At 64.7% G+C, this 57,671-nt stretch carries 51 protein-coding genes and 9 pseudogenes (1 of these 60 running past the window's edge); 40 read left to right on the top strand and 20 right to left on the bottom strand.

Features of this window, described 5'->3' with window-relative positions; genetic code table 11:
• Nucleotides 1-685: 685 nt before the first annotated feature.
• Complete coding sequence (locus tag NJE57_RS17360; protein WP_319029781.1) at nt 686-1,327, bottom strand: TetR/AcrR family transcriptional regulator; 642 nt, start codon at nt 1,325-1,327, stop codon at nt 686-688.
• A 296-nt stretch (nt 1,328-1,623) separates the two neighbouring features.
• Here NJE57_RS17360 and NJE57_RS17365 point away from each other — a divergent pair, with 296 nt between their 5' ends.
• Nucleotides 1,624-2,148, top strand: coding sequence for a PaaI family thioesterase (locus tag NJE57_RS17365; RefSeq protein WP_017836045.1), 525 nt, complete (start codon nt 1,624-1,626; stop codon nt 2,146-2,148).
• Nucleotides 2,149-2,297: 149 nt separating this feature from the next.
• Here NJE57_RS17365 and NJE57_RS17370 read toward each other — a convergent pair whose 3' ends face one another.
• Nucleotides 2,298-3,299, bottom strand: a complete 1,002-nt coding sequence (locus NJE57_RS17370) for an AraC family transcriptional regulator (protein ID WP_319029782.1) — start codon at nt 3,297-3,299, stop codon at nt 2,298-2,300.
• A 118-nt stretch (nt 3,300-3,417) separates the two neighbouring features.
• Here NJE57_RS17370 and NJE57_RS17375 point away from each other — a divergent pair, with 118 nt between their 5' ends.
• The 3 genes from NJE57_RS17375 (at nt 3,418) to NJE57_RS17385 (ending at nt 6,372) form a co-directional block, all read left to right on the top strand.
• Nucleotides 3,418-3,738: a 2Fe-2S iron-sulfur cluster-binding protein gene (locus tag NJE57_RS17375; protein ID WP_319029783.1), complete on the top strand. Its 321-nt coding sequence runs from the start codon at nt 3,418-3,420 to the stop codon at nt 3,736-3,738.
• A gap of 88 nt (nt 3,739-3,826) precedes the next feature.
• Nucleotides 3,827-5,167 (top strand): cytochrome P450, encoded by a 1,341-nt coding sequence (locus NJE57_RS17380; RefSeq protein WP_187701833.1) that lies wholly within the window; start codon nt 3,827-3,829, stop codon nt 5,165-5,167.
• Nucleotides 5,164-6,372, top strand: a complete 1,209-nt coding sequence (locus NJE57_RS17385) for an NAD(P)/FAD-dependent oxidoreductase (protein ID WP_319029784.1) — start codon at nt 5,164-5,166, stop codon at nt 6,370-6,372. Before NJE57_RS17380 ends, NJE57_RS17385 begins: the two co-directional genes overlap by 4 nt.
• A 535-nt stretch (nt 6,373-6,907) precedes the next feature.
• Here NJE57_RS17385 and NJE57_RS17390 read toward each other — a convergent pair.
• From NJE57_RS17390 to NJE57_RS17400, 3 genes and pseudogenes are all read right to left on the bottom strand, one after another.
• Nucleotides 6,908-7,165: pseudogene (locus NJE57_RS17390) on the bottom strand (TetR/AcrR family transcriptional regulator); the annotation flags it as partial.
• Nucleotides 7,166-7,176: 11 nt separating this feature from the next.
• A complete protein-coding gene (locus NJE57_RS17395) occupies nt 7,177-8,310 on the bottom strand; it encodes an NDMA-dependent alcohol dehydrogenase (RefSeq protein WP_319029785.1) in 1,134 nt (377 codons plus the stop codon).
• A gap of 67 nt (nt 8,311-8,377) precedes the next feature.
• Nucleotides 8,378-8,905 (bottom strand): enoyl-CoA hydratase-related protein, encoded by a 528-nt coding sequence (locus NJE57_RS17400; protein ID WP_228549152.1) that lies wholly within the window; start codon nt 8,903-8,905, stop codon nt 8,378-8,380.
• Nucleotides 8,906-9,214: 309 nt separating this feature from the next.
• Between NJE57_RS17400 and NJE57_RS17405 the strand changes: the two genes are divergently transcribed.
• A complete protein-coding gene (locus tag NJE57_RS17405) occupies nt 9,215-10,762 on the top strand; it encodes an acyl-CoA synthetase (RefSeq protein WP_182643665.1) in 1,548 nt (515 codons plus the stop codon).
• 39 nt (nt 10,763-10,801) lie between these two features.
• On the opposite strand, the gene NJE57_RS17410 is transcribed toward NJE57_RS17405, so the two are convergent.
• The 5 genes from NJE57_RS17410 to NJE57_RS17430 all read right to left on the bottom strand — a co-directional run bounded on the left by NJE57_RS17410 (nt 10,802) and on the right by NJE57_RS17430 (nt 14,336).
• Nucleotides 10,802-11,371: a TetR/AcrR family transcriptional regulator gene (locus NJE57_RS17410; protein WP_182652302.1), complete on the bottom strand. Its 570-nt coding sequence runs from the start codon at nt 11,369-11,371 to the stop codon at nt 10,802-10,804.
• A 105-nt stretch (nt 11,372-11,476) separates the two neighbouring features.
• On the bottom strand, nt 11,477-12,154 hold the full coding sequence (locus NJE57_RS17415; protein ID WP_319029832.1) for a lysophospholipid acyltransferase family protein: 678 nt from the start codon (nt 12,152-12,154) through the stop codon (nt 11,477-11,479).
• 146 nt (nt 12,155-12,300) lie between these two features.
• On the bottom strand, nt 12,301-12,414 hold the full coding sequence (locus tag NJE57_RS17420) for a hypothetical protein (protein WP_396469339.1): 114 nt from the start codon (nt 12,412-12,414) through the stop codon (nt 12,301-12,303).
• Between the two features lie 195 nt (nt 12,415-12,609).
• Nucleotides 12,610-13,998: a cytochrome P450 gene (locus tag NJE57_RS17425; RefSeq protein ID WP_319029786.1), complete on the bottom strand. Its 1,389-nt coding sequence runs from the start codon at nt 13,996-13,998 to the stop codon at nt 12,610-12,612.
• Between the two features lie 17 nt (nt 13,999-14,015).
• Nucleotides 14,016-14,336: a 2Fe-2S iron-sulfur cluster-binding protein gene (locus NJE57_RS17430; protein ID WP_319029787.1), complete on the bottom strand. Its 321-nt coding sequence runs from the start codon at nt 14,334-14,336 to the stop codon at nt 14,016-14,018.
• A 138-nt stretch (nt 14,337-14,474) separates the two neighbouring features.
• Here NJE57_RS17430 and NJE57_RS17435 point away from each other — a divergent pair, with 138 nt between their 5' ends.
• A complete protein-coding gene (locus NJE57_RS17435) occupies nt 14,475-15,554 on the top strand; it encodes an AraC family transcriptional regulator (RefSeq protein WP_319029788.1) in 1,080 nt (359 codons plus the stop codon).
• On the opposite strand, the gene NJE57_RS17440 is transcribed toward NJE57_RS17435, so the two are convergent.
• Together NJE57_RS17440 and NJE57_RS17445 are read right to left on the bottom strand one after the other, a co-directional pair.
• On the bottom strand, nt 15,534-16,250 hold the full coding sequence (locus NJE57_RS17440; RefSeq protein ID WP_319029789.1) for a transglutaminase-like domain-containing protein: 717 nt from the start codon (nt 16,248-16,250) through the stop codon (nt 15,534-15,536). The two genes, NJE57_RS17435 and NJE57_RS17440, sit on opposite strands and share 21 nt — an antisense overlap.
• Before the next feature lie 223 nt (nt 16,251-16,473).
• A complete protein-coding gene (locus tag NJE57_RS17445; protein ID WP_319029790.1) occupies nt 16,474-17,145 on the bottom strand; it encodes a TetR/AcrR family transcriptional regulator in 672 nt (223 codons plus the stop codon).
• 96 nt (nt 17,146-17,241) lie between these two features.
• Between NJE57_RS17445 and NJE57_RS17450 the strand changes: the two genes are divergently transcribed.
• Nucleotides 17,242-18,408, top strand: a complete 1,167-nt coding sequence (locus NJE57_RS17450) for an acyl-CoA dehydrogenase family protein (RefSeq protein WP_319029791.1) — start codon at nt 17,242-17,244, stop codon at nt 18,406-18,408.
• Between the two features lie 54 nt (nt 18,409-18,462).
• Here NJE57_RS17450 and NJE57_RS17455 read toward each other — a convergent pair.
• Nucleotides 18,463-18,793: pseudogene (locus tag NJE57_RS17455) on the bottom strand (transposase); the annotation flags it as partial.
• A gap of 82 nt (nt 18,794-18,875) precedes the next feature.
• On the opposite strand from NJE57_RS17455, the gene NJE57_RS17460 reads away from it, so the two are divergent.
• The 4 genes from NJE57_RS17460 (at nt 18,876) to NJE57_RS17475 (ending at nt 21,584) form a co-directional block, all read left to right on the top strand.
• Nucleotides 18,876-19,214 carry a transposase gene (locus NJE57_RS17460; RefSeq protein WP_319029793.1) on the top strand — a complete coding sequence of 113 codons (339 nt, stop codon included), beginning with the start codon at nt 18,876-18,878 and terminating at the stop codon, nt 19,212-19,214.
• Nucleotides 19,207-20,358 carry an IS30 family transposase gene (locus NJE57_RS17465; protein WP_319029794.1) on the top strand — a complete coding sequence of 384 codons (1,152 nt, stop codon included), beginning with the start codon at nt 19,207-19,209 and terminating at the stop codon, nt 20,356-20,358. The genes NJE57_RS17460 and NJE57_RS17465 overlap by 8 nt, the downstream gene beginning before the upstream one ends.
• Before the next feature lie 107 nt (nt 20,359-20,465).
• Nucleotides 20,466-21,350 carry an IS3 family transposase gene (locus tag NJE57_RS17470; protein WP_319029834.1) on the top strand — a complete coding sequence of 295 codons (885 nt, stop codon included), beginning with the start codon at nt 20,466-20,468 and terminating at the stop codon, nt 21,348-21,350.
• Between the two features lie 69 nt (nt 21,351-21,419).
• Nucleotides 21,420-21,584, top strand: a complete 165-nt coding sequence (locus tag NJE57_RS17475; protein WP_241261438.1) for a hypothetical protein — start codon at nt 21,420-21,422, stop codon at nt 21,582-21,584.
• A gap of 527 nt (nt 21,585-22,111) precedes the next feature.
• On the opposite strand, the gene NJE57_RS17480 is transcribed toward NJE57_RS17475, so the two are convergent.
• A complete protein-coding gene (locus NJE57_RS17480) occupies nt 22,112-22,690 on the bottom strand; it encodes a hypothetical protein (RefSeq protein ID WP_119193514.1) in 579 nt (192 codons plus the stop codon).
• Nucleotides 22,691-22,939: 249 nt separating this feature from the next.
• Here NJE57_RS17480 and NJE57_RS17485 point away from each other — a divergent pair, with 249 nt between their 5' ends.
• The 4 genes from NJE57_RS17485 to NJE57_RS17500 all read left to right on the top strand — a co-directional run bounded on the left by NJE57_RS17485 (nt 22,940) and on the right by NJE57_RS17500 (nt 24,614).
• Nucleotides 22,940-23,443 (top strand): hypothetical protein, encoded by a 504-nt coding sequence (locus NJE57_RS17485; RefSeq protein WP_083249696.1) that lies wholly within the window; start codon nt 22,940-22,942, stop codon nt 23,441-23,443.
• 141 nt (nt 23,444-23,584) lie between these two features.
• The gene (locus tag NJE57_RS17490; RefSeq protein WP_241261466.1) at nt 23,585-23,860 is read left to right on the top strand and encodes a type II toxin-antitoxin system RelE/ParE family toxin; all 276 of its coding nucleotides are present in this window, start codon (nt 23,585-23,587) and stop codon (nt 23,858-23,860) included.
• Entirely contained in the window at nt 23,857-24,153 is a 297-nt protein-coding gene (locus NJE57_RS17495) for an addiction module antidote protein (protein ID WP_069389435.1), read from the top strand. The genes NJE57_RS17490 and NJE57_RS17495 overlap by 4 nt, the downstream gene beginning before the upstream one ends.
• A 155-nt stretch (nt 24,154-24,308) precedes the next feature.
• Nucleotides 24,309-24,614, top strand: coding sequence for an AMP-binding protein (locus NJE57_RS17500; protein WP_307872433.1), 306 nt, complete (start codon nt 24,309-24,311; stop codon nt 24,612-24,614).
• On the opposite strand, the gene NJE57_RS17505 is transcribed toward NJE57_RS17500, so the two are convergent.
• Complete coding sequence (locus NJE57_RS17505; protein ID WP_069389517.1) at nt 24,611-24,976, bottom strand: hypothetical protein; 366 nt, start codon at nt 24,974-24,976, stop codon at nt 24,611-24,613. The genes NJE57_RS17500 and NJE57_RS17505 overlap by 4 nt on opposite strands.
• Nucleotides 24,977-25,163: 187 nt before the next feature.
• Here NJE57_RS17505 and NJE57_RS20035 point away from each other — a divergent pair, with 187 nt between their 5' ends.
• The 5 genes and pseudogenes from NJE57_RS20035 (at nt 25,164) to NJE57_RS17525 (ending at nt 28,238) form a co-directional block, all read left to right on the top strand.
• Entirely contained in the window at nt 25,164-25,520 is a 357-nt protein-coding gene (locus NJE57_RS20035; RefSeq protein ID WP_119193562.1) for a helix-turn-helix domain-containing protein, read from the top strand.
• Between the two features lie 108 nt (nt 25,521-25,628).
• Nucleotides 25,629-25,964: pseudogene (locus NJE57_RS17510) on the top strand (transposase); the annotation flags it as partial.
• A 329-nt stretch (nt 25,965-26,293) separates the two neighbouring features.
• Entirely contained in the window at nt 26,294-27,400 is a 1,107-nt protein-coding gene (locus NJE57_RS17515) for a BtrH N-terminal domain-containing protein (RefSeq protein ID WP_067478094.1), read from the top strand.
• Between the two features lie 39 nt (nt 27,401-27,439).
• On the top strand, nt 27,440-27,910 hold the full coding sequence (locus NJE57_RS17520) for a transposase (protein ID WP_228549380.1): 471 nt from the start codon (nt 27,440-27,442) through the stop codon (nt 27,908-27,910).
• Complete coding sequence (locus NJE57_RS17525) at nt 27,792-28,238, top strand: transposase (protein ID WP_119193358.1); 447 nt, start codon at nt 27,792-27,794, stop codon at nt 28,236-28,238. The genes NJE57_RS17520 and NJE57_RS17525 overlap by 119 nt, the downstream gene beginning before the upstream one ends.
• Before the next feature lie 60 nt (nt 28,239-28,298).
• Here NJE57_RS17525 and NJE57_RS17530 read toward each other — a convergent pair whose 3' ends face one another.
• The 4 genes and pseudogenes from NJE57_RS17530 to NJE57_RS17545 all read right to left on the bottom strand — a co-directional run bounded on the left by NJE57_RS17530 (nt 28,299) and on the right by NJE57_RS17545 (nt 32,523).
• Nucleotides 28,299-29,066: an enoyl-CoA hydratase-related protein gene (locus tag NJE57_RS17530; RefSeq protein WP_319029795.1), complete on the bottom strand. Its 768-nt coding sequence runs from the start codon at nt 29,064-29,066 to the stop codon at nt 28,299-28,301.
• A 27-nt stretch (nt 29,067-29,093) separates the two neighbouring features.
• Nucleotides 29,094-30,085: pseudogene (locus NJE57_RS17535) on the bottom strand (carboxyl transferase domain-containing protein); the annotation flags it as partial.
• Nucleotides 30,086-30,167: 82 nt separating this feature from the next.
• Nucleotides 30,168-31,886: an acyclic terpene utilization AtuA family protein gene (locus NJE57_RS17540; RefSeq protein WP_319029836.1), complete on the bottom strand. Its 1,719-nt coding sequence runs from the start codon at nt 31,884-31,886 to the stop codon at nt 30,168-30,170.
• 19 nt (nt 31,887-31,905) lie between these two features.
• On the bottom strand, nt 31,906-32,523 hold the full coding sequence (locus tag NJE57_RS17545) for a TetR/AcrR family transcriptional regulator (protein ID WP_319029796.1): 618 nt from the start codon (nt 32,521-32,523) through the stop codon (nt 31,906-31,908).
• A 189-nt stretch (nt 32,524-32,712) separates the two neighbouring features.
• Here NJE57_RS17545 and NJE57_RS17550 point away from each other — a divergent pair, with 189 nt between their 5' ends.
• From NJE57_RS17550 to NJE57_RS17560, 3 genes are read left to right on the top strand one after another with little or no spacing between them, the layout of a single operon-like run.
• Nucleotides 32,713-33,507 carry a TIGR03084 family metal-binding protein gene (locus NJE57_RS17550; RefSeq protein WP_319029797.1) on the top strand — a complete coding sequence of 265 codons (795 nt, stop codon included), beginning with the start codon at nt 32,713-32,715 and terminating at the stop codon, nt 33,505-33,507.
• 58 nt (nt 33,508-33,565) lie between these two features.
• A complete protein-coding gene (locus tag NJE57_RS17555) occupies nt 33,566-34,720 on the top strand; it encodes an acyl-CoA dehydrogenase family protein (protein ID WP_319029798.1) in 1,155 nt (384 codons plus the stop codon).
• Nucleotides 34,721-34,730: 10 nt separating this feature from the next.
• Nucleotides 34,731-36,323, top strand: a complete 1,593-nt coding sequence (locus tag NJE57_RS17560) for an AMP-binding protein (RefSeq protein ID WP_319029799.1) — start codon at nt 34,731-34,733, stop codon at nt 36,321-36,323.
• Nucleotides 36,324-36,948: 625 nt separating this feature from the next.
• Here NJE57_RS17560 and NJE57_RS17565 read toward each other — a convergent pair.
• Nucleotides 36,949-37,191 (bottom strand): hypothetical protein, encoded by a 243-nt coding sequence (locus tag NJE57_RS17565; RefSeq protein WP_319029800.1) that lies wholly within the window; start codon nt 37,189-37,191, stop codon nt 36,949-36,951.
• Between the two features lie 143 nt (nt 37,192-37,334).
• On the opposite strand from NJE57_RS17565, the gene NJE57_RS17570 reads away from it, so the two are divergent.
• From NJE57_RS17570 to NJE57_RS20040, 17 genes and pseudogenes are all read left to right on the top strand, one after another.
• Complete coding sequence (locus NJE57_RS17570) at nt 37,335-37,649, top strand: endonuclease/exonuclease/phosphatase family protein (protein WP_319029801.1); 315 nt, start codon at nt 37,335-37,337, stop codon at nt 37,647-37,649.
• A gap of 119 nt (nt 37,650-37,768) precedes the next feature.
• Nucleotides 37,769-39,030: pseudogene (locus tag NJE57_RS17575) on the top strand (IS256 family transposase).
• Nucleotides 39,031-39,219: 189 nt separating this feature from the next.
• On the top strand, nt 39,220-39,747 hold the full coding sequence (locus NJE57_RS17580; RefSeq protein WP_413464433.1) for an endonuclease/exonuclease/phosphatase family protein: 528 nt from the start codon (nt 39,220-39,222) through the stop codon (nt 39,745-39,747).
• A 129-nt stretch (nt 39,748-39,876) separates the two neighbouring features.
• Nucleotides 39,877-40,807, top strand: a pseudogene (locus tag NJE57_RS17585) (integrase core domain-containing protein); the annotation flags it as partial.
• A 210-nt stretch (nt 40,808-41,017) separates the two neighbouring features.
• The gene (locus tag NJE57_RS17590) at nt 41,018-41,197 is read left to right on the top strand and encodes a hypothetical protein (RefSeq protein ID WP_319029803.1); all 180 of its coding nucleotides are present in this window, start codon (nt 41,018-41,020) and stop codon (nt 41,195-41,197) included.
• A gap of 163 nt (nt 41,198-41,360) precedes the next feature.
• A pseudogene (locus NJE57_RS17595) lies at nt 41,361-42,838 on the top strand (IS1634 family transposase).
• 24 nt (nt 42,839-42,862) lie between these two features.
• Nucleotides 42,863-44,166: pseudogene (locus tag NJE57_RS17600) on the top strand (transposase); the annotation flags it as partial.
• 927 nt (nt 44,167-45,093) lie between these two features.
• Nucleotides 45,094-46,674 carry an AMP-binding protein gene (locus NJE57_RS17610; protein WP_119192838.1) on the top strand — a complete coding sequence of 527 codons (1,581 nt, stop codon included), beginning with the start codon at nt 45,094-45,096 and terminating at the stop codon, nt 46,672-46,674.
• Between the two features lie 62 nt (nt 46,675-46,736).
• The gene (locus NJE57_RS17615; protein WP_119192839.1) at nt 46,737-48,335 is read left to right on the top strand and encodes an acyl-CoA carboxylase subunit beta; all 1,599 of its coding nucleotides are present in this window, start codon (nt 46,737-46,739) and stop codon (nt 48,333-48,335) included.
• A gap of 5 nt (nt 48,336-48,340) precedes the next feature.
• A complete protein-coding gene (locus NJE57_RS17620; RefSeq protein ID WP_319029805.1) occupies nt 48,341-50,335 on the top strand; it encodes a biotin carboxylase N-terminal domain-containing protein in 1,995 nt (664 codons plus the stop codon).
• Complete coding sequence (locus tag NJE57_RS17625) at nt 50,332-51,096, top strand: enoyl-CoA hydratase/isomerase family protein (protein WP_119192841.1); 765 nt, start codon at nt 50,332-50,334, stop codon at nt 51,094-51,096. Before NJE57_RS17620 ends, NJE57_RS17625 begins: the two co-directional genes overlap by 4 nt.
• Nucleotides 51,097-51,936 carry a TIGR03084 family metal-binding protein gene (locus tag NJE57_RS17630; RefSeq protein ID WP_319029806.1) on the top strand — a complete coding sequence of 280 codons (840 nt, stop codon included), beginning with the start codon at nt 51,097-51,099 and terminating at the stop codon, nt 51,934-51,936.
• Nucleotides 51,933-53,720 (top strand): acyclic terpene utilization AtuA family protein, encoded by a 1,788-nt coding sequence (locus NJE57_RS17635; protein WP_319029807.1) that lies wholly within the window; start codon nt 51,933-51,935, stop codon nt 53,718-53,720. Before NJE57_RS17630 ends, NJE57_RS17635 begins: the two co-directional genes overlap by 4 nt.
• Before the next feature lie 45 nt (nt 53,721-53,765).
• Nucleotides 53,766-54,920, top strand: coding sequence for an acyl-CoA dehydrogenase family protein (locus NJE57_RS17640; protein WP_119192844.1), 1,155 nt, complete (start codon nt 53,766-53,768; stop codon nt 54,918-54,920).
• Nucleotides 54,921-54,937: 17 nt separating this feature from the next.
• Nucleotides 54,938-56,599, top strand: a complete 1,662-nt coding sequence (locus NJE57_RS17645) for an AMP-binding protein (protein WP_119192845.1) — start codon at nt 54,938-54,940, stop codon at nt 56,597-56,599.
• Nucleotides 56,600-56,692: 93 nt separating this feature from the next.
• Nucleotides 56,693-57,322: a TetR/AcrR family transcriptional regulator gene (locus NJE57_RS17650; RefSeq protein ID WP_181694352.1), complete on the top strand. Its 630-nt coding sequence runs from the start codon at nt 56,693-56,695 to the stop codon at nt 57,320-57,322.
• Between the two features lie 226 nt (nt 57,323-57,548).
• Nucleotides 57,549-57,671 (top strand): annotated as a pseudogene (locus tag NJE57_RS20040) (LLM class flavin-dependent oxidoreductase); its annotated part runs 84 nt beyond the window's last position; the annotation flags it as partial.

Raw genomic sequence — 57,671 nt, forward strand, 5'->3', positions numbered from 1 at the left:
CAACCCAATTCGGATACAGAGCTCAGACAACCGAACGCCACGCATTCATCAGCGGCGTCTCCTGGAGCGCCTACCCCGAACTCCACCAGGAACCCGACACCACAGAACCCGACACCTGACCAGTAGAGGTCTGCGTATTGCATCAGGTGCATCATCCCCGGCCCCTGAGCCGCCCTCTACTGCGCAGCTCGATGTCAGCGCCGACCTGCGATGTTGCCCGCTCACGGATGGCGTCACCGACGACTCATGGCTCGAACGCCGCATCTTGAGGCGGATGGATGGCGATCTCCGAAACGTCGTCGACCTGCACGGGTGTCCGGACAGTCTCATCAGATGCATCAGCGATTCAGTAGATGAAACGGCCCTCTCAAGCCCTCCGCTGCTGCCGGATACCTCTGGGCGGGTCCACTACCCGCGATGACCGAGGATTATTTTCTGCCGATCCCCAGCCGGTGGCCGCGAATACGCCCGAGGCAGATACGCAGACCTTCCACCAGGCGTGGTGGGCGCGACTGGTGGAGCTGCTCGGTCTGAGGCTGTGCGCGATTCCGTTGCCCCTTGCGTGGGCGTGGTCGGAGACATCCCGGGAGCCGACCTTTTTGCCACGCACGGGCATATCGCCGTCTAGCGGGTTCGCCTGCGACAGATAGGCAACGGCGTGCCACAGGATCTCGTTCTCTTGCCCCTAAGAGTGGAGTCCACTGTGGGGGAGACCGGTTGCCAATGTCTCGGTGACGCGAACACTCAGTTCCGGCTTGTCGTGGCCTTCGGTGTGGGTGTATGTCCCGAGATGGGACCACATCGAGTCCACGAGCGGCTGGAGGAACAAACGGCCCAGCTGAGTGACGATGACGTCGACCACCTGAACAGCATCGGCGCGGACCCTAGACGCCGCGCCAGATTCCCGCATAGCCGCCACTTCCCGGTGTGTCAGCTCGGTGAGTCGCTCGAGTAACTCACCTCGCTGACCGCCGGGATCTAGCAACGCGCGGCGCAGGTAGTTCACCACCTCGGGACGCCTGACCAGCATGTCGGCAACCGCGTCGTTGCGGATCCGGGCGATGTCGGCGCCTGGGATGCCCACGGGCGCCGAGGCAAGCGCGGTAGCGAAATGCTCTACGACCAGTCGCTCGACCGCCTCGCGAAGGCCGTCCTTCGTGCCGTAGTGATGGACCACGAGACCCACCGTCACTCCGGCCGCGGTTGCCACGGTTCGCAACGAAGTGCCGTCCTCGCCGTTGGCGGCGTAGAGATCCAGTGCGGCGTTGCGGATGCGCGCCTTGGCAGTGAGATCCTGGCCCGCGGCGCCTGGTGCGGAACGATTCACGCGGTTCCCCTTCAGTTGCGGTCGAGCCTACGGACCCCAAACTAGACTATACGTCGGTACCGCTTACTGTATGTTCGTACAGTACAAGGTGTCCCGGCTCAGTCGGCCTTGTCGACCTGACTATCGTGCCGTCGACAGCCAGTTGCTCAGGCCACCCGCATCGGGCCTCAGGGCCCCTTGGACGTCCCGGTCAAAGGTTGGGTCACGGGTCGGGCGTGCGGGTGTCGGCGATATCTCCGTCGCCACAAGCCGAGGTATCGCACCCAGTACAACTTCATCGACAGGAAGGTCTGGACATGGACACATTTCGCGACAAGGCCGGCGAGCCGATAGGTACCGATATCGACAACTGGGTGGCCTCGTTCACGCGCATGGAATCCGGTTCCTCCGAGCTTCCTCCCCACCACCCCAACTGCCTTGGCTGTGGACCAGAGAACCCGAATGGTCACTTCCTCTCGGTACGGCGTGACGGAGACGGCGTCGTCGCACACCACCAGTTCGACCAGCGCCACGTCGGGGCACCGGGCATTGCACACGGCGGCGCGGTAGCGACCGTGATTGACGACCTCTTCGGCTTCTTGCTGTATTCGGTCGGCGAGCTCGCCGTGACGCGCCGTCTCGAGCTCGAGTATCTTGCGCCAGCACTACTCGACACCCCGTACATCCTGCGCGCTGCAGTTCGGTCTCGCGATGGCCGGAAATTGGACCTCAAGTCCACGATGGAGGATGCAGAGGGCCGCACTGTTATTACTGCCACTGCCCTGTTCATCGTGGTCGAGGTTGAACACTTTTTGCAGTCACAGAGAAACTCGAGGGCTTAGGCCAAACTCACCGCCGCGAGCAACAGGCCCGAATACGTCGAGGGTGTCGGCGGAGCCTGAAGCTATTGAACGCCACGCCCAAAGAAAGGGCGAAGCTGAAGGCACCGTGCATTGCCAGTTGCCCTGTACGAGTCAACCAAGTGGCAGCGCTACCTACGACGGAACCCCGTCGGCGGGTGGCCGGTCCAGTGCTTGAAAGCGTGTGAAAAGCTGGCGAGGTCGCTATATCCGAGGTCCGTGGCGATCTCGCTCGCGGACACAGATCCGTCCAGTAAACGAAGAATCGCGTACTCAAGAATGATCGACTGGCGCAGTCCGCGATAGGTCATCCCTTCCTCAGAGAGGCGCCGCTTAAGTGTGCTCGTAGAGATGGAGAGTTCGTCTGCAATCCACTGACTTCCACAATCTGCGGGACGCTTCTCTATCAGACATCTCACCTTGTCCGAATACGAGGCGATTTTACTCCGCTCGTCGAGCCTTCGCTGCAAGTCACTGATAGCGAGTCGATACGCCACGGGGTCAGAGAACCGGCAGACGTGATTGACCGCGTCAACGGGAAAATGCAGAATGGACAGTGAAGCGTCGAATACCAGGCGACCAGCTAACCAATCCTGATCCACGGGCAGACCTTCCGGAGTGGGCCAACCCAGTGAGAGTGTGATGTCTGGTGCATCGCCAACGAGTATATTCAGCAGCCTCAGCAGGACCGCACCACAGTAGGTGACCACTAGGGAGTCTAGGACTCGATCGCCCGTCTGCCCATTGAGCGCGACAGATACTCCGTGTCCACCTGCGTAGAACTGCGCACTCAGGGCTGGGGTTATTAGCGGCAGGTAGGCAAGCAATTCCAATATCTCGCCTGCGGAACCTGCGCTTACTAGTGGGACGCTTAATGGTCCGAAGGACGTCAGATGAGCATGCTGGGCGAACGCCAAACCGAGGGTCGTTGCTTGGTCAACGTCGAGATCGGGCAAGGCTTCCCTGATCCACCGCAGGGGAACTTGGGCGTTGATGGCGAGAAGTGACTCGACGTCGCTTCGCTCACGATCCATGATCTCGCGAAACCGTGCAACGGCGTCTTGCTCCAGAACTGGGCTCTCAAGTAACTGCGCGAACACGAGCGGTGGCACGCCCTCGCGATCAAGATTCATCGCCCCCGCCTTCTGATCCAAAATAACAAGCTTCTGCCCTCAATCAACCTAGCCGCAGTCGTCGTTGTTAGCAATGCTGTGAGCAGCTATTACCCGAACAACCATGCAGGAGCCAGCGATGACAGTCGTAACCTTCGTCTCACATGAGGGAGAGAAGTACGTGGTGCCCTTAGAGGAGGGGCAGTCACTCATGCGGATCGCCGTCAACAACGCGGTGCCCGGGATTGACGCTGACTGCGGAGGCGAAGCCGCGTGCGGCACGTGTCATGTCATCGTTGATCCGCAGTGGTCCGACGTGGTGGGCCTCTCGGGAGCAAGTGAAGAAGAGATGCTCGCAATGAACCCGGAAAGGCTGCCGACCTCTCGACTGTCGTGCCAGATGACCGCGTCCGCGGATTGGGACGGCCTGGTCGTCCAGGTGCCAGAGTTCCAGATGTAACGACGTTCCAGATGTAACGACGAAAGACAAGGTGAGACACGTGAAGGTTTCCGATACGATCGGCGACAAGGTTCAGTCGGCCATCCCGATGGATCTGCAGATCCGGGGCGCCCATCTGTACGACAGGACTCGGCGCTGGGTGACAAGGACGAATGGGAAGAAGCTCTTCGTAGAGAAGCCCATCCCCCCCGTCGAGGACGTCGAACTCGCCGACATCGACCTCAGTAATCCCTTTCTCTATCGGCAAGGACGCTGGCAGTCCTACTATGAGCGCCTGCGAAACGAGGCTCCGGTCCACTTTCAGCCCAACAGTGCGTTCGGGCCGTTCTGGTCAGTGACCCGACATGAAGACATCATCGCGGTCGATAAGAACCATGAGGTCTTCTCCGCCGAGCCGATGATAGTGATCGGGGCCCCGCCTCGTTTTCTCGATATTGAGATGTTCATCGCGATGGACCCACCGCGCCACGACGTGCAGCGAGCAGCTGTGCAGGGGGTGGTGGCGCCGAAGAACCTGCGCGAGATGGAGACGCTCATTCGGTCTCGGGTTCGCGAGGTACTAGACGACTTGCCGGTGAATCAGCCGTTCGATTGGGTCCAGGCTGTCTCGATCGAACTGACAGCTCGAATGCTCGCGACGCTCTTGGACTTCCCATACGAGGAACGTCACAAACTCGTGTACTGGTCAGATATTGCAACTTCGTTCGAGGAAGCGAACGGTGGTCCTGCGGACCTCGACGAGACGTTCGACGGAATGCGCGAGATGGCGAGCGGTCTGAGTTCTCTGTGGTACGACAAGAAGGCTCGGTTAGCAGAGGGGGAGGAACCCGGTTTCGACCTGGTCACCATGCTGCAGAGCAACGAGAACACCAAGGATCTGATCGACCGCCCGATGGAATTCATGGGCAACTTTGTGCTGTTGATCGTCGGAGGGAACGACACGACCCGGAACTCGATGAGTGGTGGCGTTCTGGCGCTGAACCGGTTCCCAGACCAGTTCGAAAAGCTCAAGTCCAACCCTGACCTGATCCCCAACATGGTCTCCGAGATAATCCGGTGGCAAACGCCGCTGGCCTACATGCGCCGAATCGCCAAGACTGACACTATCTTGAACGGTCAGTTCATCCGTAAGGGTGACAAGGTCGTGATGTGGTACGCCTCAGGCAACCGCGACGAGCGTGTGTTCGAGCGGCCCGATGACTTCATCATCGACCGGGCCAACGTCCGCAACCACATCTCCTTCGGGTTCGGCGTACACCGGTGCATGGGCAACCGACTGGCCGAAATGCAGCTGCGGATCCTCTGGGAAGAGCTGCTCCCCCGCTTCGAGAACATCGAGGTCGTCGGCGAACCCGAGTACGTGCAGTCCAACTTCGTGCGGGGTATCAGCAAGATGATGGTGCGCCTCACCCCGAAATCCGGCACATGACATCGCAGCGAGCCCTCATCATCGGTGCCAGCCATGCCGGAGCCCAACTCGCGGCGAGCCTACGGCAGGACGGGTGGAGCGGTGAGATCGTCCTCATCGGCGAGGAGCCCACGGTGCCCTACCAGCGCCCGCCACTGTCGAAGGCGTATCTCGCCGGGAAAACCACCCTCGACGAGATCACCATCCGCAGTTCGGACTTCTACTCCAAGCAGCGAATCCAGCTTCTCAACGCGCACGTGGAGGCGATCGACCGCTCGGCTGGGCACATCGTTATGAGCACCGGCGACACACTGACATACGACAAGCTCGCGCTGTGCACGGGAGCCCGCCCTCGTCAGCTCCGCGTTCCTGGGGCCGATCTCCCCGGGGTCCATTACCTTCGTACCGCCGCAGACGTCGAGTTGATCCGCACGTCCGCCGCCCCCGGGCGGCGGGTGGTGATCGTCGGGGGCGGCTACATCGGACTTGAGACGGCCGCCTCACTACGGGCACTGGGCCTGGAAGTCACCGTGCTCGAGGCGACCACTCGCGTCCTCGAGCGGGTCACTGCTCCCGACGTATCAACGTTCTTCGAGCGGATCCACCGAGAGGAGGGCATCGATATCCGAACGGGCGCCAAAGTCGCAGCATTAGTCGGAGACGATTGCGTCCGGGAGGTCACACTATCTACTGGCGAGTCGATTCCGACTGATCTGGTCATCGTGGGCATCGGTGTTGAACCGAGAACAGAACTCGCCGACGCTGCGGGTCTCGTGGTCGACAACGGCATCGTGATCGACGACCATGCCCGGACCGAGGACCCCGACATCGTGGCCGCCGGAGATTGCACAAGCCATGACATCGCCCGTTACGGCTGCCGTATACGCATGGAGTCCGTGTCGAGTGCGGGGGAGCAGGCCAAGGTCGCCGCCTCGACCGTCTGCGGAAAATCTAGGAAGATCGAGGCGCTTCCCTGGTTCTGGTCAGATCAATACGATCTCAAGCTGCAGATCGCCGGTCTCAACACCGGTTACGACGAAGTCGTCCTCAGCGGTGACCCCACCCGGGACCGCGACTTCAGCTGCTTCTACCTCCGTGGTGGCGAGCTCCTTGCTGCAGACTGCATCAACCGCCCCCGCGATTTCATGTTCAGCAAGCGAGCCATCACCCAGCAGCTTCCCGTCGATAGGGCCGAGCTGATGCTCGGCGGACTTGCCCGCAGTTGATCGATCGTGGGTGTTGGATACGACGAGCAGCGACCGTGTTTCGGAAAGGAACATCAATTGACGACCGTGATTCGCCACCCTCGTCGAGCGGGGTGGGACCCGGAGTGTGAAGCGATTCGGCACCACATGCTGCGCACCTACACCTGCCCAGCGTTGAGACCGTCGTAGAGACACTGAGGTGAGACACCCGGTCAGTGTGGATTGAGGCTGGGGCCTCGTCGCGCCGGCGGCGGATCCGCAGGGCCCGTGGTCCGACCGGGCGAAGCGCCGGTCCTTTACCGCGGACTTCACACGTCGGATCGTTGCTGAATATGATGCGGCCCCCGCCAGCGCGAAGGGCGCCGTCCTGCGCCGGGGGCGTCTCTATGATTCGCACGTCAAGGAATAGCGGGCCGCGATCGCCGCCGGCACCCTGGGCGGGGTGAAGAAGGCCGGCCGCAGCCCGCGCAGTCCCGAGCAGGCCCGCATCGCCGAGCTGGAACGCAAGCTCGGCAAGGCTGAGGCCGAGTCGGCGCGTAAGGACGAGGTCCTCGCCGAGATCCAGTCCCACCCTGCGCACGTCCTCGATCCACTGTTCGATCATGTGGCCGAACGCAGCGGTGATGAGGTCCTCCCGGGTCGGGAAGTGGTGCTGTGCGGCGCCCCGGGAGACGCCGGCGGCGGCGGCCACCGCACCCACGGTGGTCGCCGCCCAGCCCTGTGTCGCCAGGAGATCGATGGAGGCACCGAGCAGTCGTTCCCGCGTGAGGCGGCTACGGTCCTGCTTGGGGGTCCGTTGCTCGGGCTCCGTCATACATCCTCCTGTTACCAGTCCTGCTCGTCGTAGATGATCACACCGCGGATGTTCTTGCCGTCGCGCATGTCCTGGTACCCCTGGTTGATCTCCTCGAGCCGGTACGTCTTGGTGACGAGCTCGTCCAGTTTGAGGTTCCCGGCGCGGTACTGGTGCAGCAGGTGCGGGATCTGCTTGCGCGGGCCGGTGCCACCGAAGATGGCGCCCTGCAGTGTCTTCTGCTGCATCGCCAGGTCCATGATTGACACCTGGGCGTCGACGGCCATCATGTCCCCCAGGCCCACCACGACACACCGGCGGCCCTTGCCCGTGAGGAGCAGACCGGGGAGCAGGTCTTTGCCCTCGACCACGCCCATCGTGAGGATGACCAGGTCTGCCATGCGACCCCAGCTGATCTCGCCGACCAGGGCCATGGCCTCGTCCATCGATTCACACGTGTGCGTGGCGCCGAACTCCATCGCCTTCTCGCGCTTGAACTCGACCGGGTCGACGGCGACGATAGCGCGCGCACCCGCCGCCGCTGCACCCTGGACCGAGTTGATGCCGATCCCACCGACTCCCACGACCACCACGATGTCGCCCTCCTTGGCGCCGCCGATCTCCGTGGCCGAGCCCCAACCGGTGCACACCCCGCAGCCGAGAAGTGCGGCTTTGTCCAGCGGGATGTCCTTCTCGATCTTGATGACGGACGACTGGTGCACGGTGACGTGCGGGGCGAACGTCCCCAGGAGGCACATGGTGGCCACGTCCTCACCGTCGGCGGTGTGCACCCTGAAGCCGCCGTCGCTGATCGCACGCCCGGTGAGCAGTCCCGCGCCGTTGTCGCAGAGGTTCTGCAGGCCCTCTGAACACGGCGGGCAGGTACCGCAGGCGGGGATGAACGCCAGGACGACGTGGTCTCCCTCCTCTAGGCCGATCACACCCTCGCCGACCTTGGTGACGACCCCGGCGCCCTCGTGACCGCCCATGATCGGGTAGGACTCGAACTGCAGGTCGCCGGTGAGCAGGTGCTCGTCCGAATGGCAGAGGCCCGATGCGGCCAACTTGACCTGGACCTCTCCCGCCTTGGGATCGTCGATGTCGACGTCGACGATCTCCCAACCGTCCTGCTTGGGCTCACGGATGATGGCGGCCTTGGTACGCATGGCTTTACCTCTCGTTGCGGGTTTCTGTGATGTGTGTCGAGTCATATATCTGTGACAATCGCATACGCTACGCGTCGGGCGTCGCCCAGGAGGGCAATCGGCGTTCGAGAAATGCGCTCATCCCCTCGGCCACCTCGGGCGTCGTGAACAGCCGCGCGGTGACCCCGGCGAGGTCGTCTCCACGGGCGTCGAGCTCGGCAATCATCGGCGCGGCCAGCAGCGCCTTGTTCTCCGCCAGTCCCTGCGGCGAGCAGGGCCGGAAGGAGTCGACGAGCTCGTCGACGGCGGCGTCGAGGTCCTCCACCGCGTCCGAGAGCAGGCCGATCCGCCGGGCGTGCGCGGAGTCGAACTTCTCGCCGGTCAGCAGCACGCATGCGAGATCCCGTGAGTTCACGCGTGCCGCCAACGGTACGGAGATCATGACGGCCGCCAGGCCGAGGCGGACCTCGGTGAGCGCGAAGGTGGACGACGGTCCGGCGACGGCGAGGTCGCAGGCCGCCACCAGACCCATCCCACCGGCGCGGACGTGACCGTCGACGGCCGCGATCACCGGCTTGGGATGCGCGATGATCGCCCGGAGCAGGCCCAGGAACATCCGGGCCAGCGTCCACTACGGCACCGCCACCGACGTCCAGGCACGACGCCAAGCCGTCCTCGACGCCGCCTACCACGCCCACCCGCAACGGTTCAGCCGACGACCGCAACCGCCGAAACTTCCAGGGAAGGCCACCATCAACGACCCCGCCAGACGAGCCAAAACTGGTTACGTTCCAACACCCTGAAATGTCTCATTTGATTTGACTTACTCAGTAGCGTCCGACTAGCTTGTGGGCACCGTCAGGTTTGGACAAACTACGTGATCTGACTCACTCGCAGAGATGACAGCATCCCGGAAGGAATGTCCATGGACGAGGGAATCGGCAGCTGGGTCACGACGAGGGCATTCCTCTCCGGGGACCGGATCGCTCTCGTCGACGGTGAGCGGCGTCTGACCTACTCCGCCCTAGACAGCAGCACCAATCGACTGGCCCGGGCACTGAGCGCCCTCGGCGTCCGACGGGGCGATCGGGTGGCAGGGCTCCTGCTCAACAGCACCGCGTTCATAGAGACGATGCTGGCCACGGCCAAGCTGGGCGCGGTGTTCGTGCCCATGAACGTGCGTCTTGCGCCGGCCGAGATCACCTATCTCTTGGCGGACTCGGGCGCAGACGTGTTCGTGTATTCGGCGCCCCTGGCTCCGGGGGCACGCGCGGCTGTGGCCGGCGAGGGAGTACGCGTCCGATCCCGCCTGGTCGTCGGCGGCGAACCCGAGGACGGCGAGCTGCGCTATGAGCACGTGTTGGCCAACGGTGAGGCCCGTCCAGTCAGCGCCGACGTCGATCGGAGCAACGTGTCGTGCTTGATGTACACGTCCGGAACCACAGGGCGACCCAAGGGCGCGATGCTGACCCACGACAATCACCTGTGGAACGTCGTGAACAGCTTGTCCTTCGGGCGCGGCTTGCGTGAGACCGACGTCACGGTGACCGTGGCGCCGATGTTCCACATCGGGGGCCTCGGGATCCACACCCTGCCGCTGCTGTACGTCGGCGGGACCAACGTACTGCTTCCCTCGTTCGACCCGGCGCAGACCCTGAAGGCGATGTCCCGAGAGAGGGCCACCGTGCAGTTCATGGTCCCGGCCATGTGGGCAGCGCTCATGTCGGAGCCTGGCTTCGACGACTTCGACCTGTCCTCGCTGGAGCTCGCCGTCTCCGGTGGAGCGCCCTGCCCTCTGCCGGTCATTGATTTCTATCAGGGTAAGGGGCTGCCCTTCCAGGAGGGTTTCGGAATGACCGAGACCGCTCCGATCGTGTCCGTCTTGGACGCCGATCACGTCAAGGAGAAGGCCGGATCCATCGGCCGCGCGGTGTTCCACGTTGAGGCGCGCATCGTTGATGACGCCGACAAGGACGCGCGCACCGACGAGGTCGGAGAGCTCGTCCTCCGGGGACCCAATGTGTTCGCGGGCTACTGGGGTCTCCCGGAAGCCACGGCCGAGGCCTTCCGCGGCGGCTGGTTCCACACCGGTGACCTGGGCCGCATAGACGCCGAGGGGTTCATCACGCTCGTCGACCGCAAAAAGGACATGATCATCACTGGCGGCGAGAACGTCTACCCGATCGAGGTCGAGCAAGTGCTCTACCGGCACCCGGCCGTTCGTGAAGTGGCCGTCGTCGGCGTCCCCGACGTCCGCTGGGGCGAGACCCCGGTGGCCACCGTGGCGCTCCAGGACGGCGCCGAGCCGACCGGCGAGGAACTCATCGCATACACCCGGGAGCGGCTTGCCCACTTCAAGTGCCCCACCAGGATCGAGTTCGTAGCCGAGCTGCCCCGCACAGCGACCGGCAAGGTGCTCAAGACGGTGCTACGGCAGCAGCACGGCGGCAACGAACACGCCGTGCGCCGCTGAAGCCCAGTTCAGACTGCTCCCGACGCCCGGCGCAGGTCACTATTCGAGTGAAAGGAATCGGACGGCGACCTCGGAGATCTTCCGCGCTGTCGCGGTTCGGTCCCACTTGGGGAGCGCAAGATGACTGACCGTCAGTCGCACCAGGGTGTCGGCCGCGTCGATGACATCGTCCGGGGGGAGACCCGGGTAACTCTCCGCGACCCATCCGGCCAGGGTGTCGGAGGCGAGGTCGAGAAGCGGCGCGGATGTCGTGAGCAGCGGGAGCATCCCCGTGGACGCCTGACTTCCCGCATCAAGGTCGCGGTTGGAGATGAGCACCGCCTTGAGCAGGGGGCTGCGCCCGGCCTCGTTCAAGGTGTAGTCGACGGCTGCTGCGATGCCTCGCTTCGCATCGCCGATGTGCGCCTCCAGCGCGCCCCGGATGCCCTCGAGGAAGCGCGAGGCCTCCCGGAGTACGACTGCTTCTCCGAGGCCGGCCTTGTCACCGAACTCCTTGTAGAGAGCCGCCCGCGACACCCCGGCACGATCAGCCACCTGCCCCACGCGCACCCGGTCCCAGCCGCGGTCGACAGTCAGGTCGTGGGCAGCCTCGAGGACAGCCAGGCGCATGTGCTCCTTGAATCGTTCGCGCATGGACGGTGCCCGCATGACAGAAAGGTTAGCGATTCCTGTCTCGCGATCGACTCGCGTCACTGACTTGGACACGGCCACACGCTACCTAGCGTGCTCGTCGGCCAGTTGGTCGACCATCGCTGCGAGGGTGTCCTGAAGTCTTTGCACGCCCACAGCGGCTGCCGTCGCCGACGGCAGTCCTCGGAAGTCCTCGAGTGGGACCGGGTCCCCGACCAGCAGGGTGACCCGACGACGGCGGCCCAGGACCACCCTTCCTTCGTAGGCTGGTGCGATGGCCTGCACGCCCCACTGGGCAACGGGGATCAATGGGGCTGACGTCTCGAGCGCGATGCGAACAGCACCCGACCTGAGCGACATCAGACGCACATCCGGTTGATTCGTGATCGATCCTTCCGGGTAGACGACGACAAGGGCGCCGCGATCCACTGCTTCGATCGCGGCGCGGATCCCAGCTCGCCCGTCGGAACGGTCGACTTGGACGTGGCCGGCCGACCGAAACCACCAGCCCACTGCTCTGCTCTGAAACAGGCTTGCTTTTGCCACGAACCGGGGGATCCGGCCTTGGGCGAGGATCATCTCCGCGAGGAAGAGCGGGTCGGCTTGGGAGACATGGTTGGCCGCCAATATTGCACCCCCCGACCGGGGAAGGCGCTCCGTGCCGCGCCAGTCCGCTCTCCTGACGAGCAGCAGAAGGGGTTTGCAGACGACCAACGCGAGCCACCATGCAGGGCCGCGAGCGTCCGTGGGTGCGCGTCGCACGTCTGCGGACTGATGCGAGTCACGGGCGCCCGGAACCAAAGGCAGAAGTCTCATCGCGGGCCCTGCCGTCGACCTCCAAACCATCCTTGTTCACCTCGGGGGGCAGGCGTTTGATGATGACCACGAGCAGTGGTCAGTCTGCTTGGTCACACCGCCACCTCCGGCGGCAGGGGGGTCGTGTCGACGGCGGCCCCTTGGCCGAGCATGCGGTTGGTGGTCATGAAGTCCCTTGGGCGGTTGACGCAGCCAGCGGCGACCAGCTCGCCCTGCCTGAGGTAGTAGCGGGTGCGGTTTCGGTCACTAGTGGGCCAGGTCTTCGAGAAGGAGGTCGCTTGTAGGGCAGCATCGGCTCGTCACCGGCCAGCCACGATGTCACCGGACCAACCCTCCTGGCGGAGACGGGTGGCAGGCTGCGCGCCGGCATGGCTGGCGCCGTCCACCACCGCGCGCCGAGCTCATCCGGTTCCCTTGGGGGTGAGCTCGACCATCAGCTTGCTGATGCCGCGAACGAAGTTGGACTGCACGTACTCCGGCTCACCGACGACATCGATCCTCTCGAAGCGCGCGAGCAGCTCCTCCCAGAGGATCCGCAACTGCAGCTCGGCCAGTCGGTTGCCCATGCACCGGTGTACGCCGAACCCGAAAGCGATGTGGTTGCGGGCGTTGGTCCGGTCGATGATCAACTCGTCCGGCCGCTCGAACACGGACTCGTCCCGGTTACCTGACGCATACCACATGACCACCTTGTCACCCTTGCGGATGAACTGGCCGTTGAGCACGGTGTCGGTCTTGGCGATCCGGCGCATATAGGCAAGAGGGGTCTGCCAGCGGATGATCTCCGAGACCATGTTGGGGATCAGGTCCGGATTGGCCTTGAGCTTCTCGAACTGGTCGGGGAACTGGTTGAGCGCGAGAACCCCACCACTCATCGAGTTGCGGGTGGTGTCGTTTCCCCCGACGATGAGCAGGATCAGGTTGCCGGCGAACTCCATTGGCCGCTTGATCAGGTCCTTGGTGGCCTCGTTGCTCTGCAGCATAGTGATCAGGTCGAACCCGGGCTCTTCGCCAGCCGCCAGGCGGGCGGCCTTGTCATGCCACAGTGCGCTGAGTCCACGCGCCAGGTCGACCATGCCGCGGAACAGTTCGTCGTTGTCGGAGGGGCCTCCGTTGGCCTGCTCCATGGAGGTGGCCAGGTCCGACCACTCGACAAGCTTGTGGCGCTGCTCGTAGGGGAAATCCAGCAAGGTCGCCAGCATGCGCGCGGTGAGCTCGATCGACACCGTGCTCACCCAGTCGAAAGGCTCGTTGACGGGCAGGTTGTCTAGGACGTCCTTGACGCGCTCCCGGATGAGGCCCTCCATCTCGCGCAGGTTCTTCGGAGCTACCACGCCTTGGACGGCGCTGCGTTGAACGTCGTGCCTGGGCGGATCCATGGCGATGAACATGGCGATGTCCATGAACCGCGGCGGCGTCCCGATGACGATCAGGGGCTCGGCGGAGAAGGCCTCGTGGTTCTTGTCCACCGCGATGATGTCGGCGTGCCGCGTCACCGACCAGAACGGCCCGAACGGACTGTTGGGCTGGTAGTGCACCGGGGCCTCGTTGCGCAGGCGCTCGAAGTAGGGGGCCCACTGCCCCTGTCGGTACAGGAAAGGGTTGCTGAGGTCGATGTCTTCGAGCGCGAGTCCTTCGACCGGCGGGATCGGGCGTTCGACGAACATCTTCTGCCCGTTCGTGCCCGTCAGCCAACGTCGGCCCTTGTCGTAGAGGTGCGCGCCCTGGACCTGGCGATCCAGGGGTATGGCGGCATCGACCTTCGTCTTCACTGCGTCAGGGATCTTCATCTCGTCAACACCTCCTGTTACATCTGGAATTCGGGCAACTGCACGGTCAAGCCGTCCCATGAGTGGGAGACCTGGACTTGGCACGACAGCCGCGACGTCGCCTGCCGCTCGGGGTTCATCGACAGCATCTCCTCCTCCTCCGGGCCGGAGGGGCCGACCTTGGCGACCCACGCGGAATCGACGATCACGTGGCAGGTGCCGCACGCGGCCTCTCCGCCGCAGTCACCATCGATCCCCGGAATGGCGTTGTTCGTGGCGACCTGCATCAGCGAGCAGCCCTCCTCGATGGGCGCCTCGTGCTTCTTCCCGTCGTATGACACGAAGGTAACGACTGTCATCTACAACTCCCTCATTATTGACTACGACACCGACATTATCTCATAATTGTCGTTGATATCGGCGATGACCATGTTGAACCGTGTCATCCTGTTGTGAGATCGGGTCACGTGAGGAGCGCTGTGTGGAGGAACGAGGCTGTGTGGAGGAACGAGCTTGGCGTCCCAGCGCTTGCCTTCGCGCAGCTGCTGGTCAGTTCGGCGATCGCTCCGGACAGCGCCGAGCAGTTCCGTGCCATAATGGCGCGCGAGGGAACCGGGGAACTGTCTCTGATCCGGACCCAGGCGCAGGCGCCGCTGCGGTGGTTTCGCGAGGTCTACCCGGACCTCGATGCCGAGCAGGCAACGCAGCTGGGGATCGCCTGCGCGGAACAGGCCCAGCTCACGTCCTTCGGGCCGTTGAGCGTGCCGCTGGTCAGCGCAGGAACCGTCGCCGAGGTCGTTCAGCTGTTGACCTATCTTCCCGTGATCACCGAGGCCGTCACCACCCAGTCCGATCCCCAGCGCGACGACCTGACGATCCGGCTTACCGGGAACGCGGCAGACCCCGAGCTGGACTGTCTCGTCGTCACCTACTGCGGACTCGCCCTCATGCGGTTGGTCGACCGACTGGTCGACGACGCGTCGGAGGTGACCATGCATAGCCGCTGGCCGGAGCCGAGCAGCGGGGCTCGAGAAGCCTGGCCAGGGGCGCGGCTCAGCTTCAACGCCCCCCTGTCCTACGTGCACATCCCTGAACGGACGCTACACGCGGCCTGCCGCTTCCCCGACCCAGTCGCCTACGACGTCGCCGTCACCAGCCTCCATCAGGCGCTCGAACGTCAGGCCGGCAGCCCGGAGTTCACCCGCAGAGTGCGGGCGTTGCTCGAGGACGGGTCCGGGGTGAGGACCCTCCAGTCGGTCGCGAATGAGTTCTCGATCTCCTCGAGCACCCTGAAACGCCGCCTCGCAGCGGAGGGAACCAGCTTCCGCGAACTCCTCCAGGAGTCACTGCTCGACCGCGCCCGGATACGGCTGCTCGACCGCTCCACGTCTGTCAGTGAGGTCGCCGCCGAACTGGGCTACAGCGACCTCACGAACTTCTCGCACGCCTTCAAAGGATGGACCGGCAGCTCACCGAGCCACTTCCGACGCGCCCACCAGCCCCCTGGAGTACCACTTCCGCAACCCCTCAGAAGGACCGCGCCCGGTGGGAGTGGCTCATCCGGTGCTCCCGGATGAGTCCACGGATCCTTTCGGAGTGGCCTTACCGGTGGTAGATGGAGGAGTGAAGGCATCGTCAGGCCCCGCAGCGGCAGTGACCATAGGTCCGTAGGCCTGGTGGAGGGCAGACAGAATGCGGCCCAGGGGGAGGTCGTCGAAGTTGCCGTGGTCCCGCACGTACTCCATGTGCCGAGTCCCGTCGGAGGTGAAGGCGTGCATGAGCGCGTCGCTCTGTCCGTCGAAGTCGACCGGGGGCACGCCGAATCGCTCGCATAACTCGACGTTGAAGGCAGGTGTGGCCTTCAACCATCGTCGGTCGATGTAGGCGCTGCAATAGCCGTGATAGACGAACAGGTCCGTGCCACCCATGACGGCTCGTAAGGTGTCGGTCTGCAGATGGTTCCGCACGTCGGCGAAGCCGAGTCGGGTAGGGATGCCCGCGGCCCGCAGAACCGCGGCGAGTAGCACCGCCTTGGGCACGCAGTAGGCGCGGCCGGTCTGGAGGACGTGGCTCGCCCGGTAATGCTCAGGATCCTCGGAGACCGAGTAGGGGTCGTACCAGATTTGGTCACGTACTGCAGCAAAGAGTAGGGACGCTCTCTCTCGGGGGCTCGACGCGCCGGCGATCACGTGCTGGGTGAAGTCGCGTACCGAAGCGTGGTCGTGATCCAGGAAGAAGGTCGCCTCAAGGCGCGATCCCGGCGCCGGCGTCATCGCCGCACTGCGGTGTTGACCGGACCGTCAGTCTGGAGCGCTACGGCCGCGCGCGGCCAGCCGGCCGGCTGCTTGCCGGGCACTGCCGAGGTGCAGGCGCCGGGCACCCGCCGCACTAGGTCACCGACCTCTTTCAGCCACCGGTCGCACACGGGGCGTCGCCGTTCCAACGCGGGACCGCTTCGACGGGCTCGGGGTGCGCCCATTTCGGGCGAGAGGACCCTCATCGCGCGCTCAACAGACGGTCGTTGTCCAGAGCAACCCCCACGCTCTGGGCGAGATCGCGCATGATCAGCCAAACTTGATGGGCGATCCGGGTGGTCACCTCTTCCTTCGACTCATCGTGGTGGTCCAGCCACCAGATGATCCCGGCGTCGACCATGCCCATCAACCCCGCCATCACGCCGTCCGGGGGATCGACTTGTACTTCGGATGTGCGCATATATGCCGAGGCTGCGGCCACCACCTCGCCGAGGAACCGTGTGCGCCCCAACCTGGCCCGGTGTGTTTCCTTGTTCTGCTGGCGCGCCGCCATGAAGCGATACAGGTTGGGATGACCGGCAGCCCATCCGATGGCAGCGCCTATCACGCCTTCGATGATGGCGGGAGCTGTACCGCTCACACGCAAGGCGGGACGAACGGTGTCGATGAGCTGATCAGCCGCGAATCGGAGCACTTCTCGTTCGAGATCTTCCTTGCTGTGGAAGTGCCGGTAGACGTGAGGCCGCGCAACCCCCGCCCGTTCCGCGATCTGGGCAGTACCGACGCCGGGACCGTACTCCTCGATCGCACGAGCCGCAGCCACCACGATCTGCTCTCGCCGTGCCGACCGGTGCGATTCGTGCGCCGTCGATCGGCGCACCACGGCCGTGTCCACCCACCTCGCAAGATCCACGACCACATTCTAACCCGAAAGGGACTGGCGCGGTACAGGGTGTACCCGTAGCCTTCGGGCACACCCTGTACCCGGCGAATACTCCCTGGAGGACCCATGCCCAGCCGCCGTTCACCCTGGATGAACCAGGACCTCGACGACTTCCGTCAACTCGCCCGGACGTTCTGCGAGAGGGAGATCAAGCCCAACATCGAGCGGTTCATCGAACAGAAGCGCGTCGACCGCGAACTCTGGACCCGCGCCGGCGAGCTCGGCCTGTTGTGCGCCTCCATTCCCGAGGAGTACGGCGGGGGCGGCGGCAACTTCTTCCACGAGGCAATCCTTATCGAGGAGCAGGCCCGCATCGGTGACAGCAGCTGGGGGGCCGCACTCCACAGCGGCATCGTGGCGCACTACCTGCTGCACTACGGCACCGAGGAGCAGAAGCGCGAGTGGCTGCCCAAAATGGCCTCCGGCGAGGTCGTGACCGCCATTGCGATGACCGAGCCGGGGACCGGTTCCGACCTCCAGGGAATCAAGACGAAGGCAGTCAGAGAAGGCGACGACTACGTCATCAACGGAGCCAAGACCTTCATCACCAACGGCTACCACGCAGACATGGTGCTCGTCGCCTGCAAGACCAGCCCCGATCAGGCTGCTGCAGGCGTCTCACTGGTCATCGTGCCGACCAGCTCCGAAGGATTTCGACGCGGCCGTCTCCTCGGCAAGATCGGCCTCAAGGGGCAAGACACCTGCGAGCTCTTCTTCGATGACGTACGTGTGCCTTCCAGCAATCTGCTCGGCACCGAGGAGGGGCAGGGCTTCGTCCAGCTCATGATGCAGCTCCCGCAGGAGCGGCTCATCGTCGCCGTCAGTTGCGCCGCGTCGATGGACTTGATGCTGGACCTGACACACGAGTACACACTCACGCGCGAGGCGTTCGGCAAACCGATCTTCGGATTCCAGAACACCAAGTTCAAGCTCGCCGAGGTCGCCACCGAAGCCCGCGTCACCCGCGCCTTCATCGACGAGTGTCTCGACCTGCATGTCAAGAGCGAACTGGACATCCCCACCGCCGCGATGGCGAAGTACTGGAGCTCCGAACGCGCTCAGCAAGTCGCCGACACCTGCCTGCAACTCCACGGCGGCTACGGCTACATGGAGGAGTATCCGATCGCGCGCGCATGGACCGACCTGCGGATCAGCCAGATCTACGCCGGCACCACCGAGATCATGAAGGAGATCATCGCCCGGTCACTCCCGACACCTGTCATGGGACAGTAGTCCGTACCCGACGCGCACTCGCTCGCTCGGCGAGCACTCCGTCCGCCAGCACGCCTAAACACGTCTCTGGTGGTCCGCATTTGAAGTCTTCTTACGGTTGGCTTTCGCGAGGACTTCGTCGGCGGTTTTCGTCCAGACGAAGGGGTGGGAGCGGTTTCCAGCCGTCGATGAAGGTGCGGATCTTGGCGTTGAGGTCCTTGACGGAGGTGAAGAACCCGCGGCGGATGGCCTGGCGTTCGACGATGCCGAACCAGACCTCCACCAGGTTCATCCACGAGGCGTGAGTGGGTGTGAAGTGGACCGTGAACCGTGGATTGTCGGCCAGCCAGGCCTTGACGTTCGCGTGCTTGTGGGCGGCGTAGTTGTCCATCACCAAGTGCAGCTCGGCCGGCTGGCCGTCGGCATCGACGTGCATCGCCCCGGGTTTGATGGAGACATCGATTACCCGGGAAGGGATCATCAGAACCATGGGAGCACCTCGCAAGTACCCGGACGAGCTGCGCGAACGAGCGACGCGGATGGCGTTGGAAGCACTGGCCGACCCCGACCGCTCACACGGTGCGATCGTGCGTGTCGCTGAGCAGCTCGGCGTGCACCGCGAAGCACTACGGGCCTGGGTCCGTAAAGCCCAGGCCGAGGGCCAAGACGCCTCGTCGGTCTCGGCTGATCGCGACGCCCGCCTGGCCCAGCTGGAGAAGGAGAACCGCGAGCTGCGGCGGGCGAACACGATCTTGAAGCAGGCGTCCTTAGACTCAAACCGTCAACGCAACACCAAGCAATTTATGGTGGAGGTGGACGATGGCTAAGATTGGCCGGCCCGGACTGCCGCCGGAGGAACGGCAGCGGGTCTGGGATATGTGGAAGGCGGGGTCGTCGATCAGTGAGATCTCGCGATCGGTCGACTCGCCGCCGGGTTCGGTGTTTTCGATCCTGCGGCCCAAGGGCGGGATCTATCAGTCGCCGCAGAAGCGCCGGGCGGGGACATTGAGTCTGTCCGATCGGGAGGAGATCTCCCGCGGTCTGGCGGCGGGCGACTCGTACCGCCAGATCGGTCGCCAGCTGGGACGGCCTGCGTCAACGATCAGCCGAGAAGTCGGGCAGAACGAGGGTAGGGAGCGCTATCGCGCCATCGACGCAGACGACCGCGCCTGGCGCCGGGCCCGGCGTCCTCAGAAGCCCAAGCTGGCCACGAACCCTGTACTGCGAGGCTACGTCGCTGCACGCCTGAAAGAGGAATGGTCTCCGGAACAGATCGCTGGTCGGCTGAAGAAGCAGTACCCAGCCGGGTCGCGGATGCTGATCTCGCACGAGGCGATCTATCGGTCGCTGTACATCCAATCCTGGAATGTGCTGGACAAGTCGTTACAGAAGCAGTTGCGCACCGGCAGACCGATTCGTCGCGCGGTCAGCAACACCACCTCCGGCCAGTGGCGCTCGCAGATCAAAGACGCCGTGTCGATTGATGCCCGTCCAGACGACGTCGCGGACCGCGCTGTTCCAGGTCACTGGGAAGGCGATTTGATAATCGGATCGGAGCAGTCCCAGATCGCCACGGTCGTGGAACGCTCCAGCCGCTACACCTGCTTAGTCCAGGTCGACTCACGCCATGCGTCCTCTGTTACTGAAGGACTGTGCCGGGAGCTGTCGGCGCTCCCGGAGACGATGTCTCGCTCCCTGACGTGGGACCGCGGCATGGAGCTGGCCGGACACAAAGACGTCGCCGCCGGCACCGGGATCAGCGTGTACTTCGCCGACCCACACTCGCCCTGGCAGCGCGGCACCAACGAGAACACCAATCGCTGGCTTCGTCAGTATTTTCCGAAGAAGACAAGCATGAACGGCTACTCCCAGGCTGACTTGCACCGAATCGCGGAGAGATTGAACAACCGGCCCCGGAAAACCCTCGACTACGACACTCCCGCCGAACGCTACGCCGCCCTGTTGCATTGACGATTTGACTCCAAGTCGCTTTTTTCGCTTCGCGGAGCTGGACCGTCCACAGCGCTGAAGGTTGAGTTCATCGACCGCCACAAGGACGAACACGGTGTCCAGCCGATCTGCGACGCACTGTCCGAGACCAGCGCCGCGATCGCGCCTTCGTCCTACTACGCCGCCAAACCCGACCGCCCTCAGCGCGGTCGGTTCGCGACGCCGAACTGACGGCCGCGATCACCACGATGTACGAGGAGAACTACCACGTGTACGGCGCCCGCAAGATGTGGAAGGAGATGGGACGCGCCGGCCACCAGGTCGCCCGCTGCACCGTCGAACGCCTCATGAGAGCTGAAAGACTCAAGGGGGTCCAGAGGGCCAAGTCGCCGCGCACCACTCGGCCCAAGGCTGAGACCGAGCGGCCCGCTGACCTGGTGGAACGCAAGTTCGTCGCCGAGCGGCCAAATCAACTATGGGTAGCCGACATCACCTACATCCGCACCTACGCCGGGTGGGTGTACGCGGCGTTCATCATCGACGTCTACTCGCGGATGGTCGTCGGGTGGCAGCTGTCCAAGAACCTCTACACCGACCTGGCTCTGGACGCGTTGAACATGGCGATCTGGCAGCGCACCCACGCCGGCGACGACCTGGGCGGCCTGATTCACCACAGTGACCGCGGCGTTCAATACCGGGCGCTGCGCTACACCGAGCGGCTCGAAGAACAGGATCTGGTGGCCTCGGTGGGTTCACGCGGCGACTCCTACGACAACGCGATGGCCGAAGCGTTCAATTCTCTGTTCAAAGCCGAGTTGATCCGCAACCGCCACAAGGGGCCATGGCGGGACATCGACGACCTTGAGATCGCCGTGGCCGAGTACATCGACTGGTTCAACCACCGCCGCATCCACGGCGAGATCGGCTACGTCCCCCCGGCGGAGTACGAAGCCCAACACACGGCGGCCGAACCGGCACCAGAGCCCGTCGACGACCTCATCGACGCCAGATAACCACCCTCTACAAAACCCGGGGCTTGACACCTCATCGCCTCCACCCAGTCGGCGAACCTGCCTTACGCGGTGGCCTGTGGCCGCACCGGGATCATCCGCAGCCTGGCCAAGCGCCACGATCGCCAGGCCCGCTCGCTGGCCGTCCGCGACGCCGTGGCGGGCGGCTGGGACCCGGTCGCCTACGCACGGGCATCCGGCAACGCCGCACCGCTCGACACGCCCCCACTGTTCTAAAGCTGGAGTACAGTCACCCACACCAAATGGCCCCGCCCGCAGGCGGGGCCATTCTCGTTGGCGGCCCGGGCGGGATGTGTCAGCGGGCCGCTGCTTGTCGGCGTTGCCGGCGCAGTTGCCAGTACCGCGGGATCGTCCATCGCAACGGGGTCTTATCGATCACCCACAGCGCCATCCGCGCCCGGTAGTGCACGCCCGTGGCGCACCGCGAACGACCAATGACCGACGAACCACGCCAGCAGCCCGAGCGCCGCTACCGTCGGCGCCCACGTACGGCCCTTGCAAAACACCGAGCATGCCAATCACCGCGCAGAACCCGCCGGCCCCACGCGCGAGGCGGCGGCAAGGCCAAGGCGCCGCCAGCGACGAGAGCGGTAGCCAACAGCGCGGTCTCCAGATCCCACATTCCACACTCCTGTCGCTAACGCCTTCCCGCCGCGGCGCTCGCACAGACCTCACGGCCAGATCGGCTGTCAGTGTGGCTTTCCCCTCCGACAGTCAGCGCGCTTCGTGCTCTGGCGGGCTGGCTATGACTGGCCCGGCTGATCCGACTGGCCTGGCTTGCGCGCGGTCTCGCGCAGCGAGTCCAGGACTTCCCGCAGGGTGTCCGAGGTGGCCTCCGCCCGGACCCGTGCCCGGTCGGACTCCTCGGCCTTAGCGCGTGCGACGGCGGCGTCATTGAGCGCGGTCTCGAGCTGACCGCGCAGCTGCTCCAGCTCTACGCGTAGCCCCTCGGCCTCACCAGTGGCGCGATCGCGTGACGCGGCGGCCTCGTCCCTCTCGGCGGCGGCCTGCTCGGCGGCCGCCAGCGCGTCGGCCTCGCCGCCGCGGGCTGCATCCAGCGCCACAGCGGTCGCCTCGTCCGCCTGCTCGGCGGCCCGCTTCCACGCCGCGGCCCACACCGACTGCACCATCGCCGACATTGCCTCCGACAGATCCGGAGCCTCGGGCACGTCCCCGGCAGCGCCGGTGGCGTGCTCGCGCATCCACGCGGCCACCTCACCGATGCGCACCCCCGCTTCACGCTGCACGCTGCGCACGGTGACCTTGTCCCCTCGTGCAACGAGCACCCCATAGGCTCGAGCGATCTTCTCCGACGTCGACATGACAACCCCTCCAAGTCCGGTAACGGGTAACCGGGAACTTATCTAGTTACCAACGTTAACCGATCGGGCAGCGACCACCCCTTCGCACCGCTGGCACCGCGGGCCGGGCGCGAGCCCCGCCAGCGGAGAACGCCACCCGGGCGACGAGGGCCGCGCCGGCGCACAGCCCAGGGGCGCACGAGCGCCTCGCACGCGGGAGGGCCACTAGAATCACTGCCACCTTCTTCGTCCGGACCAGGAGGGTGGGCCGTGACTAATCTCGATGCTGAGTTCGCCGAACTCATCGACACCGTTGGCCACAGGCGTGCGGGCATCCTCGCCACCACGGCCCGCAAGATCGCGACCGAGATCCGCACCGCTGCTGATGCGCTCGGTACCGCGGCAGTGGGCCCCAGTCAGCGACACATCCTCGCCGCCCTGCCAGCGTGCACGTACGCCCAGAGCCGGTTCTGGCGCTACCAATTCGCCGACTGCGCCTCCCGGCTGGCCGACGACTCCAAGCGGTGGGGCGCACCCGTACCCCGCTGCACCGGCGAAGAAATGGCACTGCACCTCATCCTCCACCGCACCACCACCGACACCGGCCAGTCGTGGTCAGACCTGGCCGAAGACCTCTTCCAGGACAACGACGTCCTCACCCTCTATGACATCCCCGTCGACGCAGTCACCGGGCCCATCGGCGCAGTACAGCTCACACCCGCCCAGTGGTTCACCGAGTTCACCACACCATTTCCACTGCCACCCCGGCCCTAACCACCGGCCCGGGCAGCGCCCCTGGGCCACACGCCCCGCCCCAGGCCCAGGCGTGTGGCAGCGGTTGATCCACACACCTGGTGTGAACTATAGTTGACACACGTGATCGAGATCCTCTGGTCAGACACCTTCAACCGCTGACTGACAAAGCTCAAAGACAGACAGGCCGCCGCGCGGGTGCTCGTCCGGATTAGACGCCTGGCCTCGGGCAACCCCGGAGACGTCAGACCCGTCGGCCATGGCGTCTCGGAACTGCGCCTGAACTACGGACCCGGCTACCGCATCTACTACCTCCGCCACCAGGACCAACTGATCCTCATCCTCGCCGGAGGAGACAAGTCCAGCCAACAAACAGACATCACAAGAGCGCACGAGATCGCCGAACACTGGCGACGAACACAAGGAGAATCCCAATGAACACCGAAACCTTCACCCACTTTGACCCCTCGACGCACCTCAACACCGTCGAGGACGTCGCGGCCTACCTGGAAGCCCTCATCGAAGAAAGCAACGACGACCCCACCGTCATCGCCCACGCCCTCGGAGACATCGCCCGCTCCCGCAACTTCAGCGAAATCGCCCGCCAAGCCGGAATCAGCCGCGAAGGCCTCTACAAAGCACTCTCACCAAGCGGCAACCCCACGCTGGCCACCGTCATCAAAGTCTCCCGTGCCCTCGGCCTGCGACTGCACTTCGAAGCCGTCGCCTAACTGTGGTTCCCCCCGCATCGTGGAGGGTTTCCTAGGCGGCTTCCGGTTCGGTCGCCGCGGCGGTCTCGTAGCTGATCGGGCTCACCATTCCGATCGTGCTGTGTCGTCGGTCGTGGTTGTAGAACCTGGCCGGCCGTCCCGCCGGCTCCGGGAGGATCGGCTGCGGCGGCTCGGCGGTGCAGCAGGCGCTCTCCGAGGCCTATCGCGACCAGGTCGGACTGCCGATCCTCCAGGCCTGGGGCATGACCGAGATCAGCCCGTTGGCTTCCTCCTCGGTCCTGCCTCGCCGTTACGCCGACGCGGACGCCGGCACCCAGGCCGAACAGCGAGCCCGTGCCGGCATCCCCATCCTCGGGGTCGAGGCCCGCATCGTCGACGCCGCCAGCCTGGAGCCGCAGCCGTGGGACGACCACGCCACGGGTGAGCTGCAGGTCCGTGGGCCCTGGTGCGCCCAGGACTAGTGGGTGTCTCCGTTAGTTCGTCGGGGGTCTGGGAGCCAGGCGGTGGGGTCGCCGAGGTAGAGGCCGCAGGCGGTGTCGAGGGCTTCTTCGGGAGTGCCTGAGGGCCATCCGCCTGGCAGGGCGGCTTGCTGGTAGTCGTTGTGGCTGGCGCGGTAGATCGCGAATCCCCATTGGCTGGCTGATCCGGCGTAGCGCAGCCGGCAGAGTTTCAACTCTTCCCCGTGGGTCAAGGTGGCGTCGATGTAGGCGAACCCGGCGCGGTAGCGGGTATGCAGGGTCTGGATCTGGGGCCAGCGTTCGGTAGCGCGAGCCAGGAGCTTTTGTCTCAGTGAGGTCTGGGTCGAGTCGGGGATCTTCGCCATGGTCTCCATCATCACCGCCACTGGTTTCGCACTCGAATTTCGGCTTGTTCCGGCGTGGCGACTTGGCTGGCGATGCTGGGTGCGTCAGAAATGAATATGTCTCCCACCAGCGCTGATGTCGTCATCCTCACTGACAAAGAACGCGACGAGCTGACCCGCCGCGCGAACGCCGCGAGTTGTCCACACCGTGAGGTGCTGCGGGCCCGGATCGTGCTCGCCGCTGGCAGACGGTGACGCGAACGCTGCGATCGCCCGCGAGGTCGGGGTGTGTGAGGACACCGCACGCCGCTGGCGGCATCGCTTCTGCCTCGAGCGCCTGGAGGGGCTTGAGGATCGGCCCCGACCGGGGCGACCGCGGGTGTTCACCCCGGTCGAGGTCGCCGAGGTCAAGGCACTGGCGTGTTCACACCCAGCTGACCATGATCTGCCACTGACCAGATGGTCCACCACCGAGTTCGGGGTGGATCGACACGGGTCACCGACACCCTGCGGGCGGTCCACGCGATCCTCCAGCGCTACATCTCCGAACCTTAGAGTGGTGTAACTCGGTGGCCGAGATCGTCTCCGACATCCGTGTCGTTGACGGATGTAGAGCGGCCACCGTGTGATCCATCGAGTCAACCTTCCAAAGAATCCTCGAGGAGTCATCACGATGACCGCACCCCATATTGTCGACCCGGCAGGCCTGCTTGGCCAAGCCCTCACAGAGGCGTCTCCAGATCTGATGCGTGAGCTGCAGCAGACCATGATCAACGCCCTGCTGTCCGCGGACGCCGATGCCGTCTGCGGCGCCGAGTGGAACGCCCGCTCGGAGCAGCGCACCAACCACCGCAATGGCTACCGCCACCGGCCCCTGGATACGCGGGTCGGCACCGTTGATGTCGCCGTCCCGAAGCTGCGCTTGGGCAGCTACTTCCCCGAGTGGCTGCTCGAGCGCCGCAAGCGGGCCGAGTCCGCGCTGATCACGGTCGTGGCGGACTGCTACCTGCGTTCCGGGCACCGCGCCGGGAGCGGTCGAGTGGAGGAGGTTGTCGTGCCGGGGCAGGACGACCGGCACGCGGCCATCTCCCAGACTGAACCCCCCGGCCGCCGGCTCGTGGAGGAGAGCGGTGGTGATTGTCTGGCGGACGCCCGGGGCTGCCTCGCCCAGCGCATTTCTTGAGCTATCACTCGGCGGGCGGCGCAGGAACGAAGGATCCTTTCGATGGACCGCTGAGGTAGGTACATGCCTGCATGAACGAATGTATAGTCACGTAACCGCATGCCCGTCCAACCGGAAACCGCGCAGATTGCTGCGACGCCGATTCAGGAGATGTCATGTCAGTCGAGGTCCCTACCCGTCATCCAGAGCCGCGACGAGTCCTACTGGACTATCCCCACCGTCAGGCAGGGCATTGTGGTTCCGGAGCGCTGAGAGACCTCCTGGAGTGGGCCGGTCTGGGCTGGGACGAGGTGCCGAGCGAAGGTCTGGTCTTCGGAATGGGCGGTGGTCTCGGCTTCACCTACCTGCGGGCACCGGGTCTCGCCCCTCCCATCTACTTCGTCGGGCGTAGCAGCGACCTCGAGGTCGACCTTCTCGCCAGGCTGGGTGCAGAGGTCGACGTTCGGGGAACCGACGATCCCGAGACCGGCTGGGGCTGGGTCCGCCGCGAACTCCAGCAAGGCCGTCCCGTGCTGATGTGGGCCGACATTTCTGAGCTGCCCTACCTCAATGTCCGCCTTCAGATGAGTCGGCACGACATCGTCGTGATCGGTTACGAAGACGACACCGAGACAGCTTTCGTGGTGGACAACGACCGAGCCGAGATGCAGAAAGTCCCCTACGAGGCTCTTGCGCGGGCGCGCGCGTCCCGATCGTTCCCCGTGCCCACGAGGCACACCACGTACTTCGTGAACTGGCCCCAGATCCTGCCCGATCTCCGCCAGACTGCGGCTTCGGCCCTCGTGGCCTCGGTCGAAAACATGCAGGCGGCGACAACCGCGATTATTCCGGACGCGTCGGTGCTACCGCCGGATGCCGTTGCCGCTGCCGGGATCAGTGGAGTCACGGTCTTCGCCGAGGATGTCGACCGGTGGCCGGGGCTCATGCCCGAACCGGAACTGGACATCGCGCTGCGTTCTCTCCACGCCTTTGTAGAGAAGGCAGGCACGGGCGGCGGCCTGTTCCGCCGGTTGCAGGCACAGTTCTGTGGCGACGTGGCCCGGTTAACGGAGTCCGCGGAGATGGCGAAGGCCGGAACTGCGCTCTTGCGCTGCGCGGACACGTGGTCGGCTCTGGCTGCGGCCGGCCGTAGCGACGGATCGACGCTCGATCGCTGGCGACGGGTCAATGAACTCGCCGCGACGCTTCCCCGCGACGAAGGCCATGCCATCTCTCACATGCGCAAAGCGGCGGGGGAACTGGGGATGGGTGACCCATTGTAGGCAAGTCGGCGAACGCAGCAAGCGAGCACCACTGCCGGGTTGCAGCAGCAGATCTGCGGCCACCGCGGACGTAAAGGCGACCCGCTCTACGGGATCCGCACCATCATCCGCTGCGACCCGGCACGGCTGACCGAGCGGCAGTGGCGACGGTTCAATGACGCATTGGCCGCCGACCCCCGGCACGAGGAACTGTTCCTCGCCTGGCAGATCGCCCACGAACTCCGACAGGCCTACCACCATAAAGACCTGCCAGCCGGGCGCAGCGCTGCGGAGAAGATACTCGCGACCTTGCCGTCCTGCCCGATCCCAGAGATCGCCCGCCTCGGCCGCACTCTTCGCAAGTGGAAGGACTCCTTCCTCGCCTACTGGACCACTGACCGATCCAACAATGGTGGAACCGAAGCGATCAACGGCCTCATCGAACTCCACCGGCGCCTGGCCCGCGGCTACCGCAACCGCGACAACTACCGCCTGCGGATGCTCCTCATCGCCGGCGGGCTACGGACCTGACCCCACACTCAGATGCGAAGAGCCAGATAAGGCGTACTCGTCCGGCACGATTCGCCGACAGCTCCGCAGTCGCGGTATCGCCGCTGTCATCCCGGAGAAAAGCGACACCATCGCCGCCCGCGAACGCCGAGGCAGCCGCGGTGGCAGACCTCCGAAACTCGACGCTGACCTCTACAAAGACCGAAACGTCGTTGAGCGTTCCTTCGCTCTGGCCAAGCAATGGCGAGCCCTGGCCACCCGCTATGACAAACTCACGATCACCTACCGGGCCGCCGTCACCCTCTGCGCAATCCTCACCTGGCTACGCCGTTTGGGAGACACGCCCTAGCTAGTACTACAGCCGCGCTTATCTGCGACGGGCCCGGCGTGGTACTCGCTCTCCGGGTAATCACGACGACTTCTTGCGGTTCAGAAATGCGCTCATCGCCGTGCGTGCTTCGTCTGAGGCAAACAATCGGGCAGAGAGCCCAGCCATCTCCTCGGCCTGCTCGTCTATCCGGGCAAGGATGTCACGCGCGAGTAGCGTCTTGGTCTCTCTGAGTCCTTGCGGATGCGCTTCGAGCAGCTCCGAGCACACGCGGGTGATCTCGTCGTCGAGCTGGCCAGCCGCCACCGCTCGCGTGATCAGACCTATCGCGGTTGCCTCATCGGCGTCGAAGGTTCGCCCGGTGAGAAAAGTGTCATATGCCCCGCGGCTGGTCATCCGCGGCAACACGGTCAGCGAGATAACCGCGGGGGTCAAGCCCAGTCGCGATTCGGTGAAGGCGAATGTCACGTCGTCGGCACAGATCGCGATGTCGCTTGCCGCAACGATCCCCAATCCGCCGGCGCGAGCCGGCCCGGCGAGGCGGGTGACCACCGGTTTTGGATGGGTCACGATCAGCCGAAGCAGTTCCCCCAGGGTCTCGGCTCCCATATTGTTCAAACCTCCACCGGATGCCGCGGAAAGGTCACCCCCGGAGCAGAACACCCGGTCCGCGCTGCGCAGCACCACGACCCGGCTCTCGTCGTCTCTGGTTCGCTTGACCGCGTCCAACAACTCCGCCATCAACTGGCTGCTCAGCGCATTGCGATTGTGCGGCGAGTCAAGCGTGATAGTCCCAATTCCGTTAGATACCTCGTAATGCACCATTTTGTCCGGTCGCTGTCCAGCCATAGCTGAGTCTCCTGTCTGTGATCAACGGCCATTACGTATGCGCGCTCCGTAGAGGGGCTTGAACTCGTCGAATGCGACCTCGTTGGCCGGTCCGGCCCCGTCGGCGACCCGTGCGATCACATCACGCGGGCCGAAAGGCTCCTTCAGATCAGTGGGGATCAGGTCGAACAGCTTTCGGGATCCTCGTCGGGCTCGGCATACGCAGGGATTTGGGGCACACCCTTGGCTGAGTGGTGACGATTGAGGCGTGCCATGATCCGCCGTCCGATCCGGATCGCGTCGAGTTCGTCGACTGTCAGATAGTCGGCCAACCCAGACACGCGAGCATGCATCTCGGCACCGCCGAGCGATCCGTCGTCCGACTCCTCGCCGGTCGCCATCTTCACTAGTGGTGGGCCGCCGAGAAACACTTTGGCGCGTTCCTTGACCATCACCGTGTAGTCGCTCATCGCCGGAATATAGGCCCCAACTGCGATGGAGATACCGAAGACAAGCGAGATCGAGGTCTCCTTGCGGGCACTGGCCCGGGTGATATCCCGGAACATCTGGCCACCCGGTATGAAGATGTCCTTCTGAATAGACAGGTCTCCACCCCCCGACTCGACGAGAGCGATCGTCGGTAGGGAGTTCTCGGCGATTTTTGCCGCCCTGAGTACCTTCTTAAGCGTCCACGGGTTCGAGGCACCGCCCTTCACCGTCGGATCGTTGGCGGTGATCACGCACTCGACACCCTTGACGACACCGATGCCGGTGACCACACTGGCACCAACGGTGAAGTCCGAACCCCAACCGGCCAGGGGGGAGAGTTCCAGGAAGGCAGAGCCGGGATCGATCAGCAATTCGATGCGTTCGCGGGCTGTGAACTTGTTTCTCTCGCGGTGTCGCGCGACGTACTTTTCGCCACCGCCGGCCACCGACTTGGCGTGTTCGGCGTCAAGATCGGCGATCCGCTGCAGCATTGCGGCGCACCGATCGCCGGGCTCTGCGGTCGCGTCCATCTCAGTCTGCGCCGCAGTCATGACGCCGATCCCTGCGACGGATCGATAGATTGATGGAACATTCGAAATCTCCTTATGCGACGAACCGACAGGGTGGCAGCCTTCACAACAACTCCTCGGGAACGGCGACGACCCGCGATCGCAGCCATTCCCCGACGGCCTTGGCTTGGGGGTCGAACCGCGTACTGGCAGCGACGCCGTCGCCGAGCATGCCGCGGACAAGAACATTCACCCCGCCCAGATTGGGCAGCGGATACACCTCGACGGGAAGCTCCGCGGCTTCGGGGAGCAACTTCCGAATACGGTCCGGGGTGAGGAAGATCAGCAGCCACGAGACTCGCTTCTCACGGCGGGCATCATCTGGACCGCCAATCCAGACTCCGACGTTGGCGTCACCGCCTTTGTCGCCGCTGCGCGCGTGCACTAGCGTGCCCAGCGGCACCGCCCGTGTGGGTCCGGAGAAGTCTGCCGCAGCAATAAGATCCCCCGCCGATTGTGGCCGGGGCCGTACGCCGGTCCGGGGCGAGGGCTCGATCTCGATCGTCCGCCCGTCCCACAGGTGCACCTTCTCCTGGACCTCATTCCTGGCGACATACTCCGGCCGGTAGATTCCGTACTGTGATGGTTTACCCGGCGGTGTCGTCACGTTGAACCCGGGATAGGATGCTAGTGCCAGCTCGACCGCGGCCGCTGTGAATGCCTTGCTGACAGCAGCCATCCCGGGATCCCTCACCGTCACGCGCAGAAGGCAGGAGGCGGCTTCCTCGGTGGCGGCGTCGGGTTCGGGGCGTGATCCCAGAGTCCAGGTCACCGACTGCGGAGGGGCCGCGGCCAGTCGGGCATCCAGCAGGGTTCGAACCCACTCGGCCTTCTCGTCGATGTCTAGCCCGGTGAGTACGAACTCCATCTGGTTGCGGAACCCTCCGTGTTCATTCACACAGACCTTCAATGTCTCCGGCGGTTCTGATCCGCGCACGCCGCTGACGCGTACCCGGTCGGTTGCGTCCTGGGTGAGCCGGATCGACGTGAGGTCGGTGGTGACGTCCGGACTCAGGTAGTGGGTGGTCTGGATCTCGTAGACCAGTTGGGAGGTGACGGTATCGACCGACACGATGCCACCGGTTCCTTGGTGCTTGGTGATCACGAACGAGCCATCAGCATCAACCTCGGCGATCGGAAACCCGAGGGGGTGCGCATCGCGGGGCAATTCGATGAAACCCGAGAAGTTGCCGCCGGTTGCCTGGGTGCTGCATTCGATGATGTGTCCAGCCGTGGTGGCGCCCGCGATCTCGTCGTAGGACGTGCGATCCCAGCCGTACGCCGCGATCGCCGGACCGACGACCAGGGATGCATCGGTGACCCTTCCGGTAATCACAATGTCGGCGCCGGCGCGAAGGGCTTCGGCGATCCCGAACGCGCCCAGATAGGCGTTGGCGGTGAGAACATCGCCGAAACCCAGATCTGCGGCACGCGGCGTAAGATTGTCCCCGCCCACGTAGGCGACTTTGGCGGATAGGCCAAGCGAGTCTGCAACGCCGCGGATGCGGTCGGCTAGCCCAGCGGGATTCAGACCACCGGCGTTCGCGACGATACGCACCCCTCGCTGGAGCGCCAGCGCCAGTGACTGTTCAATCTGAGTGACGAACGTTCGCGCGTAACCCAACGCGGGATCTTTGAGCTGGTCCTTGCCGAGGATCAGCATGGTCAGCTCGGCGAGGTAGTCGCCGGTGAGGTAGTCGAGGTCGCCGCCCTCGATCATTTCGCGCATGGCACCGAGGCGGTCACCGTAGTAACCGCTGCAGTTGCCGATCCGAATAGTCATCGTCGGTCCCCTGTCGTGGTCACCGCGACGCATCGTTGCGTCGGGGGAGATGTTCATCGAGCACCTCGGCCCACCGGTCGAGGATCCGGCTCCGCCGCGTGCGGTCATCAGTGATCGTGTTGGCCAGCCCCAGTCCGCGAAGGAGGTCGAGCGTGGCTTGGACGAGCTCGAGGCTCCCGGGGATGCTCTCGTCCACGTCGAGAATCTCCACCGTAAGTCGGTGCATCAGTCGGCCGGTCATCTTCTCCAGCGGGTCGACCGCGGCCAGCAGGTCTGGATCGGTGCGCGCTACCGTCCACACCTCGAGAGCAGCGACAAATAGGTCACTCGTGACATAGTCTGCGAGCATCTGCAGCACCGTGCGGATGCGGTTATCGCCTGCCGGCAGGGCTGTGACGGCTTCTGCGAGCTGCTCGCTTTGACGGGTGGCCAAATACTCAACAGCCGCGGTGACCAATGCGGCTTTGGTGGGAAAGTGGTGCAACTGGGCACCACGGCTCACGCCTGCTCGTTTAGACACCAGGGTGGTGCTGGTGCCGTTCCAGCCGTAATCGACCAAGCACTGCGTGGTGGCTTCTAGGAGTCGCTGACGCATCAGCCGCGTGCGCTCTTCCTGAGGTATCCGGGTACCGGTCATGGGAGCATCTTGACCGATCCATATACAAGCAGTCAACCTTGATTTCAAGTTTCAAATAAATACAAGCTTGACTGCTTGTGGGCTGTTCTGCCAATCTGGTGAGGCGATCTAAGGTGTCTCAAATCACACAGCGCGCCTCATCCCCGACAGTCAGCAGACCTCATAGGCATGTGAACCAGGAGTCGCGACATGACCAATCTTCTTGCCACAGTTGTGACCGACCTGGCGGCCGAGAGCCAGCAGTTGGACGACTGGGTTCGATCCCTGCCGCCCAGCGACTGGCGCATCGTCACCACGGACGAAGGGTGGACCGTCGGACACCAGATCGGCCACCTGGCGTGGACCGACGAGACCTCGCTGGCCGCTGTGACCGACCGAGAGCGGTTCGGCGAACTGCTGCAGGAAGGAGCTTCCGATCCCGAGAAGTTCGTCGATGCGGCTGCCGCGCAGTGGGCTTCGGAACCGACCGATGAGCTTCTCCGTCGGTGGCGCAGCGGCCGAGCCGCGCTCGCTGACGCGCTTCTTCAGGTGCCGGAGGGGGAGAAGGTTCCCTGGTTCGGGCCGCCAATGAGCTCAACCTCAATGGCATCGGCTCGAATGATGGAGACGTGGGCCCACGCCCGTGACGTCAGCACCGCATTGGGCATCGAAGCCCCCCGCGATCGCCGCGCCCGACACGTGGCGCATATGGGGGTGCGCGTCCGTGACTACGCCTACCTCGTGCGTGATATGGAACCGCCTGGCGAACAATTCCGTGTCGAACTCACCGGACCAGACGAAGCCCAGTGGACCTGGGGCCCGCCCGATGCCCGACAGCGAGTCACCGGAGACGGGTACGACTTCGCCTTGATGGCAACTCGTCGACTGCGCCCCGATGACGCAAACGTCCAGGCCGTAGGGCCCGATGCCGAAGTCTGGCTCACCATCGTCCAGGCATTCGCCGGCCCACCGGGCACCGACCCGCTACGTCGAACTCAGCACTGACCCACCAAGCCCGGCACCCGAACCACGACCATCGCACGAGAACAAGGGAGAACAACGAATGACCATGTGGGACACGCCCGAGCGTCGGGCACTCGCCGCTGCGGCGGCGGCCTTTACCAAGGCGGAGATCACGCCGAATGTAGCGGCGTGGGAAGAAGCCGGTGAGCTACCGCGCTCACTGCACAAGAAGGCCGCAGCGGCCGGCTTGCACGCGGTCGGCTACCCCGAAGAGGTCGGTGGGGACGGGGGCGACATCGTTGACGCCGCCATCATCAGCGCGGCCACCATCGGCGCGGGCGCCTCCACAGGCGTGCTCGCCTCCTGGCTCACCCATAGCATCGCGCTCCCACACATCATCGCCTCCGGCAATAGCGACCTGATCGACCGATACGTGCGACCCACCCTCGCCGGCCAAAAGATCGGCTCGCTCGCGGTCACCGAACCAGGCGGTGGCAGCGATGTCGCCAACATTCGGACCAAAGCCGTGCGCGACGGCGACCACTACATCGTCAACGGCGCTAAGACATTCATCACATCGGGCGTTCGGGCTGATTTCGTGACCACCGCGGTCCGTACAGGCGGCGCGGGGCACCGTGGCATCAGCCTGCTGGTGATCGACAAGGCGACACCAGGCTTCGAAGTGGCCCCACCACTGAAGAAGATGGGGTGGTTGTGCTCGGACACGGCCGAACTGTCCTTCGACGATGTCCGCGTTCCCGTCGGCAACCTGGTCGGCCCGGAGAACAGCGGCTTTGCGATGATCATGATGCAGTTCGTCAATGAGCGCCTCGGGATCGCCGTGCAGGCATGTGCCGCAGCGCAGCGGTGCGTGGACCTTGCCGCACAATATGCGCGTGAGCGTGAAACGTTCGGCGCCCCATTGATCTCCCGACAGGTAATCCAGCACAAGCTGGTCGACATGTCCCGGCGTACCGCCGCGGCGTGGGCGATAACCCGGCAGGCATACGAGCGACAGGTTGTCGACGCTAACTCCAATGAGGCGGTCATCGACGCCCTGTTCGCCAAGCGTCAGTCCGTCGAGTCCGTCGAATGGGTGGCCAGCGAGGCGGTCCAGATCTTCGGCGGCATGGGCTATATGCGCGAGACCGAGGTCGAGCGCCACTACCGCGACGTCCGCATCCTCGGGATCGGTGGCGGCGGCAACGAAGTCCTCAATGACCTTGCCGCCCGCCGGCTCGGCTACACGGCGTAAGGAGCCGATCATGACCAGTATGACCGTTTTGAACATGCTCCGACGGACCACCGTCGGAGACGTAATGCGACGCAACGCACTCAGCCACCCGAACAAACCCGCCCTGCTGGTGGAATCCATGGACGGCACTTTCGCTGAGTATTCCTGGCGTGAGTTCAACACTTTGATCAATCGGACCGCTCACGCGCTGACGTCCCTCGGTGTCACGAAGGGCGACAAGGTGGGGGTCTTCGCCCTCAACGGTGTCCAATTCGCAGCCCTGCTCTATGCGGCGGGAAAAATCGGAGCGATCGTCGCACCGGCCGGTGCCGGCCTGCGCGGAGCCGACCTCACCTACGTCGTCAAGCATTCCGACGCGCAAGTGGTGTTCGTCGACGAATTCCTGCTCGACGCGTTCACATCCATCCTGCCCGACGTCGACTACCTGACAATGGGATTCATTCGGAGGACGTCCGGCAGCGAGGCGCCGAAGGGATGGGTCGACCTCGCCAAGGTGGTGGCCGAACAGAATGACGCAGAACCAGAGGTAGTCCTCGACGGTGACGATGTGGCAACCCTCACCTACACCAGCGGCACCGAGGCTGCACCCAAGGGCGTGTTGATGACGCACACCAACCTCATCAATATGATCACCTCAGGACATGCGTGGGATCTGCGACCCGAAGATGTCGCTCTGCACGTGCTACCGCTCTTCTACACCGGTGGCGTCGGAGTTCTCATGATGTGCCACCTACTTGGTCAGACGGTGGTGCTCCCCGAGCTGCCTGAGCCGGTGAAGATGGCGGCCGCGATGGACAAGCACCAGGTCAGTTTCATCGTCCTACCACCGACCCTCTGGATCCGACTGCTGCAGGTACCCGGCATCGAAGAGTCGGCCAGATCGATGCGGATCGCTACGACATTCGGCGCCACCATATCTAAATCAATGATCACCGGCTGGTCGGCGGTTTGCCCCTCGATGCGATGGAATTCGTACTACGGCCAGAGCGAAACGTCCTGTTCGGGCACTATTGGACAGTTCAAGAACCTCGAAGAGATCTGCGAAGGCGATCTGGGATGGGTCGGCCGCACCTGCCAGAACCTTGAGGTTCGGGTGGTCGACCCCCACGACGACGACGTGCCGCGTGGTGAAGTCGGCCAGATACTGTTCCGCGGCCCAGCGGTGTTCAAGGGCTACTACAAGGACGAAGAGAGGACCGCGGCCGCGTTCGCCGGCGGGTGGCTGCACTCTGGTGACCTTGGCCGCTTGAACGCCGACGGCGAGCTATTCTTCGTCGACCGGGTCAAGGACATGGTCAAAAGCGGCGGGGAGAATATCTCTTCGGCGAGTGTCGAGTATGCGATCTCCGGGCACCCAAAGGTTGCGGAGGTGGCCGCATTCGGGGTGCCGCACCCGGACTGGATGGAAGCGTTGACCGTTGCTGTGACGGTCAAGCCAGGGGAGAGTCTCACGGCCGACGAGGTCGTCGCATACTGCAAAGAGACGCTTCCGCGCTTCAAAGTGCCAAAAGAAATCGTGATCGTCGAAGACTTCCCACGCGGACCGTCCGGGAAGATTCTCAAGCGGGAGCTGCGCGAGCAATACAAGGACGTTCACAGCTGATCACCCGAACGCCGCATCCGGAATGTGGTTGGTAGGCCACCCAGCGTACCAACCACATTTTGGCTGTCAAGCAGCTCGCGGTTAACGTGCCCGCCAGAAACGGCCTGTGCGACTGGATCGAAGGCACGGCGTCGCTTTTCAGTCGTAGTCGCTGAAGCGAGTACCGGGATAGCTGTTTCTACGGCCTTCTTGACCAATGCAGAGTCCGGGGTTAGCTTCCGAAGCAGCTTGGAATCGAGCAGCAACGTTTGCCAATTGGAACTGAGCTGTAGCCGCTGCGTCGGGTGGCATCGCTGTCGGTTTGCGTCGGAGATCGAATTGTTGCAACGGGAGCACAACCTCGTCACGGAGTTCAGGCGATAGTGATTCGAGGAGGTCTGCGACCTTGATCGGGGACCACGGTGCCGTGAGAACTGGGCCTTCGGCCCGGGCGCGTACACGGTGTAGTCGGATCCCGAGAACAGGGTCCGACGGAGGTCGCGCCAAAATGAGTCTGCTTCGGCGAACCCGACCAGCTCGATTGGCCTGGTGCCCGATTGCACTTCCTCGCCGAGAATTTCGGTCGCAATCACAACCTGCTCACCAGCCACCTCGATAACGCAGTGACTCGAGGCGCCAGCTGCGTCTACGACTGGCTGGCCGGGCCGGCATCGCGATTGTTATCGCGTAGTGAGTCCAGCACTTCACGCCGGGTGTCGGACGTGGCCTCGGCGCGGACCCGGGCCCGGTCGGACTGCTCGACCTCGACGCGCGCGTCGTCCGCCTTTCGGCGGGCAGTGTCGGGCTGCCCGCGCAGCTGCGCCAGCTCCGCGCGCAAATCCTCGACCTCACCAGTGGCGCGATCTCGTGCCGCGACCTCACGTGGCACAGAGTCGACGGGTTCCGTAACAGCCAGTCTCCCGCAGCGGGGTCCGGGGCGAGGCTACCGCCACGCTGGCCCGTGTTCACGTCGAGTTCGCTGCCGTCTGCTCTCATGGGGAGCCAGCACGACAATCCGGGGAAGGGGTCACGATGGTGCGGATCGGGACGTGGAATCTGGAGAACCTGTTCACCCCCGACGAGGAGTCTGCCCAGGAGGCGTACGAGGCCAAGCTCGACGCGCTGGCGCAGACGATCGGTGGGCTGGAACCCGATGTCCTCGCCGTTCAGGAGGTCGGGGACCCGGCGGCGCTCGAGGACCTTGCTGGTCGCCTCGACGGGACCTGGCGCACCGCCCTGGCTGATCCCGATGGCCGCGGCATCCGGGTCGGGTTGCTCTCCCGCGCCGCCCTGACGGACATCGGGCAGATCCGCGACTTCCCCGTCGTCGATAGTAGTGCCCCATAGAGTGGTGTAACTCGGTGGCCGAGATCGTCTGCGATTCCGTGTTGTGTACGGATGTAGAGCGGCCACCGTGTGATCCTTCGAGTCAACCTTCTACCGAATCCTCGAACGGAGTCATCACGATGACCGCACCCCATATTGTCGACCCTGCAGGCCTGCTTAGCCAAGCCCTGACCGACGCGTCACCGGATCTGATGCGCGAGCTGCTGGGAGACCATGATCAACGCCCTGCTGTCCGCGGACGCCGACGCCGTGTGCGGCGCCGAGTGGAACGCCCGCTCGTCAGAGCGCACCAACTACCGCAACGGTTACCGCCACCGCCCCCTGGACACCCGTGTCGGCACCGTCGACGTCGCCATCCCCAAGCTCCGCTCGGGCTCCTACTTTCCCGAGTGGCTGCTCGAGCGCCGCAAGCGGGCCGAATCCGCGCTGATCACCGTCGTGGCGGACTGCTACCTGGCCGGGGTCTCCACCCGCCGGATGGACAAGCTGGTCAAAACTCTCGGCATCGACTCGCTGTCCAAGTCCCAGGTCTCCCGCATGGCCGAAGACCTCGATGAGCAGGTCGCGGCGTTCCGGCACCGGCGCCTGGACGAGGCCGGACCGTTCACGTTCGCCCGCCGCTGATGCGCTGACGATCAAGGTCCGGGAGAACAAGCAGGTCGTCAAAGCCTCGGTGCTGCTGGCCACCGGGGTCAACGGTGACGGCCACCGCGAGGTCCTGGGCATGCAAGTCGCCACCAGCGAGACGAAGGCCTCGTGGAACACCTTCTTCGCCGACCTGGTGGCCCGTGGCCTGGGCGGAGTCCGGCTGGTGACCTCCGATGCCCACGCCGGGCTGATCGAGGCGATCGCGGCGAACCTGCCCGGGGCCGCATGGCAGCGCTGTCGCACCCACTACGCCGCAAACCTCATGGCCGTGTGCCCCAAGTCGATGTGGCCGGCCGTGAAGGCGATGCTGCATAGCGTCTACGACCAGCCCACCGCCGAGGCTGTCAATGCCCAGTTCGACCGGCTCTTGGACTACACCGAAGGCAGACTGCCCGAGGTTGCTGACCACCTCGGCGATGCCCGCGAGGACCTGCTGGCGTTTATCGCGTTCCCCGACGATGTGTGGCGGCAGATCTGGTCCAACAACCCCACCGAGCGGCTCAACCGGGAGATCCGACGCCGCACCGACGTGGTCGGGATCTTCCCGAACCGGGATGCCATCGTTCGCCTCATCGGCGCCGTCCTGGCCGAGCAGACCGACGAATGGGCCGAAGGCCGCCGCTACCTCGGTCTCGAAGTCCTCAGCCGCTGCCGACTCACCCTGACCACCGACCCCGCCACCAGCTCGCCGACGGAGGTGAGCACCGATGACCTGATGCAACTACCCGCCTGACCACCCACGAAGGATCACCATTCAGTTACACCACTTCCAGGGGCTTGACCCCGTCGATCTCGCGCCGGTGCAGGTCGATGACGACGGGAACACGATCGAGCGGATGGGCCGGCCGGCTCTGCGCGCTCGCTTCCGGCGCGGGGGCCGGTCGCTCGACATCGTCTCTCGACCCATCTGAAGTCCAAGCTGCTGACGTACCCGGGCGGCCGGTTCTCCCCGCGCGAGGAGGGGGAGCGGGCGCGCTACGCCGTCTATGCGCTCAACCGGCGCGCCGCCGAAGCAGCCTCAGTGCGGGCAGCAGCCGATGCGCTTCTCGAGGGACAGGGACAGGACCGGTCCGTCGTCGTCGCCGGCGACCTCAACGACGAGCCGCAAGCGGCGACGACCCAGATCCTGCTCGGCCCGGGAGGGTCCGAGATCGGCACCGCCGGCGTCGAACGGCCTGATAAAGGCGACGCGCACCGGCTGTGGAACCTGGCACCGCTCATCTCGAAGGACGAGAGGTTCTCCCGCGTCTACCGGGGCCGCGGTGAGCTCATCGACCACGTGCTCGTGTCCCACGCGCTCGTCGGCACAGCGTCCACCGTGACGACCGGGGGAGTGGACATTTCCTCGATCGGGGACGACTGGCAGATAGGGCTTGTCGGTACCGCGGGTCCGGCGAGTTGGTGTGTTATCTCGCAACATCGTGGACACCGGATCTCGACTCTTCGGTGACAGCCGATCTCACGACTTCGTGTGTCCTGTCTCATCACTTCGAGGACACACGATCTCATGACATCGTGGACACGCTGTCTCACCACATCGTGCACAGGAATCGGCGTGGGCTGGGCGAGTGTGGCGGTCATGTCCAATTCACTGTCGCCCCGCACGCGGGCCTCGATCATCAACTACGACCCGACCCAACCGCACGCCTTGTCCGTGACCGAGTTCTGCCGGTCCTTGAAGATCTCGCGCAGCGTGTTCTACAAGGTGCGCACCCGCGCGGCCCAGGAGTCGACGGCGGCGTTGCATCCTCGCTCTCGAGCGCCACGGTCACCGGCTCGGCGGTACGGCCCAGACGTGGTCAACGAGATCGTCGGGATCCGCAAGCGGCTCAAGAAGGATGGATGGGATTACGGCCCACGCTCGATCCACTACGAGGCCGCGATGCAAGACGCCTTCCCCGGGGACTTCATTCCGTCGGTGGCGACCATCGGCCGGTTGCTGTCCGCAGTCGGGCAAGTCGACCCGGCCCCGAAGAAGCGACCGAAGTCGTCTTACATCCCGTTCGTCCGCGCCACAGCGATGGCGCTGTGGCAGCTGGACGCGTTCGAGTATCGCCTCGCTGACGGCACAACTGCGACCGTCTATCAGGTGCTCGGGTGACGCGACCCGCTACGACGTCGGATCGTGGGCCCATAGCCGGCACGAGAACAGCATCGACGCTAAACGTGTACTCGAGGACGCGATTGAGCGGCACGGCGCTCCTCAGGAGTTGCTGTCAGACAACTCGTCTGCGTTCAACCAGCTACGCGGTGGCAGGATCGGCAACGTGGAGGTGTTCCTCGCCTCGAGAGGCACCATGCCCATCACGGGCCTGCCGGGAAGGCCCACCACGCAGGGCAAGAATGAACGCTCACACCAGACGATGACCCGGTTTCTCAATGCGAACCGTCCAGGCACGCTGGAGCAGTTGCGCGAGCGGATCACCAGGTTCCGCGAGCACTACAACCACCGCCGCCCGCACCAGGCTCTGGACCAGGCCACGCCACGGACTGCGTGGGATCTACTCGACCCCGTCTGTGCTCCGAAAACCGCTCATACCAGCCATAATGTTGCTGGTAGGAGCGGGTGTTCGTAAGTCGGGAGTAGGCGATCTGATCGCGGTTTCTCGAGCGGCGAATTACTCTGTGGCACTCTCCACGCCGGTAACGGGAATTGTTTCCTGTTACCTATTTCCTCTGTTACCGATTGCTCGGTAATTCCCGGAGAATCACCTCTGGCCGTGCTCGCGTACGGCGGCGATGTATTCGGCGTACGTACCTGCCGCGTCAACGGCGTGGCGCTCAATGGTCGATGGGTGATAGCCCAGGACGTCGGCGATGATGGCGGCTGGGGCGGTTTTGCTGAGTTCATGCAGTGTGCCGAGTCGGGCGGCGCGGGCGCTGACGAGGTGGTCTCGTAGTCGGACCTGAGTTCCACAAGTTGACGTCGTTCCCGACTGCTTCGTTAGGATCGCTGCAGGTCACGGGATTGAACCTGCCGCGCGTGGGTCACTAATTGAGCGGAAGTTGGAGGTGGTGGGTCTGTACGTGGGGCAGTCCAAGACCGCCTCCGGGGCCATCGGCGTGCAGATCTGGGAGAAGGTCCGTGGCCGGCGCCAGATGGTTGCGCATATTGGCTCCGCCCACACGCCCGGCGAGCTCGCGGCATTGATCGAGATCGCCAAGCAACGAATCAATGCTGACCAGCACGAACTCGAGCTCGGACTAGTGGACCGGGCATCTGCGGTGATCGATCTGCCCGCCAGCTCGGCAGCCGTGGCCAAACGGTCGTCGTCACGAATCCTGTGGCAGGGCCTGGTGGGCAGTTACGAGCGGCTCGGCTTTGACGTGGTGGCCGACTCGGTGTTCCGCGACCTGGTACTGGCCCGTCTGGTCGATCCGACGAGCAAACTCGATTCGGTACGGGTGCTCAGGCGACTGGGCTTGGATCCTCCGCACGTCAACACGCTCTATAACTGTCTGGGTCGGGTGGTTGCCCGCGACTACCGCACCCTCATCGCTACCGCTTGCTGGCGCCACGTCACGGCCGCCGGCGGCCCCGGCGTCGCCCTGATCTTGTATGACCTGACCACGTTGTACTTCGAGGCCGAGAAAGAAGACGGCCTACGCAAAGTCGGCATGAGCAAGGAACGCCGAGTGGATCCGCAGATCACTGTCGGACTGTTGGTAGCCCGTGACGGATTCCCGCTGGACGTGCATGTTTTCGAGGGCAACAAAGCAGAGACCAAGACCTTGATCCCGGTGATCACCGCCTTCCAAGAGCGGCACGCAATCACGGACATGGTCGTCGTGGCTGATGCGGGGATGCTCTCGGCGGCCAACCTCAACGCCCTCGAAGACACAGGTCTGTCGTTCATCGTCGGCTCCCGCACCTCCAAAGCGCCGAAGGAGCTCGAGGAGCATTTCGGTCGCCGCGGCAACGCCATCGACGACGGCGAGACCGTGGAGCTGACTCGCCCGATGGGGCAAGGCCGCGACAGGCGCGACCGCCGAGTGGTCTGGCATTACAAGTGGGAGCGTGCCCAGCGGGATCGCCGCACGCTCAACGCCCAGATCGACCGTGCCCAGCGGGTGGCCGACCGGGCCGAGCCCTTGAAGAAGCAGCGGTTCGTCAAGGTCACCGGGCAGAACGTCACCTTGGACGAGGCATCGATCGAACGGGCCCGCCAAGCGGCCGGATACAAGGGATACGTCACCAACATTGCCCCGGAGATCATGGATGGCCACGCCGTGGTGGCGTCCTACCACGACCTGTGGAAGGTCGAGCAGTCCTTCAGGATGGCCAAGTCCGACCTCAAGGCCAGACCGATTTTCCACCGGACCAGGGATTCCATCGAAGCGCACCTGACCGTGGTGTTCGCCGCCTGGCGGTCGCCCGCTACCTGCAGAACATCACCGGCGTATCGATCAAGAAGATCGTCGGCACCCTCGAACCCCTGCGCACGATCGTGGTCGCCATAGGCGATCACGAAATGGTCGTCGAGCCGACAATCAACGAGGACGCCCGCAGCCTCATCGACGCCATCAACGCGGGTCACTAAAAGTTGTGGAACTCAGGTAAGGGTTTCAACTCGTCGACGTTGACCTATTGGCGACGCCGCCTGGCGGCCAGTGACCGACCGCAGCGGATCTTCGAGGTGGTGCGCCAGGTCATCGCCGAGACCGGTGCGGTCAAGACCAAGACCCGCCGCGCGCTGGATTCAACGGTCCTGGATGATGCGGTGGCCCGCCAGGACACGATCACCCAGCTCATCGCCCAGATCCGCCGGGTCGGCCGCGAGGTGCCCGGGGCGAAGGACCTGATCGTCACCGAGTGCACCCGGCTGGCGGCGACGTGCGGGCAGGACTACTCCGAGGCCGGTAAGCCGCGCATTGCCTGGGATGACCAGGCCGCTCGGGATGAGTTGGTCTCCGCCCTGGTCGCAGACGCGTTGGCGCTGTTGGCGGCACTCGATGTTCAGGCGATCACCGCCGCCGGCGGCAAGCCGGCCAAAGCGGTCGCCCTGTTGGCGCTGGTGGCCGGCCAGGACGTCGAGCCGGCCGAGGACTCAGACGGCACTGACGGTCGGTGGCGCATCGCCCGCCGCACCGCGCCGGATCGGGTGATCTCCACCGTGGACCCCGATGCCCGGCACGCCCACAAGACTCGGCAGCGCCGCCAGGACGGGTTCAAGGCCCATATGTACGCGGACACCATATCGTGGTCGAGCCCGACACCGGCCTGACCACCATGTGCTCCCTGACCAAGCCCAACGGGCCGACCAACTCCGATGCCGCTGTCGGTGCGGCACTGGTCACTGCCGATCCCACCATCGGCGCAGGCGAGCCGGTCGAAGTGCTCGGCGATTCCGCCTATGCCAGCGGCGACATGCTGCACACCCTGGCGGGCAAGCAGTGGCTGCCCCTGGTCAAGCCGTGGCCGCTGCGGCCCGCGGTCGAGGGCGGGTTCACCCTGGATGACTTCACCTTCGACGCCGTGGCGGGCACCCTGACCTGCCCCGGCAACATCACCTGTGGCCTGTCTGCCAAGGGCAATGCCACCTTCGGGGCGGCGTGTCGTGGCTGCCCGCTGCGTCAGCGATGCACCACCTCAGCCACGGGGCGCAAAGTCGTGCTCGGCGAGCACCACCTGCTGCAACGCCAGCACCGCCAGCGCTCCGGCGATGAGGACTTCCAGACCGTCTACCGCCAGCACCGACCGATGGTGGAACGCTCGATCGCCTGGCTGACCCGAGGTGCCCGCCGCGTGCCGTACCGCGGGGTCGAGAAGAACAACAACTGGCTCCACCACCGCGTTGCCGCCCTGAATCTGCGCCGGCTACTCGCGATGGGACTGACGAGCCAGAACGGAACCTGGGCCCTGGCCTGACCAGCGGGCCGGGGCCAGGCATTCCCGCCCCAGCACAGGCTCGAACAACCCGCGGTGGGCGCCACGAACCTCTCGCCCCTCTCGCCGAACCCAGAAATCTCCAACCCCGCACCTCGCGCAACGGCCAACCGGCCCTCACGCACACCGGCGTGCCAGGATCGCAGCTTGTTCAGCAGTCTCCTAGATCGTCAATGCTGTCAGCGCCGGCGAGCATCCCGCCCACCACGCTCGAGGCCTTGGCCGCCGATCGCCAAGGAAAGGTGCAGCCCAGAGTTTGGAATAGTGCACAGGCATTCACACTAGTGAATCTTTACGGGTTAGATTTGTCGCCCTCCGGCACTCGTACCTACCCAAGCAGGTGCGGGCCTCGGCACAGCACCTTGGGTGTGCCTCCCATTAGGCGTACCCAGTCCAGGGTTGAGCAGGGTGGCGGCGCGGTAGGTGATCGCGAGCTTGCCGTAACGAGTTGCCAGACCTCGCCATTGCTCGGCTGGGGCGAAGGGCCGCTCGGCGACGGTTCGCCCTTTGTTGAGGTCAGCTGGCGAGCGTCGGGGTCCGGCCACCGCGGCAGCCCCGTACTCGTGCGGCGATCGTGTCGCTCCCTCTGGGATGACGGCCGCGATGCTCCTGATGCGGAGCTGGCGGCGGATCGTGCCGGCCGAGTACGCCTTGTCTGCGATCACCGCGTCCGGGCGGGTGCGAGGTCGGCCCCGTTCTTCCGCGCCCGCCGAGAGGCTTGCGTGTGACTCGCATCATGTCTAACGTACAGTTAGTCATGGCTCGTTCACTACCGTTCAACTAGGTGCGACGCCTCAATATGCAGTTGGCATCCGAGTTTCCTTTACGTCTTCAACAGGAACTCGATTCAGCGCACCGCGTGACTCTGCCATTTCGCCATTTCGCGTACCCAATAAGTAAGGACGAGTAATGACAATCACCGCACTCGAGAACAACCTCATTCACCGGGTGAACGTCGGTGACATGCTCACCCGGAGCGCGGACCGCTTCCCGAACGCACTAGCCGTCGCCGACGAACACCGTCGTCTCACTTACACAGATTTCAACCACGCGGTCAATATCCTCGCGAACTCGCTGCTGGGGCTCGGGCTCAGCAGGGGTGACTCCGTGGCCCTGGCATCCAAGAACAGCATCGAGTTCCTCCAGACTTACTTCGCCTGCGCCAAGACCGGTCTGATCTGCGTCCCCATCAACCTCGGTTGGACTGCACCGGAGGTCGCTCACGTCCTCCGAGACTCCGGCGCCCGGGCGATCATCGTTCACGAGGAGTCGGAAGCTCTCGTCGCGCCAGCGCTTCCTTGTCAGAGTCACATGACCGACGTCATTGTGATCGGGTTACCATCGCAGGCCTACGGTGACATCGAGCCCCGCGCTTTCGCATCTCTCATCGACCAGCAGGATTCGACGGAGCCCGAATGTTTGGTGGAGGACCGCGACACTCTCACCCTCCTCTACACCAGTGGCACCACCTCGGCGCCCAAGGGAGTCAGCGGCCACCATCTCGCCGTCTACATGGAATCCATGGCGATGGCCATCGAGGGCCGATTCCGTTCGGACGACCGCTTCGCCGCGATGCTCCCCATGTCGCACACAGCCCAGCTGAACTGCCACTGCACCACCGCATTGCTTCTCGGAGCAGCGATTCACATCCGTCCGGGCTTCGACGCCGGTGCCCTTCTCGACCTCATCGAGGCCGAGCGCATCACGCAGATCTTCGGATTGCCGATGATGTACGGCGTGATGCTCGATCACCCGTCGATCGACGACAGGGATCTCTCCAGCCTCCGCCGAGCCCTGTACGCGATGGCGCCGATGCCCAGGAATCTGCTCGAGCGATGCTTGGAGGTGTTCGACTGCGACTTCTACCTCCTGTTCGGACAGACAGAGATGTCGCCAGCTACCACCATCTTCCATCCCGAGCACCAGCTCTCGCATCACGGATCGGTCGGGACGCCAGTCGTCACCACGCGCGTCGGGATCATGGATCTCGATGGCGGGCTCCTCCCTGCCGGAGAGGAAGGGGAGATCGTCTATCGGAGCCCCCAGGTGATGACCGATTACCACGGGGACGAAGAAGCTACGCGAGAGGCCTTCCTCCACGGATGGTTTCACTCCGGCGACAACGGATACTTCGATGACGACGGAATCCTGTGGTTCACGGACAGGCGGAAGGACGTCATCAAGACCGGAGGCGAGAACGTCGCCTCACTCGAGGTGGAGAAGGCCCTCCTCGCCGCGGAGCCCGGGATCGCCGAAGTGGCAGTGGTCGGCCTACCCCATAAGCGCTGGTCCGAGGCGATCACAGCGTTCGTGGTGCCCCGCCAGGGACAGGAACTGGACGCGGAGACGATCCAATCGCGCGTCAGGGACCACTTGGACCCGTACAAGATCCCGAAGGACGTGATCGTCGTGGAGGACCTTCCCCGTACGTCCACGGGGAAGATCCGAAAGAACCTCGTCCGCGACGCCCACCTGAACCACTTCGAGTGACCACCGCCTATCAATTGCCTGCAGCGGCCTCGACTGCATCTGTAACGAAGGGTAGCTAGACAATGCCTGTACTGAAGACCTCGGTGGACCCGGGTTCAGAGGAGTTCGCCGCCAATCTGGAGGTCCAGTCGGCCGCGGTGAGCGCGCTCGAGCGGGAATCCGCCATCGCGATCGCCGGCGGGGGTGAGAAGTACATTCAGCGCCACCGCGACCGCGGTCGACTCCTGGCACGCGAGCGGATAGAGAAGCTGCTCGACCCGGATTCGCATTTCCTTGAGCTATCGACCTTGGCGGCGTGGGGTACCCAGTTCACCGTGGGCGCCGCGATCGTCACCGGTGTCGGCGTGGTCGAGGGCGTGGAGTGCATGATCATCGCCCACGACCCGACCGTCCGGGGTGGAACTATGAACCCGCTGACGCTGCGCAAGAACCTCCGCGCCCTGGAGATCGCCAAGCTCAACCGGCTTCCTGTTCTCTACCTGGTAGAGAGTGGTGGCGCGGACCTGCCCACCCAGTCCGAGCTCTTCGTGCACGCAGGCGAGATTTTCCATGACCTCACTGAGATGTCGTCGATGGGCATCCCGACGGTCGCCCTCGTTTTTGGCAACGCCACTGCCGGCGGCGCGTACGTACCTGGCATGTGTGACTACTCCGTGCTTGTCGACCAGCAGGCAAAGGTCTTCCTCGGTGGTCCCCCGTTGGTCAAGATGGCCACGGGCGAGGTCGCGAGCAGTGAAGATCTCGGTGGCGCCGACATGCACACCCGGATCTCCGGCGTCGGCGACTACTTCGCCATCGACGAGATCGACGCGATCCGCCTCGGACGCCAGATCGTCTCCACCCTCAACTGGAGCAAGCTCGGCCCGAAGCCCGCGGCCGATCCGGAGCCCCCGTTGTTCGACCCGGAGGAACTCCTGGGCGTTGCCTCCGGTGACCCGCGAGTTCCGTTTGATCCACGGGAGGTGATCGCCCGAATCGCCGACGGCTCGCGGTTCGAGGAGTACAAGCCCCGGTACGGCACCTCCCTGGTCACCGGATGGGCATCGATCGCCGGATATCCCGTCGGCATCCTCACTAACGCTCGCGGCGTGCTGTTCAGCGAGGAGGCCCAGAAAGCCACGGAGTTCATCCTCCTGTGTAACCAGACGGACACTCCCCTGATCTTCCTGCAGAACACCACCGGCTACATGGTCGGCACCAGCTATGAACAGGGCGGGATCATCAAGGACGGCGCCAAGATGATCAACGCGGTCACCAACAGCACGGTGCCGCACTTCACCATCAACATGGGCGGTTCGTTCGGCGCCGGTAACTACGGCATGTCAGGCCGAGCGTACGGCCCGCGCTTCATGTTCACCTGGGCGAACGCACGTCTGGCCGTTATGGGCGCCGCCCAACTGGCGGGCGTCATGTCAATCGTCGGCCGCGAGTCCGCGGCCTCGGCGGGTCGACACTTCGATGAGGAAGCCGACGTCATCCGCACCGCCGAGATCGAGAAGCAGATCGACGCCGAGTCCCATCCCTTCTTCGTTTCCGCTCGCATCTATGACGACGGCGTCATCGACCCTCGCGACACCCGCGAGATCCTCGCCATCGCACTGTCTGCCGCCCACTCAAACAAGGTCGAAGGCCGTCGCGGCTTCGGCGTCTTCAGGATGTGAGATCGATGTCCAGGATCAGAAAGCTGCTCGTCGCCAACCGTGGCGAGATCGCTGCCCGTATCTTCCGTACCGCCCACGAGATGGGAATCTCCACGGTGGCGGTCTACTCCGATGCGGACGAGGCGATGCCCTTCGTCAACCTGGCCGACGAGTCGGTTCCCCTACCCGGTAACACCCCGGCGGAGACCTACCTGCGGGCGGATCTCATCATCGAGGCCGCCAAGGCGACCGGGGCGGACGCTGTGCACCCCGGCTATGGGTTCCTCTCTGAGAACGAGGACTTCGCTCGGGCGTGCGCTGACGCCGGCATCACCTTTGTGGGCCCCTCTCCCGAATCGATCGCCGCCATGGGTTCGAAGATCGAGGCGAAGCGGATCATGGAGGGCGCGGGCGTGCCCATCCTCCCGGGCACCGTCGTCGGCAGCGACGAGGACAGCTCGCCTGAGCGACTCCTGTCCGCCGCCGAGGAGATCGGTCTCCCGGTGCTCGTCAAGGCGGCCTTCGGCGGTGGCGGCCGGGGAATGCGCATTGTCCACACCCTCGACGAGCTCGTCGAGGCGGTCCGGAGCGCACGACGCGAGGCCGAGTCCGCGTTCGGCAACGGCACGGTGTTCCTCGAGAAGTTCATCGAGTCCCCCCGGCACATCGAGGTACAGATCTTCGGTGACACCCACGGCAACGTGGTCCACCTCGGCGAACGCGAATGCTCCATTCAGCGCCGCTACCAGAAGATCGTCGAGGAGTCCCCGTCTACGGCCGTCTCTCCGAAGCTCCGAGACGAGCTCGGCCGGGCTGCCATCGCCGCCGGCCGCGCGATCGACTACGTGGGCGCCGGCACGGTCGAGTTCGTCATGGCGCAAGACGGCGGGTTCTACTTCCTGGAGGTCAATACCCGTCTCCAGGTCGAGCACCCGGTCACTGAGCTGGTCACCGGCACCGACCTGGTCCGGGCACAGCTGCTGGTCGCCTCCGGCGAGCCCCTCCCCGACGAGGTTCTCCGGCCGAACTTCGCCGGCCACGCCATCGAGGTCCGCCTGTACGCGGAGGACGCTGCGGCCGGGTTCGTCCCCGTCTCGGGTCGGCTCCACTCATTCGAGATCCCGGAGGGGCCCGGGGTCCGTGTGGACACCGGATTCAGCAGTGGTTCCACCGTGAGCACCTTCTACGACCCGATGCTCGCGAAGGTCATCGCCTTTGGCCGCGACCGCGACGAGGCCGCCGATCGACTGATCCGCGCTCTGCACAGATCGACCCTGTTCGGCGTGACCACCAACCGTGACCTACTCGTGGGCATCCTGGACACGTCGGACTTCAGGGCTGGTCTCACGGACACGGCCTTCCTTGACCGCCACCCGGTCATCGAACTGGAGGCCGGGGACGCGGGGGCGGATCCGACCACGGCTCACGCCTGCGCTGCAGCGCTCGCCACTGTCGCGCGGAACCGTGAAAGCGCGGTCGTACTACCCACCCTTCGAGCCGGTTTCCGCAACGTCCGCAGCGGACGGCAAGAGGTTCGCTATCTCGACGGCGACCGTGAAGTCTGCGTCCAGTACGCGGTCACCCGTTCCGGTGTCGTGATGAGTCTCGACGGCGAGGATGTCACCGTCCGGGCCTTCGACACGACCCCCGAGGGCATCGACGCGGTCATCGACGGTGTGCGCCGCCGATTCCGCATCATCGACGCGGGCGATTCTGTCCACGTCAGTTCCTCGCTCGGCAATTCGACCTTCGACCGGGTCGACCCGTTCCCGGACCCGTCCGCGTCGGTCGAGGCCGGATCGTTGCTGGCGCCGATGCCGGGGACCGTGGTCCGCGTGGAGGTGTCCGAGGGCGATGAGGTGTCTGAGGGTCAGACCGTGATCGTGCTCGAAGCCATGAAGATGGAGCATTCGATCAAATCGCCCGCCGCCGGGACGGTGTCACGGCTGCCCGTGGCTCTGGGCGCGCAGGTGGACACGGGCGAGACGCTCGTGGTGATCAGTGGAGGAGACCAAGAGTGAACGACGTCGTCAGATACGAGCTGGTCAACAACGTCGCGTGGCTGACCATCGCGCGTCCCGACGCCCGGAACAGTCTGAGCAAGGCGGTCCGGGAGGGACTGTTCAGCGGCTTGCGCCGCTTCAATGAGGACGACGAAGCGAAGGTTCTCGTCCTCACCGGCGAGGGTGACGAGGCGTTCTGCGCCGGCGGTGATCTCAAGGAGATGTCCGGCGCCGCGATCACCGTCCCGCCGGTGGACTACGTCCCGCAACTCGGCAGGAACATCACCGTAGACAAGCCCACCATCGCGTGTGTCAACGGAGCCGCCTATGGGGGAGGCTTCCTCCTGGCCCAGACTCTGGATCTCTGCGTGGCATCGACCAATGCGCGCTTCGCGATCTCCGAGGTCAAGATCGGCCGCGGGAGCCCGTGGGCCGCGCCCCTGTCGCGGATGATCCCGACGCGGATCGCGATGGAGATCGTCCTCACCGGGGATCCGCTCACCGCCGAGAGGGCCCACGAGATCGGGTTCGTCAACAAGGTCGTCGAGCCCGGGGAACTACGCGAGGCCACCCAGACGTTTGCGGAGCGGATCGCCCGCAACGCGCCGCTCTCGGTGGCTGCAGGTAAGGCCACCACGAAGCTCGGTACCGAGTACCCGCTCTCGGAGGCGTTCGACCGCGCCGAGGAGATCTGGGAGCCGGTGTACATGAGCGAGGACGCCCAAGAGGGCATGCTCGCCTTCACCGAGAAGCGCCGTCCCGAGTGGAAGGGGCGGTAGATGGCCGCCGACATGAGCGACCTTCTCGCCCAGCTCGACGCGCAGACCGCGGGGTTGTGCGCCGCGCTCGAGGAAGCGGGAGCGGAGACGGGCGAGAGTTGCTGGGATCTGGCGACGCCAGCCGAGCGATGGTCGGTTCGGGACCAGCTCACGCACCTGGCCTACTTCGACGAACTGGCCACCATGTCGATCCTTCTTCCAGCCCGCTTCCGCATCGAAGCCAGAATTCTCATGGCCGGGGGGATGGACTTTCCGGACCGCATCGCCCATCAGTACGCCTCGATGCCGGGTGACGAGGTCCTGATGTGGTTCCGGAGTGCCCGCGAGGAGTTCGCCTCGGTCGCCCGCAGATCCGACCCCAGTGCGCGACTACCGTGGTTCGGCCCCGACATGAGCGTGACCTCCACGGTCACCGCCAGGCTCATGGAGACGTGGGCTCACGGCCGTGACGTCCACGACACCCTCGGGACCGTGCAACCGACCGGCCCTGAGTTACGCAGCGTCGCACATCTAGGCGTGGCCACTTTCGGCTTCGTGCACCAGCTCCACCACCGCGAAATCCCGTCAACACTCCCGCGGGTCGAGCTGGCCGGCCCCTCCGGCGAGCAGTGGGTGTGGGGTCCGGAGGACTCCACCGACTCCGTTCGCGGGCACGCCGAGGACTTCGCGCTGGCGGTAACCCAGCGCCGGAACCTCGCGGACACCGACCTTGAGATCACCGGCGACGTCGCCCGGAACTGGATGACCATCGCCCAGACCTACGCGGGCACCCCCGGCACCGGGCGGCCCCCCTTGAACGAACCGACCGACACTACGGCCGCGAGAGGACACCAGTCATGACCGCACGAGCTATACGCATCGGCAACGCGTCGGGATTCTACGGAGATCGGGCCGCGGCATTCCGCGAGATGGTCGAGGGCGGGCCCGTCGATGTGATCACCGGCGACTACCTGGCCGAGCTGACCATGTTGATCCTCTGGAAGGCGCGGAAAAAAGACCCCTCCGCCGGCTATGCCAAGACGTTCCTCACCCAGCTCCGCGAGAACCTGACGGAGTGTGTGAACAGGGGGATCAAAGTCGTCGTCAACGCCGGCGGTCTCAATCCCTCGGGTCTTGCCAACGCGGTCCGCGAGCTCGCCACCGAGCTGGAACTGGACGTCTCAGTAGCCCACATCGAGGGTGACGATCTCATGCCCCGCTTCGACGACCTGCTGGCCGAGGGGCACGACTTCCGCCACCTGGACAAGGAGATCCCCTTCACCGATGCCGGGGTCACTCCTGTGTCAGCCAACGCCTACCTGGGTGCGTGGGGGATCGTGGAGGCCCTCGGCGCAGGCGCGGACATCGTCATTTGTCCGCGGGTCACGGACGCCTCGCTCGTCGTGGGCGCGAGCGCCTGGTGGCACGGGTGGGACCGAACCGACTTTGACGAGTTGGCCGGGGCGGTGCTGGCTGGTCACATCATCGAGTGCGGCCCTCAGGCGACCGGCGGCAACTATTCGCAGCTCGCCGAGGTCACCGACCGCCGTTACCCGGGGTTCCCGATCGTGGAGATGGCCTCCGACGGGAGCTTTGTGGTCACCAAGCACGACGACACCGGCGGCCTGGTGTCCGTGGGCACGGTCATCGCACAGGTGCTGTACGAGATCGATGATCCCCGATACCTGAACCCGGACGTGGTCTCGCGCTTCGACACCGCATCCATCACACAGGAAGGCCCGTCCCGGGTGCGGGTCACCGGTGTCCGGGGCACCCCGCCGCCTCCCACCCTCAAGGTGGCCATGAACTACGTCGGCGGCTACCGCAACACCATGACCCTGGTCCTCACCGGCCTGGACATCGAGGAGAAGGCGCGCTGGGCCGAGGATCAACTGTTCGAGATCCTCGGCGGCAAGGACCGGTTCGACGAGGTCGACGTTCAACTGCTGCGCTACGACAGGCCAGACCCGACCGGTCCCGCCGATTCCACCGCCCATCTGCGCGTCACCGTCAAAGACCGCGACCGCGCCAAGGTCGACCGGGCGTTCTCCAACGCGGTGATGGAATTGTTCCTCGCCGGGTACGCGGGCTTCCACACCACCACCCCCCCGTCGTCGGCGAGCGAGTACGGCGTGTACTGGCCGGCGATTGTTCCCAAGGAACTGGTGGAGCACGCCGTGGTACACGGCGACGGTCGCCGTCAGTTGATCCCCCATCCCCCTGAGGTTGCCAATCCCCCGCGCGAACCGCTCACCCAGGAGACGGTGAAAGATGACGACGAGGCCTTCCCCTCTTCCGGTGGGCAGATGGTGACGCTGCCCCTCGGGCGGATCGCGTCAGCGCGTTCCGGCGACAAGGGCGGCAACGCCAACGTCGGGCTGTGGGTGCAGTCTGACGCCGAGTGGTCGTGGCTGCGGGACTCGATCACGGTGGAGCGCTTCCGGCAGCTGCTGCCAGAGGCCGCGCATCTCCCGATCCGCCGGTACGAGTTGCCCTCCATCCGATCGCTCAACTTCGTCGTCGTCGGACTCCTCGGTGACGGTGTCGCATCGACCACCCGGCTCGACGCGCAGGCCAAAGGCCTGGGCGAGTTCATCCGCGCCCGCATGGTCGACGTCCCGGCAGAGCTCGCCCCCGACGCCTGACCCGCCGCAATCTCGGCACCTCACTCCCCACGAAAGGCAAAGACCATGCAGATTCTCGAATCAGAGGACCACCGCGCGATCCGGCAGTCGGTCGCGGCCATCACCGACCGCTTCGGCCCGGCCTACTTCGCCGAACAGTCCAATAACGGCGGGAATACGGACGAGTTGTGGCGCGCTCTCGGCGAGTCCGGCTTCATCGGCATCAACCTTCCCGAGGAACACGGCGGCGGTGGCGCGGGGATGACCGAGCTCGCGCTGGTGGTCGAGGAGACCGCCGCGCGGGGATGCCCGCTCCTGCTTCTGCTGGTCTCGAGCGCGATCTCCGGCGAACTCATCTCAAAGTACGGCAGCCCCGAGCAGCAGGAGACGTGGATTCCGAAGATGTGCTCGGGTGAGTCCAAGGTCGTCTTTGCCATCACCGAGCCTGATGCCGGGTCCAACACCCACAAGATGTCGACCACGGCCACCCGGGACGGAGACGACTGGATTCTCAACGGCACCAAGTACTACATCTCCGGTGTCGACGAGGCTGACGCCCTCGTCGTGGTCACTCGTACCGGAGTCGACCCCGAGTCCGGCCGCGGACGCCTGTCGCTGTTCATCGTCCCCACGGACACCCCGGGGCTGATCAAGCAGGAGCTGCCTGTCGCGGCGGTCATGCCCGAGAAGCAGTTCACGCTGTTTTTCCAGGACATGCGGCTCCCAGCGAGCGCCCTGCTGGGCGAGGTGGACAAGGGCTTCAAGCAGGTCTTCGACGGGCTCAATCCGGAGCGCATTACAGGTGCGGCGCTCTGCGTGGGCATCGGCCGGTTCGTCGTGGAGCGGGGCGCGGAGTACGCCCGGACCCGGGAAGTGTGGGGCACCCCCATCGGCAGCCACCAAGCTGTGTCCCATCCGCTGGCCGAGGCGAGCATCGGCGTCGAACTAGCAGCGATGGCCACTTCCCGAGCCGCATGGCTCTACCAGAACAACCTGCCCGCCGGCGAAGCCTCGAACATCGCGAAATTCGCGGCGGCCGACGCCGCCCTCAAGGCCGCCGACACAGCGATCCAGACGCACGGCGGGAACGGCCTCAGCGTGGAGTACGGCCTGTTCCCCTACTGGGCCCTCGCCCGCCTGTTGCGAATAGCACCGGTGAGCAGGGAGATGATCCTCAACTACGTCGCACAACACAGCCTTCGCCTACCGCGGTCCTACTGAGCAGTCGGGAGACAACCATGCCCATCAACGTGACGGATCTGTACAACCGCAGGGAGACCGGCCTGTGGAACCGGGTCGCCATCGGCGACATCCTGGAACGCATCACCTGGCGCTCGCCGGACAAGACGGCGATCATCGGCCGGCCCGGAGCCTACGCGTCGGATGACTTCGCCGAGCTGACCTACCAGCAGGCCTACCAGGCCACCAACCGCATCGCCAACGGGCTCCTGTCTCAGGGTCTCACTCGCGGCGACATCGTCATGATGTTGTGCGAGAACTCGGTCGAAGGGTGGCTCATTAAACTCGGGATCGCGCGCGCCGGCCTTGTGAGTGCACCGGTCAACACCATGATGGCTCCGGACGTGGTCGGCCAGCTCGTCGACTTGGTGGAGCCCAAGGCAATAGTCGTGGACGCCGCCTCCTGGCCGGGGGTTGAGGCGGAGTTATCCAAGCGCGACCTGGCGCCGCTGGTCACGATCCCGATCGGTGGCGACGTCCCCCAGGGCTCGACCACTTTGACGGAGTTCATCGCCGACATGCCGACCTCCGACCCGGACGTGGAAATCCATGGCGACGACATCTGGCAGATCCTTTTCACCTCCGGCACCACCTCCTCTCCCAAGGCGGTGATGATCTCCCACTCGAGCTCTTACTTCGCCGCTCTCAACTTCTCGAACATCCACACCAGGGGGCTCAAACGGCCTTCGGACCTGGTGCTGTGCGCTTTTCTGCCACTGCTTTACCACATCGGAGATCAACCCTTCAACACTGCAGCCCTCCTGTGCGGGGGCACGGTGGTTCTCGGGCGCTCGCCTCGTCCAGAGTCGATCGCGGAGGCGATAGCGGAGAACGGCGCCACGTCCCTGTGGTCCGGGTCACCCGCGATGCTCAATGAGATCAGCTTGGTCCTGGATGCCCGCGAGGATCTCGACATCTCCAGTCTTACTGTTGCCGTATACGGATGGGCTGCGTTGCATCCGCAGGTTCTGGCGAAGCTCAAGGGGCGCGCGGCTGACGGATTCCAGTCCGTCGCGATCTTCGGGCAGACCGAGGCGATCGCCTGCCACACCTTCTGGCCGGATGAGTGGACTGATCTCTACGAATCGACTGCTCCGGCGATCAACTATGTGGGCACTCCCACGCCACTACTGGCATCGACGATCGTCAGCCCGTTCGGGGATCTCATCACCATGTCAGAGGAGGGTCCCGGAGAGGCCGTCTACCGCTCCCCGACCGTGTGCTCCGGCTACTACCGGGACGAGGCTGCGACCGAAGAGGCCTTTGCTGACGGCTGGTTCCGCTCCGGGGACAGCTGCGCGATTGGCGAGTTCGGCCAGCGGATCATGGTCGACCGCTACAAGGACATCGTGAAGTCCGGCGGTGAGAATGTGTCGACCATCAGGGTGGAATCGATCCTTCAGAGCCACCCCGGAATCGAACGCGCTGCCGTGGTCGGCCTGCCCCACGAGAGGTGGGGCGAAGCCGTGACCGCCCTAGTCCTACGCCGGCCGGGCGCCGATATCACAGAGGATGACCTGATCACGTTTGCTCGGGAGAAGCTTGCGGGTTTCGAGACGCCGAAGTCGATCGTGTTTGTCGATTCGCTTCCTCAAACCGTGGGTGGAAAGATTTTGAAGTACAAATTGAGGAGCCAGTACTCAGGCCTGTACACGGACTGAGCAACACCGCGTGCGGCCGTCTAGCCAGCTGGTTCAACGGCCGCACGCGCGAACCGAGCGCCCGCTGCGCAACACAATATTGGGGGACGAGACGTGAAATCTGGTCAAGAGCTGGGAGGCGTTCCGAGCCGGGTTCGCGATCCTGAACGGGCCGAGAAGATCGTGTCCGCCGCAGCGGAACTGTTCGCCGAGCGCGGATATCACACGGTGAGCTTGGCGGATATCGGACAAGCCTCGGGTATTGTCGGATCCGGGATCTACCGACATTTTGAGAGCAAGCATGCGGTTCTTCTGGCGATCGTCGAAAATCCAATGATCGACCTTTTAGAGAGGTCGGATCGAATCGTCGATGAGCACACGGACAGTGTGACTACACTCCGACAACTCATTAAGACCCAGATTGACTTCTGCCTCGACTCGCGCAACGTCGTACTCCTCTACCGACAGGAAAGCCACTTCCTTCAAGATGAACACGCACGCCGAATACGTCGCCTGCAGAGACGCTACGTCGAAAACTGGATCGCGACACAGTTGGAGCTCAGGCCTGAGTTGGATGACGCCACAGCGCGCACCCTCGTACACTCTTGCATCGGCGCCATCCAATCAGTGCTCACTTTTGATTCCGGTTTGAGCCGCACAGATCTGGAACTCACCCTCGTCTCGATGGCGGAGCGGCTCCTGGCGGCCGACCACACGCCCCGTGCACATAGGAACGGCTCGTGATCCCCGACTACGAGGCCGCCAATGCTGACGTGCCGGCGACGGAATGGAAAGACATGCCTATCGACTACTACCCAGGTAGCGGCGTCCGGCTCGATGAAGCCCGCCGAATCTCTACCCAGGCGGAGGACGCCGGTTTCAGCCCGCTGGGAGCCCTCCGGCCCGCTCGCGGTAGCCGTGGAGAGCACGACGGCCATAGGATTGCGAACCGCCGTCACCGTGGCGTTCGCCCGCAGTCCGGGTGATCCTCGCCCAGCACGGCCACGAACTCGCCCGAGTCAGTGGCGGCCGATTCGCCCTGGGTATATGCACCCAGGTACAAGCCCACATCACCCGACGCTATGGCGAACCG

The sequence above is a fragment of the Dietzia sp. PP-33 genome (genome assembly GCF_033790845.1).
Lineage (GTDB): Bacteria > Actinomycetota > Actinomycetes > Mycobacteriales > Mycobacteriaceae > Dietzia.

Coding starts and splice junctions, on each gene's coding strand:
- NJE57_RS17365 (WP_017836045.1), top strand. CDS start 1,624: ATGGACACATTTCGCGACAAGGCCGGCGAGCCGATAGGTACCGATATC.
- NJE57_RS17370 (WP_319029782.1), bottom strand. CDS start 3,299: ATGAATCTTGATCGCGAGGGCGTGCCACCGCTCGTGTTCGCGCAGTTA.
- NJE57_RS17375 (WP_319029783.1), top strand. CDS start 3,418: ATGACAGTCGTAACCTTCGTCTCACATGAGGGAGAGAAGTACGTGGTG.
- NJE57_RS17380 (WP_187701833.1), top strand. CDS start 3,827: ATGGATCTGCAGATCCGGGGCGCCCATCTGTACGACAGGACTCGGCGC.
- NJE57_RS17385 (WP_319029784.1), top strand. CDS start 5,164: ATGACATCGCAGCGAGCCCTCATCATCGGTGCCAGCCATGCCGGAGCC.
- NJE57_RS17395 (WP_319029785.1), bottom strand. CDS start 8,310: ATGCGTACCAAGGCCGCCATCATCCGTGAGCCCAAGCAGGACGGTTGG.
- NJE57_RS17400 (WP_228549152.1), bottom strand. CDS start 8,905: ATGTTCCTGGGCCTGCTCCGGGCGATCATCGCGCATCCCAAGCCGGTG.
- NJE57_RS17405 (WP_182643665.1), top strand. CDS start 9,215: ATGGACGAGGGAATCGGCAGCTGGGTCACGACGAGGGCATTCCTCTCC.
- NJE57_RS17410 (WP_182652302.1), bottom strand. CDS start 11,371: ATGCGCCTGGCTGTCCTCGAGGCTGCCCACGACCTGACTGTCGACCGC.
- NJE57_RS17425 (WP_319029786.1), bottom strand. CDS start 13,998: ATGAAGATCCCTGACGCAGTGAAGACGAAGGTCGATGCCGCCATACCC.
- NJE57_RS17430 (WP_319029787.1), bottom strand. CDS start 14,336: ATGACAGTCGTTACCTTCGTGTCATACGACGGGAAGAAGCACGAGGCG.
- NJE57_RS17440 (WP_319029789.1), bottom strand. CDS start 16,250: ATGACGCCGGCGCCGGGATCGCGCCTTGAGGCGACCTTCTTCCTGGAT.
- NJE57_RS17450 (WP_319029791.1), top strand. CDS start 17,242: ATGCCCAGCCGCCGTTCACCCTGGATGAACCAGGACCTCGACGACTTC.
- NJE57_RS17460 (WP_319029793.1), top strand. CDS start 18,876: ATGGGAGCACCTCGCAAGTACCCGGACGAGCTGCGCGAACGAGCGACG.
- NJE57_RS17465 (WP_319029794.1), top strand. CDS start 19,207: ATGGCTAAGATTGGCCGGCCCGGACTGCCGCCGGAGGAACGGCAGCGG.
- NJE57_RS17480 (WP_119193514.1), bottom strand. CDS start 22,690: ATGTCGACGTCGGAGAAGATCGCTCGAGCCTATGGGGTGCTCGTTGCA.
- NJE57_RS17495 (WP_069389435.1), top strand. CDS start 23,857: ATGAACACCGAAACCTTCACCCACTTTGACCCCTCGACGCACCTCAAC.
- NJE57_RS17505 (WP_069389517.1), bottom strand. CDS start 24,976: ATGGCGAAGATCCCCGACTCGACCCAGACCTCACTGAGACAAAAGCTC.
- NJE57_RS17515 (WP_067478094.1), top strand. CDS start 26,294: ATGTCAGTCGAGGTCCCTACCCGTCATCCAGAGCCGCGACGAGTCCTA.
- NJE57_RS17530 (WP_319029795.1), bottom strand. CDS start 29,066: ATGGCTGGACAGCGACCGGACAAAATGGTGCATTACGAGGTATCTAAC.
- NJE57_RS17540 (WP_319029836.1), bottom strand. CDS start 31,886: ATGACTATTCGGATCGGCAACTGCAGCGGTTACTACGGTGACCGCCTC.
- NJE57_RS17545 (WP_319029796.1), bottom strand. CDS start 32,523: ATGACCGGTACCCGGATACCTCAGGAAGAGCGCACGCGGCTGATGCGT.
- NJE57_RS17550 (WP_319029797.1), top strand. CDS start 32,713: ATGACCAATCTTCTTGCCACAGTTGTGACCGACCTGGCGGCCGAGAGC.
- NJE57_RS17555 (WP_319029798.1), top strand. CDS start 33,566: ATGACCATGTGGGACACGCCCGAGCGTCGGGCACTCGCCGCTGCGGCG.
- NJE57_RS17560 (WP_319029799.1), top strand. CDS start 34,731: ATGACCAGTATGACCGTTTTGAACATGCTCCGACGGACCACCGTCGGA.
- NJE57_RS17570 (WP_319029801.1), top strand. CDS start 37,335: ATGGTGCGGATCGGGACGTGGAATCTGGAGAACCTGTTCACCCCCGAC.
- NJE57_RS17610 (WP_119192838.1), top strand. CDS start 45,094: ATGACAATCACCGCACTCGAGAACAACCTCATTCACCGGGTGAACGTC.
- NJE57_RS17615 (WP_119192839.1), top strand. CDS start 46,737: ATGCCTGTACTGAAGACCTCGGTGGACCCGGGTTCAGAGGAGTTCGCC.
- NJE57_RS17620 (WP_319029805.1), top strand. CDS start 48,341: ATGTCCAGGATCAGAAAGCTGCTCGTCGCCAACCGTGGCGAGATCGCT.
- NJE57_RS17630 (WP_319029806.1), top strand. CDS start 51,097: ATGGCCGCCGACATGAGCGACCTTCTCGCCCAGCTCGACGCGCAGACC.
- NJE57_RS17635 (WP_319029807.1), top strand. CDS start 51,933: ATGACCGCACGAGCTATACGCATCGGCAACGCGTCGGGATTCTACGGA.
- NJE57_RS17640 (WP_119192844.1), top strand. CDS start 53,766: ATGCAGATTCTCGAATCAGAGGACCACCGCGCGATCCGGCAGTCGGTC.
- NJE57_RS17645 (WP_119192845.1), top strand. CDS start 54,938: ATGCCCATCAACGTGACGGATCTGTACAACCGCAGGGAGACCGGCCTG.